Origin of the sequence: Halococcus agarilyticus (genome assembly GCF_000334895.1) — an archaeon.
Taxonomy (GTDB): domain Archaea; phylum Halobacteriota; class Halobacteria; order Halobacteriales; family Halococcaceae; genus Halococcus; species Halococcus agarilyticus.
Genome location: NZ_BAFM01000005.1, coordinates 57,072 through 113,942 on the forward strand (window position 1 = coordinate 57,072; position 56,871 = coordinate 113,942).

Genomic DNA, 56,871 nt, shown 5'->3' on the forward strand with positions numbered 1-56,871 from the left:
TCCAGTCGCACCAGGCCGTCGTAGAGCGTCCGCCACGGCGACAGCACTCGCCACGGACTGCCGAGAAGGATCGAGAGGAGACCGACGCCCTTGATCCAGACCGCCCACACGAACACCGTCGCGACGTTCTCGGCCTCGATCTGCGGACCGAGGAGACCGTGGCCGACCGTGACGAGGAATCCGAGGAAGAACACTGCCCGTGTCCCGTAGCGGAGGCCGGCCGCGAACTCGCCTGATATCGAGGAACGAGAACGCCACGTTCGCGCCGTTGAGGCGGTTTCGGCCGTCACACCGAGCCACGCCGCGGTTGCGGCGACCGTGACGCCCGCCCCGCCGAACAGGAGTTCGAGGGGGATCGGCGCGGCGAACCGCGAGTCCGCGACCTGGTGTGCGCCCGCGACGCCAGTGGCGACGAGGAAAGCGAGGGCGAGCCAGACGGTGATCGTCGGTCGACGCCACCTCATGGTGGCTCTCACCGGAGAGCGTCAAAGAACCTGCTGATACGCGTCCCTGGTACGATTCTCGAATCCACCGGGGCGACGGGAGCGTTTATCCTCCGACGGGCGCACACGAGCACAATGCGCGTGCGGACGGCGGTCGCGGCGGTCGTCGTGCTCGTCGGACTCGCCGGCGCGGCGGCGTTCGGTCTCGCTGGCACCGGTGGCGTCGGGAGCGACGGGATCGACGACGGCACGCTCGCCGAACGGTGGGTGAGCGACCCGCAGGCAGCGCTCGAATCCAACCACCACACCCCGGCCGTCGCGTTCGTCGACGGCGAGTCGTTCGTCGCCGTGCCGATCAACAGCCGCCAGGGGAAGACGTGCGTCCTCAGCGTGCTCGACGGGAACGGCTCCGAGCGGTGGCGGCGGACCGTCGCCTCCGAGGCCTGCACCGTTCACTCGGTTTCGGACCCGACGATCGCGGACTTCGACGGCGACGGCGATCGGGAGGTGATCGCGGCGACGAGCACGAAGGAGATCGTCGTCTACGGCCTCCGAAGTGGCCGCGAGGAGTTCCGCCACGATCTCACCTCCTACGGCTACGCGAAACCCCTCGTCGCCGATCTCCTCCCCGCCGAGGGCAACGAAACCGTCGTCACCGACCTCCTCGGCGGGGTGTTCGCGTTCCGGGGGGACGGCTCCGTCGCGTGGCAACGGACGTTCGACGACGCCCGCGTTCGCCAACCGGCCGTCGCGGACTTCGACGCCGACGGCCAGCCGGAGATAGCGATCGGCCAGCTCGACGGGGAGGCGATCGTGCTCGAACGCGACGGTCGCGTCGCGTGGCGGACGTCGCTGCCGAACGCGACGTCGGTCAAGTGGATGGCGACGGGCCAGGCCGACGGCGACGACCCGATCGAGCTGGTGTTCGCGACCTTCTTCGGCGAAGTGATGGCGCTCGACGGGACGAACGGGTCGGTCGAGTGGCGACGGAACCTCAGCGCCCGCGGCGCGACGGTGCATACGCTCGGCGACGGGGACGGCGACGGTCGGCCCGAGGTGTACGTCGGCGCGAGGGACGGCACGCTTCGGAGCCTCGACGCGGCCAACGGCAGCGTCGAATGGACGACCCAGCTCACGGGCGAGACCGTGCTGGCGATGCCGCCGCCGAGCCTCGGCGATCTCGACGGCGACGGCAACCTCGAACTCGTCGCCGTGACCGGCAACGGGCTCGTGAGCGTCGTCGATCCGACGACCGGCGAAACGGTCGACGCCTACGAGCGCGAGGTGCCGATCTGGACGTTCCCACGACTCGCGGATGCCGACGGTGACGGCCGCGACGAGGTGTTCGTGATCTACGGCGACGGCCGGGTGGTCGCGCTCTCGTACCGATCGTAGCCGGCGAGCGAGGTGGCATGATCGGTGGTGTGACTCTCGAATCCGTCCGCCCGACACGAGGGCTTATTCACGCGTGCCCGATACGGACGAGTATGCAGCCCCGGACCGGCCTGGCGGCGGTGCTCGTCGTTGCGGTGCTCGCCGGGACGGCGGTCCTCGGGTTCGGTGCCGTCGCCGACTCGGGCGGGTCGCTCACCGAGCGGTGGGTGAGCACCACGGCCAGCGACACCCGAGCCAACCACCACGCCCCGGCGGCCGGACGGATCGACGGCAGTGGGATGGTCTTCGCCCCGATCAGCGGCGAGGACGACACCGACCAGTGTGCGCTGGTCGCCCAGAACGCATCCGATGGCTCGTCGCGCTGGCGCGAGCCGATCCCGTCGGCGAACTGTACGATCCACGCGGTCGCCGACCCCCTCCTCGCGGACTTCGTCGGCGACGACACACGGGAGGTCATCGCCGCGACGACCGAGCAGGAGGTCGCCGCTTACGATCCACGGACCGGCGAGCTGGTCTTCCAGCACGATCTCACGGACTACGGCTACACCCAGCCCGTGGTCGCCGACCTCACCGGCGACGGGACGAACGAACTCGTCGCGGTCGACGTTCGGGGTACCGTCTCCGTGCTGCGACCGGACGGGACGACGGCGTGGACGGCGACGCTCGACTCGTACACGTGGGGACAGCCGACGGTCGCGGATTTCGACGGGGACAGCGGGAACGAGCTCGTCGTCGGGACCAGCAGCGGGCGGCTCGTGCTGTTCGAGTCGGACGGATCGGTGGTGTGGAACCGGTCGCGCCCGTTCGCGTCGTCGATCACGTGGATGACCACGGGCCAGGCCGACGACGACCGCGCGACGGAGATCGTGACCGCAACCGACGGCGGGCGAGTGGTGGCGATCGACGGCGAGCGTGGCGCGGTCCAGTGGAGGCGCGATCTCGGCGCGTTCGCGGCGGTCCACGCGTTCGGGGACGGCGACGGTGACAACCAGTCCGAGGTGTACGCGGTCGCGAAGGACGGCACACTCAGGAGTCTCGACGCGAGCGACGGCAGCGTCGAGTGGACGACCCAGCTCACGACCGAATCAGTGCAGATGATGCCCCCGCCGAGCCTGGGGGACGTCGACGGCGACGGGAATCGGGAACTGGTCGCCACGACCAACGACGGGATCGTCTCGGTCGTCGATCCCCGATCGGGCGACGTCCTCGCCTCGTACGACCGTGACGTGCCGATCTACGTCCACCCGACGGTGGTCGACACCGACGACGACGGCACTGCGGAGGTGTACGTCGTCTACGGCGACGGCCGGGTGGTCGCGCTCTCGTACGACGACTGAGAAAGCAAGACGGTTCAGCGATCGGCGGATGCGGGCACGTCCCGGGGCGGGCGAGCGGAGAGTTCGCCGCGCGAGAGCCCTGCGACGCCCTCCGGCCCCTCAGGATTCGTGGCGAGATCGACGATCACCTCGGTGAGATTCACAGTGCTCGCGATGTAGTCGTCGCGCTTTTCGGCCCACTCGGCCGGCACCGACTCGTCGTCGAGCAGCGCGCACGCGCGCTCGACCGCGGGGGCGAACTCGCCGATGTTGTAGATCAGGCCCTCGCGTTCGAGCTCGACGAAGTTGCCCATGTCGGCGTCGCCGACGAAGGAGTTCGACCGGATCGCGGGCGTGCCGAGCAGCGCGGCCTCGGTCACCATCGTCTGGGTGTCGGCGACGAGGAGGTGGGCCTCGGCGAGCGCGTCGTGGAGGAGGCCCGGATGGAGGTCGAACGGCCGCGCGTCTACGCCTTCGAACGCCATCGCGTCGCTCTCGTCGGAGACGAACACGGTGGCGTGGTCGGCGAGCCTGGCGACGAGCTCGCGGCGTTCTGACGGACTGATCCCCGAGTGGCTGACGTCGTGATGCGAGCCGAACGCGTTGAACCGGCAGATGACGTACTTCTCGTCCGGACCGACCCCGAGGCGCTCGCGGATGTCGTCGCGGGGCGAGAACACGTCGGGATGGAGGTACGCCGACTCCTTGAACCCGCGAAACCGGTAGTGCTTGGGCCCGAGATCCTTCCCGAACGCGTGGGGGGTGAGGATGCTCTCGGCGAACGGCCGCGAGACCGCGTGATCCAGCGAGGTGGGCTCGGAGTCGAGGAGCAGCGTGACGGGCGTGCGCGTGAGCGCGCCGGCGTGGGCGGCGTACGCCCCCATGCCGAAGATGCGGTCGGGGTCGTACTGTCGCGTGTATCTGAGGATCGTGTAGTAGTGGTGGGGGAGCTGGCGCACCAGCGACCACTTCGTGGTTTCGAGCCGACCGTAGCATCGGTAGGGGAGACTGTGATAGTCGAGCAAGTCCTCGGTCACGCCGTAGTCCCGGGCGAGCAACAGCACGTCGTGACCGCGGTCGTCGAGCGCCGCCGCAGCGTGCTTATACAGATGGACGTGAGCAGGCGTGTTCGTAAAAAACAGATATCTCATGTGTCCGTGCCGACGCGAACGAACGCGGCCCTGGTAAACACACCGGTCCGGTTCGACCACGACGTCCCCACCGCCACCGTCACGCAGTCGATCGGGGCCAGCGACCGGACCGTCCCGGCCCCAGCGACGCCGAACGCCCTGTTCGGTCGTCGGAACGTTCACAAGTATGCAGGGGATAACAAAGCCGCTTCGGGAGAACCTCCCCGGAAGGACGGTTTCGTCGCAGCCACGACGACCGACGGCTGATCGACGAAACGGCTCCCAGTACGAACGCATGACACGCAAACTCTCTACTGTGGTGATGGTCGCGGTGGTACTGCTCTCGACGGTCGGCGGCGTCGTCGCCCTCGGCGGGTCGGCGGTCGCCTTCGAGTCGAACGGGGGATCGACGTACCCCGCGACGACGAACACGAGCACGATCGGGACGGGGCTGTACGCCGTCAGGCCGGACGACGCCGTCGCCGAGGACGGTATCGAGACGATCACGCTCGATGTCGGGCCGGAGGCCAGCGTCGCGAACGTGACCGCCGAAGACGTCTACGTCGCGATCCGTGGCACCACGCGGTACGAGATCGACAACGTCACCGTCTCGTCGAGCGCGGACGGCAGCCAACTCGAGATCACCCTCCCGCGGACCGTCCAGCCGCCGCTCGGAGAGGGGCCGAGCACCGGCTCGGAGGTCGCAGTCAAGTTCCGCAACTTCACGACGCCGAGCGAGCCAGGCACCTACAGCATCGAGGGGAGCGTCTCGACGCCCTCGGGCGAGACCGATGGCCCGGCGTCGGTCTCGTACACCGTCACGCGGCCCGAACTCTCCTTCGCGAACCAGAGCCTCTCGCAGTTCGACGAGCAACAGCAACTCGACCTCACGGCGGCGATCCGCGGCGGCGGCTACGTCGGGCTGTTCACCGTCGCCGAGAACGGCTCCCGTGGGCAGCTCGTCGGTTCGACCAACGTCTCGACCGGCCGCGAGGCGGAGAACTACACCGTCGACGTGAGCGGGAACGTCACCGAGACCCAGGAGCTCGTCGCGGTCGCGTACACCGAATCCGTCGGTCGTTCCGTCGGCATTCGACGGGAACAGACGTTCGATCCGGCGACTGACGACCCGCTCGTGGTCGGCGGCGATCTCGTGAACGCGACGGCGACGATCGCGACGATCGACGTCGACGGCCGGCTCACGGCCGGCGGCGAGTACGACCAGGGCGAACGCCTGTACTTCGACCAGGGCGAGGCGAGCACGGGCTATCAGATCACCAGGATCGAGAGCGGCGAGCTCGGTGCGGCGGCGGATCAGTTCCAGACCGCCGCGAACGGCACGGCGATCGTCGACACCGGGGGGCTCGACGAGGGCCAGTACGCCATCACGCGGGTCGACGACGGCTCGCTCGTGGGTCTCGACGACGACAGCACCACCGGGCCCGGCGACGACAGCTTCGTCGTCACCGGCCAGCAGGTGAACGCGACCACCACCGGAACCACCAACGCAACGACGACCGGAGCCACCAACGCGACGACGACCGCCGGTGGAACCGACACGACCGTCGACGAAACGACCACGGACGACGGGGAGGGGAACGTGACGGAAACGACACCCGAAACATCGATGGAGGAGACGACGGCGAGTGGTGAAGACACGACCGAGGGCGGGGCCGACACCGAAACCAGCGGCGGCGAAACGAACGGTAGCGGCGGTGAAGCGACTGAAGAGGGCGGGCCGGGCTTCACCGTGATCGCCGCGGTGGTGGCGCTGCTCGCGGTCGCGCTGGTCGCGGCCACGCGACGCTAACGGATCCCACGCCGCATTACCCGAACCGGAAGCTACTTTTCACCGGGCGTCGCACCGAGAAACCGAGTATGGTGGGGATAACAAAGCCCTCGACGCGAGCGGTTCCCATCGTCGTGGCTTCCCGCATCGATGTTCCGGCTCCGTCGCCGACGGGACGCCAGCGGACACTACCACCGACAATGACTGAATCCATCACCCATCCATGACGAAGGCAGGACACAGCGCGTTCATGACTGCGATCGTCGTCGTTGCGGCGGTCGCGGCGGTCGCGGTCGGCGGCCCCGCCGCGGTGGCGCTCGAACCCGACACGGCCGCCCCGTACCCACACTCGCCGGGCACGACCGTCCAGGAGTTCCCGGTCTCGGTCGTCGCCGAACGCAACGACGCCGTCGTGCAGAACGGGATGAGTTCGATCACGCTCGACTTCGGGGCCGACAACCGCTTCGACGGGAGCGTCTCGAACGTGAGCACCGACGACGTCGAGATCACGGTCATCGGCGCGAGCAACCAGCGGACGGTCGGTGCGTTCGAGGTCGCCGAGAGCGGCGACGGGACGATCGCGATCAACTTCTCCCAGCGCGTTCGGGTCGCGGCCGGCGACCGGATCCTCGTCGAGGTCGCGGGCATGACCACCCCGAGCACCGACGGCGACTACACGGTGTCGATGTCGACCACCTCGCCCGACGGCACGACCGACGGTCCCGTGTCGGTCGGCTACCGGGTGGCCTCGGCGTCGCTCACCTTCCCGAACCAGACCGCCTCGCAGTTCAACGACACCCAGTCGATCTCGCTGTCGGGCGTGGTGCCGAACGCCGGGTACATCGGCGTGTTCACCGTGGCCGAGAACGGCTCGCGCGGAGAGCTCGTCGGCAGCACCGGCCCGATCATCGCCCAGTACAGCCCGCGGAACTACACCGTGGCGCTCGACGGCAACGTTGCCGAGAGCCAGCGTCTCGAAGCCGTGGTGTTCTACGAGACCAGCGGCGGCAACCAGGGAGCCCGGCTGAACGGGAGCTTCGACCCGAACGAGGACGCGGTGGTGGCCAACAACGGCATGCCCGCGAACGCGACGGGCTACGTCACGACGCTCGACGCCGACGGTCGGCTCATGGCCGGGAGCGAGTACGGTCTCGGCGCGCGGCTGTTCTTCGATCAGGGCGAGCCGAACACGGGCTATCAGGTCCAGGCCGTCGAAAACGGCACGCTCGGCGACGTCGTGACCCAGTTCGAGACGCCGGCCAACGGCTCGGCGGTGATCCCGACGGCCGGGTTCGGGCCGGGCCAGTACGCCATCACGCGGGTCGACGACGGCTCGGTGGTGAGCCTCGACGGCGACAGCACCACCGGTGCCCAGGACGACAGCTTCTTCGTCACCGAGTCGGCCGTCGAGACGACCGAGGCGAGTACCGTCAACGAGACGGCGAACGGCTCCGCCGGAGCGAACGCCACGACCGCCGACGGAACGACCGACCAGGCGACCACCGAGGCGGGGGCGACCCAAGGCACGACCGAGGACGGTGCAGGCGAGACGACTGCTGCCGGTGACGGCGGCGACACCGCCACCGCCGGCAACGAGAGCGGCGGTGGCTCCGGCGACGGCAGCAGCGGGGCGTTCGGCCCCGGCTTCGGCCCGGTCGTCGCGGTGATCGCGTTGCTCGCGGCCGCGCTGATCGCCGCGCGTCGCACGCGATAAGCCCGCCGCTCGGCAGTATCGAACCGCGACCCATTTTTCGACGACGATCGAGAGGGGACACATGCACTCGGGGACGGAAAACACCGGTTTGGCGGGACAGTTGCTCGGCGAGACCCTACGGTACGCGCGCGAGCGCGAGTACACGGGGTGGGACTACGGCGACGGGATGAGCAGCCGGCTCCTCCAGGGCCTTCCCGTCGAGAACAAGTGGGTGAACATCGCGGTTCAGGAGACGATCAAGCGCGCGCCGGTCAACGTCCGACCGCTCTTCCTGGTCGAACAGCGCCGGAACTACAAGGGAACCGCGCTGTTCGCGATGGCGAACCTCGCCGCCGCCCAACTCGATCTCGGCGACGGATCGGACGGCCGAAGTTCGGGGTCGGCGGTCGATTACGTGACGGAGGCCCGCGAGTGCTGCGAGTGGCTGATCGAGCACCGAACACCGGGCTACGCGGGGTTCTGTGGCGCACACCGCCACGAGATCCAACATCTCGACATCAAGGGCCTCCCCGAGTACCCCGACATGGTCTCGACGTCGTACGCGGTTCAGGCGCTGCTCGCCGCGAGCGATGCGGGCCTCGACGCCGACTCCGAATCGGCGTATCCCGCGGTCGTCGAGTCGGTGGCCGACTTCATCGACGAGGATCTCGAATACGAGGAGATCCCCGACGGCGCGCGGATGAAGTACGTCCCGACGTGGTCGTCGGACCACTACACGCTCAACGCGGTCGCGCTCGGCGGCGTGACGCTGCTCGAACTCGCGGCGCGGTTCGACGACCCGACGCATCGCGAGCGCGGCGAGAAACTGCTCGACTACGTGGTCTCGCGCCAGCGCCCCGAGGGCGGGTGGATGTACCGCGACCCGCCCTCCGCGTCACACCTCTCGATGGACAACCACCACAACGGGTTCGTGATCGAATCGCTGCTCCGCCATCGGGAGCTCACCGGCTCCGCCCGCTACGCCGACGCGCTCGACGACGGGCTCGCCTTCTACCGCGACGAGCTGTTCGCCCCCGACGGCGCGCCGAACTGGGACGAGTCGAGCGCCTACCCCCGCGACATCCACGCCGCCGCCCAGGGGATCATCGTGTTCAGCCGGGCGGGCGCGTTCGACGTCGCCGAACGGATCCTCGACTGGACCGTGGGGAGCCTCTACGCGGGCAACGGACGATTCCACTTCCGACGGGAGCGCTTTTACACCAAGCGGATCACCCTGATGCGGTGGTGTGAGGCGTGGATGGCCTACGCGGTGGCGACGTATCTCACCCACCGTGCCGAAGCGGACGAGGGGGAACCCGAGTTCGCCAGTCGGATTCGATAGGTTTGATAAGCGTGCTGCGTGAACGGTGGGTATGATGCCGCCGATGCCAGGTAAACGGACCATAACAAAGCACGCTGGGGCGGTGCTCGGTGAGTAGATCACCATGATCGGTCCTTCTCGTCTCTCTCATTGTGCGACGCGGTCGATCTGCGACGCTGACCGTTCCGGCGCGTCCGCCACGAGGGCGATCCGTGACGAGTCACACGGAACGGGCGGTGGCCGATGAGCGCGGGCGATACGGCCGTCACGATCGTGCTCGGGACGCGCCCCGAGATCATCAAGCTCGCGCCCGTGATCGACGCGTGCGAACGGTACGACGTGGGTTACAGCGTGGTCCACACCGGCCAGCACTACTCCGACGAGCTGGACACGGTCTTTTTCGACCAGCTCGAGCTCCCCACGCCGGAGCACAACCTCGCCATCGGGTCGGGATCGCACAGCGCCCAGACCGGCGCGATGATCAGCGCGATCGAGAGCGTCCTGCTGGACGAAGCGCCCGACGTCGTCCTCGTCCAGGGCGACACCAACTCGGTGCTCGCGGGCTCGGTCGCGGCGAGCAAGCTCGACTGCGAGGTGGGTCACGTCGAGGCCGGCCTCCGGAGCTTCGACCGAAGTATGCCCGAGGAGGTGAACCGCGTCCTCGCCGATCACGCCGCCGACTACCTGTTCGCGCCGACCGACCAGGCGGCCCAGCATCTCCGCCGGGAGGGGATCCCGGTCGAGCGCATCACGGTCACCGGCAACACCATCGTGGACGCGGTGACGTGCTACCGCGACCTCGCGGCCGAGAAGAGCCGGGTGCTCGACGCTCACGACCTTCAGGTGGGAGAGTTCTGTCTGCTGACGGCCCACCGCGCGGAGAACGTCGACGACCCCGAACGGTTCGCCAGCCTCCTCGACGGCGTCGCGCGCTTCGCCGCCGAGTCCGGGCTCGACGCCGTCTACCCGGTCCACCCGCGGGCGCGCGAGCGGATCGAGGCGTTCGAGATCGACGTTCCCGCCGAAATCCAGCTCGTCGAGCCCCAGGACTTCCTCGATTTCCTCCGGCTCGAGAGCACGGCGCGGCTCGCCTTCACCGACTCCGGCGGCGTTCAGGAGGAGGCGTGCATCCTCGGGACGCCCTGCGTGACGCTCCGGGACAACACCGAACGCCCCGAGACGGTCGCGGTCGACGCGAACCGGATCGTCGGCGTCGATCCCGCCGATATCGTCGCCGGCGCGCGCGAGGCGCTCCGTGCCCCGACCGACTGGGAGAACCCGTTCGGCGACGGCCGGAGTGCCGAACGGATCCTCGACGCCGTGGGGATCGGCCAGGCGAAATCGGTCGAGGGGGTGACCGGATGAGTTCGGTCTGTGTCCACGGGCTGGGCTACATCGGCCTGCCGACGGCGGCGGTGCTCGCCGAGGCCGGCCACGACGTCTTCGGGTACGATGTCGATTCGGAACTGTTGAAGGCACTCGAAGCCGGCGAGACGCGGATCGACGAACCCGGACTCGACGACGTCATCGCGGACGCGCTCGATAGTTCGTTATCGGTGACCGACGAAGTCGTCCCGGCGGAGTACCACCTGATCTGCGTGCCGACGCCGCTGGAGGACGACCACGCCGACCTCGCCGCGGTCGAGGCGGCGGGCGAGACCGTCGCAACCGTGCTCCGGGCCGAGGACACCGTGATCCTCGAATCCACCGTACCGCCGCGCACCACGAGCGAGGTGCTCGCGCCCGTGCTCGAACGCTCCGGGCTCCGTGTGGGAGAGTTCTCGCTGGCGTACTCGCCCGAAACCGTGCTTCCCGGGAACGTTCTCACCGAGCTTCGCGAGAACGATCGCGCGATCGGCGGCGTCGACGAGCGCTCGGTCGCGTCGGCGGTCGCGCTGTACGAGTCGTTCGTCGGGGGTGACCTCCGGACGACGACCGATCCCACGCTCGCGGAGTTCGTCAAACTGCTCCAGAACACCTACCGTGACGTGAACATCGCGCTCGCGAACGAGGTGGCGATGATCGCCCACGACTACGGGCTCGACGCGCGCGAGGCGATCGCGCTGGCGAACCACCATCCGCGGGTGAACATCCACCAGCCAGGGCCCGGCGTCGGCGGCCACTGCATCCCGATCGACCCACTGTTCCTCGGTCAGGGCTCGGATCGGCTCGACCTGATCGAGCGCGCCCGCGCGATCAACGACGGGATGGCCGACTACGTCACGGACCTCCTCGAAGCACAGGTGGAGTCTATCGCGGACGCGACGGTGGCGGTGCTCGGCGTGGCGTACAAGGGCAACGTCGCCGACGCGCGCGAGAGCCCCGGTCTCCGGCTCGCCGAAACGCTCCAGCGGCGCGCGCGGGCGGCGCACGCGCCCGGTGCGGAGGGCACCGGTGGAACGGACGCCGACCCGATGATCGACGTCCGGCTCCACGATCCGCACGTGACCGACAGCCACCTCGCGCTGGTGTCGTTGCAGGACGCGCTGTCGGGGGCCGACGCGGCAGTGATCGCCACCGACCACGACGAATATGGAAAGCTCGATCCGAGCGAGGTCGCCGCACAGCTGGACGGGGACACCGTGATCGACGCGAAGGGCATCCTTGACGCCGCTGCGTGGGAGGCGGCGGGCATCACCGTCGTCGAACTATGAGCGGACGTGGTCGCCACGCGAGCGCCGACACGACTGTGCGATCGGCCCCGGCGCGGGTGTGGATCGATCTCGTCAGCCCCTCGCATCCGTTCTTCTTCGACGGGCTCGTCGGCGGGCTGGAGAACGTTTCGGTGACGACAACAGTGCGAGAGAAGACCGAGACCGTCTCGCTCGCCCGCGAGGTCGGGTTCGAGCACCAGGTGGTGGGCCGTGACTTCGACAACGCCTTGGTCCGGAAGTTCGGGATCCCCTTCCGTACGATGCAGCTCGCGGTGAGCGCGCCGTCGTGTGACGTCTCGCTGTCGGCGCGCAACGCGATGTGCGTGCTCGCCTCGCGGGCGCGGGGCACGCCCTCGATCCACTTCACCGACAACGACATCACCGCCCACGTCGACGGGCTGTGGGTCGAGGAGCTGTACAACCGCTTCGAGGCCGCCGCGACCCACAACGTGGTGCCGCGCGCGTTCGCGGCCGAGGAGCTGACCCGGTGGGGCGCGGACCCCGATTCGATCCACACCTACGACGGCTACAAGGAGGACGTCTACGTCGCGGGGTTCGACCCCGATCCCGACTTCCCCGACCGGCTGCCGTTCGCGAGCGGCGAGTACATCGTGGTGCGGCCGGAGGCGCTGACCGCGGCGTACGTCGACGCCGACTCGATCGTGCCCGACCTCCTCGCCGCAGCGAGCGAGCGAGGGATCGGCGTGGTCTATCTCCCGCGCGGGCGCGGCGACGAGAGCTACGCCCGCGAGTACGACGATGACGCGGTGTACGTGCCGAACGGCGCGATGAACGGGCTCCAGCTCGCGTGGCACGCACGGTGTGTGCTCACCGGGTCGGGGACGATGTCCCGGGAGGCGGCGTGCATGGAGAAGCCCGCCGTCTCCTTCTTCCCGAACACGCTGCTCTCGGTCGACCAGGAGCTCGTGGCCGACGGCCGGATCTTCCACTCGCGGGACGCCGGGGCCATCGTCGAGCACATCGCGTCGCTCGACGCCGCCGACGTCGAGCCGGATCGCGAGCGCGCACGCACAGTGAGAGACGAGGTGGTCGAACTGACGAACGACCTGATCCGGTCGGTCCGACGATGATGACCGACACGCGCGACGCCCCGACACCGTACGAGGTCTGTACGACCGCGCTCGACTGGGCACGCGAGCGCGAGTACGCCGGCTGGGACCCTTACGGCGGGCTGAACAGCCCCTACGCGGGACCGTTCGAGCACCACTGGTTCACCCGTCTGGCGTGGATGCACGCGGTGAACACCCTCCCGGTGACGCTCCACCGGCTGCTGTCGATCCCCGAGGAGCGCAACCCGAAGGGGATCGCGCTGTTCGCGCTCGCCCATCTCGACCTGTACGAGGCGACCGGCGACGACGAGCATCTCACGGAGGCCGAGCGGCTGCTCGGCTGGCTCGACGAGCACCGATCGCCGTACTTCGAGACCGCGTGCTGGGGGTACAACTTCGACTGGCAGAACGCGAGGAAGTTCTACCTCCCGGCGTACCGGCCGTCGGTGGTCGTCACGGTCTTTGCTGCCCAGGCGTTCGTGCGTCACCACCGACTCACCGGCGAGGACGAATCGCTCGCGGTCGCGGAGGAGGCCTGTGAGTTCATCCGAACCGAGATCAACACCCGGACGATCGAGGGCCACGAGGCGTACACCTACACCACCGACGACGAGTTCGTGGTCATCAACGTCAACGCGCTCGCCGCGCGGCTGTTCGCGCTGGTCGCGGCCGAAAACGGCGACGACGACCTGATGGGGCGGGCCGACGAGGTGATCGCGTTCGTGCTCTCGGCCCAGGAGGAGAGCGGCGCGTGGCACTACTCGATGCCGGCGGACAGCTCGCCGATCAGCCACGACAACTTCCACACCGGGTTCGTGCTCGAATCCCTCAGAGAGTACCTCGACGCGGGCGGCGATGTCCAGGGGACCGAGGCGGCCTACGAGCGCGGGCTCGCCTTCTACCGCGAGCACCTGTTCGAACCCGACGGTGCGCCGAAGTTCGAACACGACCAGTCCTACCCGCGCGACGCCCACGCCGCCGCCCAGTCGATCCTCACCTTCGTTCGGGACGGCCGCGAGGAGAGCGTCGCGATGGCCGACCAGGTGCTCGACTGGTCGCTCGACAACCTCTTCGACGAGTCGGGTTACTTCTACCGCCAGCAGGGCCGGTTTTTCGACGACACCACGCCGTACATGCGGTGGAGCCAGGCGTGGATGTGCTACGCGATGGCCGCGATGGTCCGTCACCGGAGCCACACCGAGTAGCTCGTCCGACCATCCTCACCGTTCGTCCGCCACTCAGTCCACGAGATAGCCGAGATCCGAGAGCTGCTCCTTCATCGCGTCGGAGAACTCGCCCTCCCGGTTCCCCGAGAAGGCGGGCTGGCCGTCGGTTTCGAGAACGCCATCGAGCGCGTCGTCGAGGCGTGCCTCGACCTCGGGATGCTCCTCGCTCACGTCCTGTGTCTCGTCGGGGAGCCGGAGTAGCTCGGCGCGGTCGTCGCTGCGCTGGTATTTGAACTCCGTCGTGCGGAGCGCGCTGAGGGTCGCAGTGTGGTACGGCGACGGGTCGAACTCCGGGTTCAGCTCCGCGAACCGATCGAGGTTCTTGAGGGCGCGCTTCGCGCCGCGCTGGGTCAGGCTGTGCTCGCGGGTTTCCTCGCGGAGGTCGATCCCGTGGAGTCCTTCAGTTCGTGCGCCAGCGGCGTCGAGCAGCGTCCGCATGACGTCGGCGTGCTGGACGGTCTCGCCGTCGTGGTCGGTGATCGCGTCGGCCCCGTGAACGACCAATGGGACGTGGGTCACGGCGTCGTCGGTGACCACGAGGTGGGCGAGCATCCCCTGCTCGCCGAACAGCTCGCCGTGGTCGGCGGTGATCACGAACACCGTGTCGTCGAGACCCAATCGATCGGCGTGGTCGAACAGGTCGCCGACCAGCTCGTCGGTGTGGGCGATCTCGCCGTCGTAGAGCGCCTGGAGCGCGTCCCACTCGTCCGCCGAGAACGGACAGCCGTCGGCGATGAGCTGGTGGAAGTTGTCGTGGTGGTAGAAGCCGAGGCGCTGGGCGCGGTCGGTGTCCATTGCGAAGTCGTCGGCGTAGCGGTCGAGGAAGCGCTGCGGCGGGTGGTAGGGGTGGTGGGGGTCGCCGTAGTGCGCGTAGAGGAAGAACGGCTCGTCCTCGTCGGCGTACGAGCCGAGCTGCCGTTTCGCGATCTCGTTCATGAGGTAGCTCGTGCCGTGCTTTCTGGTGTCGGTCGTGAACCCGGGGCCGTGTCGCCGGCAGTTGAGAGCGTACTTCGCGAGAATCTTCGGGCCGGCGGCCTCCAACAGCGTGTCCGCGCTCAGCCACGTGAACTCGTCGAACCCGCGGTCGAGGCCGGTCGCGGAGCTCAGGTGGGAGTTCGGCGAGAGGCACGCGGTCCGGTAGCCCTGCTCGGTGAGGCGTTCGGGGATCGTGTCGAGTTCGTCGGGGATGACGTCGTTTTCCATCCCCGCGCCGTGATGTGTGGGGACGGTCCCGGTGAGGATCGACGCGCTCGACGCGAGCGTCCAGACGCCGTGGGTGTGACAGTCCCCGAACGCCCGGCCGTCGCGGGTCCCGGCGATCCGCGCGAGATTCGGCGTGGTGTCGCGCGAGTAGCCGTCGAGCGAGGTGTGATCCATCCGGGTGCTTTCGAGAGTGATCCAGACGATGTTCGGCCGGTCCATACCGATTCCATCCGCCAATCCGGTTTAGGCGTCACGGTCCGTTCCCCCATCGCGCTCTTCGCGGCACTCGTTGAGTCGCTCGCGATCTGGCGCTCGACTCGTTCGGCGTTTCGGCTCGACGACGTGGGTTCGACTCCCGATCGTCGGCGGCCACCGACCACCGCAGCCGATGGCGAGAAGTCGATGGTGATAAAGGGAGCCGGTGCGGTAGAAGGCACAACGACCGCCCGCGCGATCCTCCACAGATGAGCACGCTCACCACCTCCGACACGCCGGCCTTCCGGGGACAGAAGATCGCCCTCGCCGTCGGGTATCTCGCACTCGCCGGGGCCGTGCTGTACGCCTACGGCGCGCCGACCACGGGCTACGAGATCTCGATCTACACCCAGGGAACCCCGATCGGCTACTGGCTCGGGTTCGCGGTCGCGATCACGATCGCGATCGGGGTCACGCTGTACGCGCCCGAGGGGTATCTCAGTCTCGCGGGGCTCGCGCTCGGCGGCGGCGCGCTCCTCTCGCTCGCCGGCCTCCCGATCCTCCGGAACTACTACTTCTACGGGACGGGGGACGCGCTGACACACCTCGGCTGGACGAAGGACCTCTTCGAGGGCGTGTTGAGTGCGTTCGGGCTGTTCTACCCCGGTCTCCACACCACCTCGCTGTTCATGAGCGGCGTCGCTGGCGTGGCCATCCCGCGCTCGATGCTGCTGGTGGTGCTCGCCTACGTCCTCGCGTACATCGTGTTCGTCCCGCTGTGTGTCCGCTCGATGACCAGCCACCGGGGCGCGATGCTGCTCGGCGGGCTCGCGGCCTTCCTCCTCCTCCCGATCAACCACCTCGGGATGAACTACATGACGCCCCACCCGATCACCGACTCCGTCCTGCTGAGCCCGGTCGTGATCTACTTCCTCATCAACTACCTCACGAGCCCGGCGGACGTCTTCGAGAGTCGGTTCCCGATCCCGGCGCTGACAGGGTTGTTCGCGGTCGTGCTGGGGGCCTCGGTGCTCTATCACCCACAGCAGGCCGCGAACCTCATCATCCTCTTCATCACGATCTCGGCCGTGCAGTTCGTCTACCGGTCGGTGCGTCCGGACAGCCGGATCGCCGATCACAAGACGCTCTACGGCCCCACGATGTTCCTCATCGGGTCGTTCATGCTCTGGTCGGTCGGCCGGGGTCGGTACGAGCAGTCGGTCGACGCCGTGCTCCGCGAGCTGCTGAGCTTCCTCAGGGGAGGCACGGGGGCTGGCGGGGCGGTCGCCAGCCGACAGAACTCGCTGACCGAGATCGGCGCGAGCGTCGTCGAGGTGTTCCTCAAACTGTTCTCGGTGAGCGCGATCTTCGCGACGCTCGCCGGCCTGTTGATGCTCACGAGCCTGTTCGGCCGGCTGCGTGACACCCCCGACACCGACGCCCTCGTCCGGTACTTCACCGTGGGCCTCGTGGTGTTGTTCCCCTACTCGCTGGTCTTCTTCGTCGGGAGCGTCTCGAAACTGTTCTTCCGCAACGTCGGGTTCATGATGGTGTTCGCCACCATTTTGGGGTCGATCGCGCTCTACCGGTACGTCTCCGGACTCTCGGAGTTCGTCCCCGAGGTCGGGGTTCGCGGTGCGATCGCGGTCGTGGTCGTGATGATGGTCGCGCTCTCGGCGATCGTCGTGTTCCCCTCGCCGTACATCTACCAGCCGAACCAGCAGGTGACCGAGGGCCAGATCCAGGGCTACGAGTACGCCTTCGACCATCAGGCGGCGGGCGTGGCGATGTACGGGCTGCGCTCGGGCCCGTGGCGGTTCAGCCACGGGGTCGAGGGCGTCGAGGGCAACCCGATCCAGCAGAACCAGCGCGGCATCGCCGAGGCGAACCTCTCGGCGCTCGCCGGTGACAGCGAGGAGGACCGGTACGTCGGCATCACCGACGGGATCCGCCAGCGCGAGAGCGAGGTCTATCGCGGCCTGCGGTACAGCCGCGCGAACATCAGCACGCTCGACACCCAGCCGGGCGTCCACCACGTCCAGTCGAACGGCGAGTTCGACCTCTACTTCGTGCCCGGCGAGCGCACGGTCGCGGCGAACGCGACGGCGAACACGACTGCCGGATGACCGACCTCGCCGAACGGAGCTACAACGCGGTCCGGCGGCCAGCGGGGTTCGAGAACGCGTCCGGCTGCGGGCGAATGAAAACGGTAATGGCGGTCACGCGAGGAGCCTGCACCAGTATGACTCAGCCATGACCGGGGCATTACCGGAACGGGCGTTCGTCCTCGGCCTCGACGGCGTGCCGTTCGACCGGCTGCGCGCGTGGGCCGACGCGGGCGAACTCCCGAACGTCGCGGCGCTGTTCGAGGAGGGGGCCGCGGGCCCGCTCGAGAGCACGCGGCCCGCGAACACCGCCCTCGCGTGGCCCTCGATCGCCACCGGCGTCGGGCCCGGCAAACACGGCGTCTACTCGTTTTACGGGCTCACGCCTGACTACCGACACGAGGTCAACACCAGCGCGGACGTCGACCGGCCGGCGCTGTGGGACCTGCTCTCGCCCGCGATCGTGGCGAACACGCCGATGACCTACCCCGCGAGCGAGATCGACGGCACGATGGTCACCGGGATGATGACGCCCTCGCGCGAGGACGGGTTCACCCACCCGCCCGAACTCGCCAAGGAGATCGAACGCCGGGTCCCCGAGTACGAGATCGGTCTCGACTGGCAGGAGTACGTGGGCAACGACGAGGCGTTCGCCGCCGACCTCGATTCGCTCGTCGATTCGCGCACCGACCTCCTCCACCTGTTGATGGAGACCGACGACTGGCGGCTGTTTTTCTTCACCTACACGGCCCCCGATCGGCTCCAGCACCTGCTGTGGGAGGAGGAGGCCCTCCTCGATCACTACCGCCAGCTCGACGGCGTGATCGGCGACGCCCGCGAGTACGCCGCCGAGAACGACGCGACGCTGTTCGTCGTCTCGGATCACGGGTTCGGGCCGGTTGCGAAGCAGGTCAACATCAACACCCTGTTCGCGCGCGAGGGGTACCTGACGCCGAAAGCGGACACCGCGGCGCGGGGGACGCTCTCGCGGCTCGGCGTGGACAAATCCAGCGTGCTCGGCGCGCTCTCGAAGGTCGGGATCGACGAGCACACCATCGTGGACCGCCTCCCGGAGGCGATCGTCGACGCCGCCGCAACGCAGATCCCCGGCGGCCACGAGCTGTACGACGTGGACTACCGCCGGACGAAGGCCTTCTTCCACGGGTACGGCAACGTCTTCGTCAACGACACCGAGCGCTTCGACGAGGGGATCGTCGCCCCGCGCGACGTCCCGGCGCTCAAAGCCGATCTGACCGAGCTCCTCTCGTCGCTCACCGATCCCGAGACCGGCGACCGAGTGCTCGACGTGTACGACGGTGACGACGAGTTCCCGACCGACGACGGCTCGCCGGATCTCGTGGTCGCGGGCCGGGAGGGCTACCACGTGAAGGGCACGCTCGCCGAGTCGGTGTTCGCCGATCCGGGCGTCCACGTCGCCGAGCACCGGCCCGAGGGGATCCTCCTCGCCGCCGGCCCCGACGTGGAGCCAGGGAGCGCGCCGACCGACGCGAGCGTCGTCGACGTCGCGCCGACGGTGCTCCACAGCGTCGGCGACCCGGTGCCAGCGGACGCTGACGGCCGCGTCCTCGACGAGATCTTCGCTCCCGACTCCCCGACGGCGAAGCGCGAGGTGGCGACCGTCGAGGCCGCGAGCGCCGGCACCGCATCCGCCGCGACCGACGGCGACTTCGGCGACGTCGAGGACCGACTCCGCGGCCTCGGGTACATGGAGTGATCGATGCGCGACACCCAGCTCCTGATCGTCGGCCGCCACGGACCCGGCGGGATCGGCCAGTACATCAGCGAACAGCGCCGCCACCTCGCGGGCGAGATGCGCGTCGATTCGCACAAGAGCGGTGCGTTTTCGACCGACGGGCTTCTCGTATTCGTTCGGTCGGTGCTCACCATCATCTGGTACGCACTCACGTACACCGTGCGATCCCCACCCGACATCGTCCACGTCCACTCCTCACACCGGTTCTCGTTCTATCGCGCGGGCTACTACGCCCTGTTCGCGAGGTACGTCTGGGGCTGTCCCGTCGTGTTCCACGTCCACGGCTCCTCGTTCGACGTGTTCGTCTCGACCGCGTCCTGGCCGGTCCGACGCTATCAGGCGCTGGTGTTCGACGCCGCCGACGAGATCGTGGTGCTCTCGGAGTACTGGAAGGACACGCTCTCCGAGCACACCGACGCCGAGAAGCTCACCGTGATCCCGAACGCGGTCGACGTCGGCGACTACACCCCCGCGTTCGACGGCGGGGCACCACACGTGGTGTCGGTCTCGAACCAGATCCCGCGCAAGGGCGTCGTCGAACTCGCGACCGCGATCGACGATCTCGTGGATCGTGGCCTCGACTTCCGGGTGACGATCGCCGGCAAGGGACCGCTCTCCCGGTACGCCGAGACGCTCGCGGCGACCCACGACGAGGTCGAGTACCTCGGCTACGTCTCGGAGGCGAAGAAACAGCGACTCCTCGGCTCCGGATCGATCTTCGTGCTCCCGGCGTACGCCGAGGGGTTGCCGATCGCGATGCTCGAAGCGATGGCCGCGGGCAACGCCATCGTCGCGACCACCGTCGGCGCGATTCCGGAGGTCATCGGCGAGGACAACGGCCTCCTCGTCGCGCCGCGCGACCCCGACGACCTCGCCGACGCGCTCGCCGAACTCGTCGCCGACCCCGATCGAGTGGCCGCGATGGGCGAACGGAACCGTGCGGCGGCGGTGGAGCGGTACGCGTGGTCGACGGTGACCGAGGAGCTCCTCGCGACGTACGAACAGCATCTCGACGTCGGCGAACGCGCCCGGCCGTAATTTGCCGGCCGCGACGTCCTCGACGACCACAAGAGCGAAGCCGCCTCCCCGAGAGTGTGAGGCATGACCGGCCCACCATCACGAGCGACGCGGGGGAGCGACTGAGCGATGCACGTCTGCTTGCTGCTCGCGGGCACGTTCCCGCCGGACGAACGAACCCGGAGTCACGCTGCTGCGCTCCGCGAGGCGGGTCACACGGTCTCCGTCGTGTGTCGCGGCGGGCCTCGCGAGGCCGAACACGAGACGATCGACCAGATCGACGTGCGACGAGTGTCCGACGAGACGCTGTACGCCGGCGTTCGGGGAACGATCGATGGCGCGCAGTACGCCCTTCGAGCGATCCAGCCCGCGTGGCTGCGCGCCATCGATGCGATCGACGAGGAGCGCGCGATCGACGCCTGCTGCGTGATGGACCTCCGCCTCGTGAGGACCGGGCTGCGGGCCGGTGGAGCCCACGACGTGTCGGTGGTCGCCGACCTGCCCGGAAACGCGCCAGCGCTCGAACGGCGACGCAACCGAGCGGAGGGGTGGGGCGACCGACTCCGAAGTCCTCGAACGCTCGCCCGCCGGCTGTTCCTCTCGCCGTGGCGGCTGGGCCGACTCGAAACCGGGCCGCTCGGCGACGTCGATCGGCTCGTGACGTCCTGCGAGGAGGCCCGCGCACGCTACGTCCGTGAGGTGGGGATCGACCCCGAGCGCGTGGCGGTCGTCCGCGACACCGCCGCGGACCCGAACGCGCCGATCGAGATCGACGACCACGGCCTCGGCTTCGATCCCGACGTGACGTTCGTGGTCACCGCGTTCGTAGGCGAGGGTCCCGATTACGACCTCGAAACGCTCGTCGCGGCGGCCGCGCGGGCGGCGGACGAGGCCGTGAGCCTCCATCTGGTGCTCGTCGGCGACCTCGATCCGGAGACCGCGGACGCCCTCGAAACCCAGGCCCGGCGCGCGGTGGCGGGCGGCCGGCTCACCTTCCGGACGGCGACCGATCCGGACCGCGTTCCCGTGTACGTCGCCGCGAGCGACGTCTGCGTGTTCCCCGCTCGCCCGTCGGCAGTCACCGAGACGGCGATCCCGTCGACGGCCTTCCGCGCGATGGCGATGGGCGTTCCAGTGATCGCGACCGATGTCGGGCCCACGTCGCGGATCGTCCGTCGGACGAACGCCGGACGCGTGGTGCCCGTCGGGGATCACGAGGCGCTCACCGCGGCCCTGGTCGCGCTCGCCGACTCCGACACCGCCGCCGAGTACCGATCGAGCGGGCGACGCGCGGTCGAATCCCGGTATCACCGCGAGCGCGACGCCGCGCGTCTCGCGTCGCTCTACGAGTCGCTCTCGCGGGCCGAACTCGGTAGTGGTGATCTCGTCGGTGATCTCAGAGCGGTCCGTCGAGGAGGTTCGACAGCGCCATGACGTACGAGCCGATCTCGTAGGAGCCTTTGTACATCTGGTCGTCGACGTCGAGCCGGTCGTCGACGGTCAGGAATCGCATCGGGACGCCGACCCCCGAGAGATCGACGAGATCGCCGCGCGAACTGTCGCCGTAGATCCACGACATCGCACGCCGGACCGTGCGATCGTAGTCGCGTTCGCCGCCCGCGCGGTAGTAGTGTGCGACCGCGTTGACGAAGAACGTCTGGTGGCACTCGTAGAGGAAATCCCAGTGGGGCGGCCGGAAACCGAGGCGTTTGGTCGTTCCTCGCCGGACGCGCCGGGGCAGCGAGACGTCCTCCCAGACGAACGCGCCGTCGTCGCGCATCCGGTGCTCGATGGTGTAGTCGAGCACGCGCTCGACGCCGTCGAGGTAGCCCGTCTGGCCGGTGATCTCGGCGGCGCGCGCGAACCCCCAGCAGGCGTACATCTGGTTCTGGTGGCGGCGGGTGGTGTGGTTGTCGAACGCGAACAGTCCCTCGGGAACGAGACGGTCGTTCATCGTCCAGAGGGCGTCCGAGAGGGCGTCGCGGATCTCCGGATCGGGGTCGCGCTCGTAGAGATACGACCAGCCGTAGGCGAGGAGACTGTCCTCGGCGTGGGTGAAGTCGAAGCGTTCGCGCGCGTGTTCGAACAGCCGGCGGGCGATCCGTTCGTTCTCGTCGTCGAAGACGTCGGCGGCGAGCGCGAACGCACAGGTCAGTGGGCCGATGCCGTAGCTCGGCATCTCGTCGAGCGCCCCTCCCTCGATCCGCCCGACGACGTATTCGAGCGCGCGCTCGATCTTCGCGTCGTACGCTTCGGTGGCGAGGGCCGATGTCCGCCACTGCATCGTCCCCATCAGCGCGAACGGGGCGTACCGCCACAGTTCGCGGTCGTCCGGCGTCCACGAGAACGTCGGCTCCCCTGTCTCCCCACCGGTGATCTCGTAATCCAGCGCCCGGAGGAGCTTCCCCTCGCTCTCGTCCCAGAACCCGTTTTCGTCGATCGGCCGGTACAGGCAGTCGAGCGCGCCATCGAGGTGTTCCCGATACTGATGTGGCTCGACCGCGAGCACGAGGTACGACGCGTCGTCCCACCGCTCGCGCGCGGTGAGGACGTCGCTCGCGCGCTCGCCGAGATCGACGAACGGTTCTTGATATCGATCCGGCAGCGTGCTCACCGCCATGTGGGCGTAGTAGGGGTACTGGAAGACGAGTTCGTAGTCCGTGAGTCGCCAGCCCGGCGAGATCACGGAGAGCGCCTCCGCGGGCGTGTAGTACCGGTTGAGCCGCCAGCTGGCGGCGGCGTACGGCGACCGCGGTGTCGGCACCGAGAAGACGAACCGGCCGTCGGGCGCGAGCACTCGATCGACTTCCTCTGTGAGATCGTCGACCGCGAGGAACTTCCAGTCGTACGGGCCGATCGACACCGCGGCGTCGAACGTGCCGGCGTCGAACGGGAGTTGGGGTGATTCGGGGTCGGCGGTGCGGAACGCGTCGGCGGCGTCGCCGAGCACCTGCTCGGCGTACTCGCTCGCGGCGGGCGAGAAGTCCACCCGCGTCACCGATGCGTCGATCCCCTCGGTGACGCCGGCCTCGGAGGCGAGATCGAGCACGCGGTCGTTCGTGCCGAGGAGCTCAAGCGCGCGCCGGCGCTCGGCGGCGCGGAGGGCCTCGACGATCGGGCTGGCCGGCGGCTGGTTCACCCACCGCTTCAGACGTGCGTCGCGGGTCACTGCCGGCGAGTTCCCTTCCGGAGTACATTTAGCTGTTCCTTCGTTGCTCCCGACCATGTGCCCGCCACCCGACGACTCGTCCGCGGAGTCCGATTCGGACGCCCCGCTCGTCTCGGTCGTGATCCCTACCTACTACCGCAACGACCGCCTCGGCGGCGCGATCGAGAGCGTGCTCGATCAGGACCACCCCACCGAGATCATTGTCGTCGACGACTCCGGCGAGAGCCACGCCGCGCCGGTCGTCGCCGAGTACGACGTCACGTACCTCGAACTCGATCGAAATCGGGGATCGAACCCCGCGCGGACGGTGGGTGCGGAGCGCGCTTCTGGGGATTTCGTCCAGTTCCTCGACGACGACGACCGACTTTTACCTACCAAACTCGCCCGCCAGATCGCGCTGCTCGAACACACCGAGGCGGGGGTGGCGTACTGCGGGATGACCTTCGAGGGCGGCCGCACCGTGCTGCCCGATCCCGACGTGCGGGGGGACGTACTCGAACCCGCGCTCGCGTTCGAAATGTCGCCGTGTGTGACCTCCACGATGTTGATCGCGTGCGACGCCCTCGACGCGGTGTTGCCGCTCGCGGAGCGGCCAGGCGGCGACGACCTCGGCATGATGATCGATCTCGCGCGCCGGGCGACCTTCGAGTTCGTCGACGATTCCCTCGTGCGCCGGGGCGTGATCGACGACTCCCGCGGGAAGTCGCCGGGACTGATCCGCGGCCGCCTGGAGATCGTTCGGGAGTACGACGATCTCTACCGGGCGGCCTCGCCCGAGATACGGGCGGACGCGCTCGCCAACACCTACCGGCTGGAGGGCCGGATGCATCTGCGCGATAGCCGTTGGTCGGGCGCGGCCGTCCGGTCGTTCGCGCGGGCGTGCTATCACGCGCCGTCGCTCCGGACGGCAGTTCCGCTGGGCGCGTCGCTGTTCGGCCAACCCGGAATGGACGCGATGCAGCGGGTCTACCGTCTCGTTCGGTAGCCGACCGACGCCCCCTCCACGCTACTCGTCGAGCGACGCGCGCCAGTCCATCGCGGCGTCGCGGGCGCGGCGGGCACCCGCTAGCGCGCGCTGGCCGAGCACCGCGAACCCCATGATGAAGACGCTCTCGGCGGAGGGTTCGTACCCCATCGCGCGGCGCGCGTACCCGAACGCGTGGCGACGCTGGCCGCGTTCGAGCGCGACTCGCGCGCGCGCTCGACACTGCTTCTCGCGGAGCCGGCGCTCGATTTCGGGGTACCGTTCGATCTCGTCGCGGTACTTCCGCCAGATCAGTCCGTTGACCTCGATCCCGTGGGTGAGCTGTTGGGAGATGTTGTCGGTGTGGAAGATGCGTTCGACGAGACGCTCGTCGACCGCCGCAAATTTGTACTCCTTCGCCAGCCGGATGCAGTGATCCCAGTCAACCCCACGGGGAAAGTCGGGATCGAACCCGCCGAGGTCGAAGCACTCCGCGCGGAGCATGTGGCTCGAATGGGGATGGAGGCCGAAGCGCGCGATCACGTCGGGGTAGATGTCGCCCTCGCGATCGGGCCGGTAGACCCGGACGATCTTCTCGCCCTGGCGGACGACTCCGCCGGTGTAGATGACACCATAGTCCTCGCCGAGATCGGCGAAGGCGTCGAGCTGTTTTTCGACCTTCTCGGGATGCCAGCGGTCGTCGTCGTTGAGGACGCAGACGAACTCGCCGTCGGCCACCGCGGCCGCCCGGTTCATCGAGGTCGATATCCCGCGGTTCTCGTCGTTGTGACGGACGCGCACCCGGTCGTCGTCGGCGTAGGTGTCGAGCTCCGCCGCCGTGTCGTCGGTCGAGCCGTCGTTCACCACCACGACCTCGATCTCGTCGTGGGTCTGCTCCAGCACGGTGTCGACGGCTCCGGAGACGTACTCCGCGCGGTTGTACGTCGGGAGGACGGCGCTGACGAGCGTCATTGTCCCCTCCCAGTCCGTCGCCCGGCATAAGCGGCTTCGTTGCGGCGCGGCGGAGGACTGGCTGGCGAGAGTCGGGATTCCCTCACAGCGAGAATCACAGCCGACCACAAGAGCGAAAGCCGAGCGTCGAAAACCTCACTCGTGACGAGCCATCGACCACACACTCCGCCGTCTTCCATCTGACCATGCACATCTGTATGCTCCTCCCGGAGCGGTTCCCGCCGGACGTCCGGGTGGAAAAGGAGGCTGCCACGCTCCGCGCGGCCGGCCACGAGATCACGCTGCTCTGTCGTGGCGGGCCGGCCGAACCCACTTTCGAGCGGATCGACGGGATCGACGTTCAGCGGCTGCCCGTCGACGAGCTGTTCACCGGTCCACGGGGCCTCGTCGACGGCGCACGCTACGTCGCGACCGCCGTCCATCCGGTCTGGCGGCGGGAACTCGAAAAACTCGCCGACGAGGACCTGCCCGGCGGGTCGATCGACGCGATTCACGTCCACGATCTCCCGCTGGTGAAGACCGCGCTCGCGGTGGGCGAGAACCACGACGTGCCGGTGATCGCCGACCTCCACGAGAACTATCCCGAAGCGGTCCGCCAGATCCACCGGATGCGGGGCTGGCGCGAGATTGCGCGCGACCCTGAAGACCTGATCCAGCGGATATTCCTCTCGCCGACCCGACTCAAGCGCCTCGAACGCCACGCGGTCCGGAACGCCGAGCGCACGATCACGGTGTGTGAGGAGGCGCGCGCACACTACCTCCGGGACTGCGGTGCGGCTCCCGAACGGGTGACGATCGTCTCGAACACCGTCGATCTCGACGCGTTCGATCCCGACGCGACCGACTCCCCCACGGATCTCGACTTCGATCCCGACGACTCGTTCGTGATCTCCTACGTGGGAAATTTCACCGAACACCGCGGTCTCGACACGCTGATCGAGGGGGTCGCGCAACTCGCCAAAACCAGATCGGACGCGCAGTTGGTGCTCGTGGGGAAGGGCAACGAGGGCTACGTGACCGGTCTCGAACGCCTCGCGCGCTCGCTCGGGGTTCGGGATCGACTGACGCTCACGGGCTGGGTCGACTTCGACGACGTGCCCGGCTACATCGCCGCGAGCGACGTCTGCGCGGTCCCACACGCCGCAACGGCCCACACCGAGACCACCGTCCCGCACAAGCTCTTCCAGTACATGGCGATGGGCGTCCCGGTGCTGGCGACCGACGTCGCGCCGCTCGCACGGATCGTCTCACGGACGGGCTGTGGCCGCGTCGCGCCCGCCGGCGACGGCGCGGCGATTGGCAGGGCGCTGAACGAGCTCGCCGATCCCGACCGCGCGCGCGAGTGCGGGGAGAACGGTCGACGGGCGGTCGAACACCGGTACAGCTGGGCGCACGACGGCGCGCGTCTCCGTGCGATCTACGACGAGCTGTGATCGCGCCAGGGCTCGATCCACGGGTCGGCTCCCCGCAGTGCTCACTCGTCTGGTTCCCCGTCGGCGACCTCACGCCTGAGCGCGAAGACGCTGTTGTCGGCCGCGTCGACGACCTCCAGCCGGACTTCGTAGACTCCGCCGCTGCCTTCAGGTATCTCGAACGTTCCGTCGCCGACGGTGCTCTGTCCACCCGCGTCGAACCGACGCTGTGCGACGGTCGTGGCCTCGCCGTCGGGGTCGGCGACGATCGTCACCTGGATGCTCGCGAGATCGACGTCGGGATCGGTGACGTTCCACGCGACGGCGAAGCTGGCGTTCCCGCCGGCGGAGCGATCGGTGACGGTGAACGACTCGATCACCGGTGAGCGCCCGGTCGCGGTGGCGGTAGTCGTGTTCGCGCTGGCGGTCGCGTTCGCGGTGGTTCGGTTCGCCGTTCGCGTCGGCGTGCCTGGCGCCGTCGACTCCACCGTCGGTGTCGCCGTCGTCGTGACCGACGTCGGTTGACCTTGCCCCGTCGTGGCCGTTGCGTCGGTCGTCCGACGGTCGCGTGTCGTCTCCCCCGCCGTGTCGGCCAGGCTGCTCGTCTCGCCGGCGGTCGTCGTGCTCGTCGCGTTCCCGGATCCCGATCCGGGCGAGGAATCCCCGCCGAACAGATTCGTCGCCGCCCCGGTCACGAACGGCTGCAGCACGAAGACGGCGAACACGATGATGGCGAGCGAGAGCAACACCGCCGCGGCGATCCGCCTCGTGTCGGTTCCGTCGAGGAGGCCCGCCTCATCGCCGTGATCGGCGGACTCGCCGTTCTCGAAGACGAAGCCGCCGTACTCCTCCTCGCCGCTGTCGTCACCGTCGGGCATCGTATCGTGACTGTTCCATCACTCGGCCGGTTCTTGGTCTTTGCCCATCGTGGGGCCGACCGACCCGACGATGATCGTCCGACCGCCGAGGGGAACGCGAAAGGTCGAAGCGTCGAACTACGGGTACGACCGCTGGAGAACGACCTCGCCGCTCGCGTTCCTGACGGTCATGGTGTCCGCACCGTTCTCCCAGACTTCGTTCTCCTGCCCCCAGTAGAACTCGGTGTCGGTGTCGCTGCCGCTCCCGGTGTACAGCGTGAGTTCCGCGCCCGGTTCGAGCGTCACGCCGTCGGGGAACGTGTACGTCGTTCCGTCGGCGTCCGTCACCGTCCATCCCGAGAGGTCGAGCGGGGCGTCGCCGGTGTTGCCGTAGGTCACGAACTCGTCGTTCAGGTTCGCGGCGTCGTCGCCGCCCGCGTCCGCCTGGAGGGCGACGACCGAGAGCTGACCGGCGCTGTCCGTCCCGTCATCGCCGCCATCGCCACCGTCGTCGCCGCCACCGCCTGTCCCGACGACGAACTGCTTCGCGATCGGGAGCACCTGGTCCATCGAGCGCGCGGTGTTGAACGCGTCGGGCGACGGTCGCTGGAGGTTCAGGAGCTGGAAGTACGTCTGGTGTTCGGCCTCCACCGAATGAATGCTGAGTGCGGCCTTCAGCACGTCCTCGTCGTCGATCATCGGCGCGGCCCCGGCGTAGGCCGACACCCCGACGGCTTCGAGGCGGTCGGCGATCGCGACGAACTCCTCCATCGTCTCATAGGGGAACTCGTATGCGGCGGGCTCGACGGGCGTGCCGCCGAGTTTCTCGATGGTCTCCGTGAGCGCCTCGACGTGGGCTCCCTCGTGATCCCGGACATCCTCGATCTGCTGGTAGGTCGAGTAGCGAAGCGTCGGCCGCGCGAAGTACTGCGCCACCGCCGAGTTCTCGACCTCGCTTTCCGTATGATTCGCGAGGAACTCCTCGTAGAAGGCGTACTCCAGGTGTTCGAGGGTCAACGCGTAGTTCAGGATCTCCACGTCGCTCGGAGTCGTGTTCGCGTCATCGGAGCTGTCGTTGGCCGCACTGCCGATGCCCGAGAGCGCCAGCGTTCCGCCGACGAGCGCCGTCCCACCGAGAAACGCCCGTCGCGAGCGCTGCTCGCCGTCGCCGGTTCGCGTCGCTGGTTCGTCCATGTCTACTGGTTCGCACGGCGACGTTCAAAAACCTATGCCGGAATCTCGCCCGAAACGATCGCCGAGCGAACCGTGACGTCGTGGCCCGTCGCTGTCCTCGATCGGTGCAGTCGCGGCACGCTCGGAGCGTGGGTCGCGGACTCGATCCGGACGCTCGGTTGCAGCCTCACGAGTCGTTCTCTCCCTGGGGAACCAAGATCCCGACCGACACCGTCGGTCGTCGACGCTCCCCCGGTTGGTTCTGGGACGAACGGACCACGGGACGTCAGCGCTGAAGATTTATATGCAAGTGACCGGATGCGTAGCCATGAGCGACACGGACACGTCGCCGGGCGTCACCGTCTCGTCGGACGGCATCACCGTCCGGAAGGCCTACGAAACCGACGAGTTCCCCGTTCCGGCGATCACCTTCGATCTCGCGTCCGAACGCGAGAGCGCAGCGGTGGTTCGCCTCGTGGACGCGGCCCCGAAGGCGTCTCGGCGAACGATCTCGGCTTCAACCCGGACTACGGCGGCGAGCACTGGTCGATCGAGGACGGCTACGCGGTCTTCGAGCGACGGCTCGCTCCGAGCGAGGAGTACCGGACCGTCTACGGCGTCCGCAACGTCGATCTCGATTCCAGCCAGGTCACGGGCGATCCGGTGATCGACGTCACGGCCGTCGACGCGTCCGACGGTGAGGACGACAGCCACGTCGAAACGCCTGGCGGAACGTCGACCGGTGGAACGTCGACGACCTCGACCGGCGGAACGGGCAGCGTCGGCGCGGCGCTCGCGGCGGAGATCCGCGACGGAGATCTCTCGGCGGCGGACCGAGAGCTTCTCGTCGAGGAGTTCGGCCGGAGCGGGAGCGACGAGGCCCGTCTCGCCCACCTCCAGTCGCGGATCAGTGATCTCGAAGCCTACAGCGACGCGCTCGAAGCGTTCATCGACGAGCACGGGACGGGTCGCGAGGTGATCGAGGACGCGTCCGACCGGCTCGACACCATCGAAAGCGAGGTCGACGATCTCGCCGAGCGTACCGAAGACAACGAGACGACCATCGACCGCCTCGGTGAGCGCACCGAGGAGACCGAGACCGACGTCGACCGGCTCGCCGAACGGACGGACGAAACCACGACCCGAATCGACGATCTCGCCGAGCGCACCGACGAGCACGCGACCGACATCGACGCACTCGACAAGGGCATCGCCGACGCGCGGGCCGAAATCGAGGAGACCCAGGCGTGGCTGGACGATCTCCGCGAGGACGTCGAGGAGCTCGACGCGTGGCGCACCCGGATATCGAGCGTCTTCGGTACCGACACCGAGACCGAAGAGGAAGCCTGACGGCTGCGCACGCGCGACGGTCCGAACGGCTATCCCGTCCCTTCGGTCGTGGTTCCGAGCGAACGACCGCGTGGTCCGTCGGTCCTTTAAGTAGTTCTGGCGACAAGACGTAGATACAGACGAGGTATCGTCCAGATACCTTCCCGTGGCCATGCCTGCAGAGCGATGACTTCAGAATGAAGCGACTGTGTCGGCAGCTACTGCTCCCCGATAGCCACGATGGTGTCACCTCACGACGTGGTACTCCTGCACGGATTCGTTGCGTGCTTCGCCGCTGACGACGAGCGTCCTGTTCTTCCTTCGATCGTTGCGGCCACGGCCAGCCCGGGACGAGGTGTGAACTCCCGTCCCAAGACAGTCGAGCGTCCACACACGCATCAACGACGACGTGGCGAGCAGATCGTCGTTTTCCATCGCGGTACGCGCATCATCGATCAAAGGACTACTGGTGTGGCGACCCCGCTCGGTCAAGCGTCTCCTGGGGCTGCGAGTGGACTCGCGTCAAAATAATACTAAATATTCCTGCCAAGTAGGGGGCAACACTACCTCAGTTGATATAGCAGAATATGATTTACTCGTCCGCTGCCGACCATGTTCGTTATCGGTCAAGAATCCGGTATATGTTGTTCTCGTATACATTTCGGACTCGATCGCCCCAGTTGTGGGTGTAGGTGTCGATCACGTCGTCGGCGACGTCGCCGCGGAGGTACTTGACGACACCGCGGTCGCCGGTACGATCCCGGAGGTGTGTCGTGAAGAAGTGCCTGAAGTAGTGGGGAGTGACGTTTTCGGTCGCACCGCCGCCGGACTCGTACCAGCCCATCGTTCGAGCGCGCTTCGAGACGAGCGAGCGCACCATTGGTGGCGTGAGGCGCTCTCCCCAGTCGTCCCTCGTGCTGAGAAACAGCGGTTCAGCGGCCGAAACGGCGTCAGGACGAACGGCAAGCCACCGTTTGAGCATGGCGTGGAGCTCGTCGTCGACTGGAATCATCGTCGCGCGTCGCCGCTTGTTCGAAGCACCCCGTTCCTCACCGTTGACGGCATCCCCCTGACTCACGTCGCTTGCGACGTACATCGACTCGGATCGACCGCTCAACTGACCTCGATCGCCGAGGGGATACGCTGCGTTGAGGTCCTCATCATCGAGCGCGAGGTCCCGCAGATCGAGGTTACAGAGCTCACCCACGCGCATGCCGGTTTTCAGCAGCGTCACGAGTACTGCTTGGTCGAGCGGGTGGTCAACGCTCCCGACGAACCGGCACATCGCCGATAACGGAATGTCCCGTCTCTGAGGGTCCTTCTCGATGGTTTCGTCCATCTCTTCCACCACGAGCGCCATGGGGTTCGATTCGAACGTTTCGACCTGTGTCATGTAGGCGTAGAACCGATGTAGATAGGAAGCGTAGGTCGCTACCGTGCTCTGACTGTGCGTTGCTCTGATCGAGTGGATCCATGCCATGCACTCACGCCGTCCGGCCTCGGCCGGCATGAGTGGGCCACCGGAGCATCGGTCGGGGTCCGCGAGGAACTCCTCGAACCGCCGGAGGACACGCTCGTAGGCCTCGCGCGTGCGCTCCGAACGCCCGTGGTACTCGAGGTCCTGAACGAAATACGCGATCGCATCGTCGGTTGCCTCGGTTGCTTCAGTCGCCATCGGAGTTCTCGATAGTGTACCCTCCGTGACGGCCACTGTACCGGACCTGGTTTTCGCTCTGAAGGCGTTGGAGCGTGGTCTCGAGTCGTTCCTCGATGTTCTCGATAAGCGATTCGACGAGTTCGTCCCACGAGCAGTACCCATCGTCGAGAACGTTGAGCACTCGGCTTTCGAGGCCCTCGACCCCAGGGGCTTCGTCCACAGTATCCATTTGTCCGGCCTCGTCGGAGCTGAAGGTGAAATCACGTCGGCCAGCTTGCACCATGATCTTGATAAACTCGCTCTGACTCATCTCCAGCTCATTCGCGTGTTCTCGCCACTCTTCTTTCTGATACGCTGGAACGTAGGCTTTGACGACTTTCTGATCGGCGTCCGTCTCGCTCGCCATTACGTGAGCAACGATCCGCCCTCGGTATCAATGTTCCCCTGTAGCTCTATAGACGCTCTTAGATCGCAGCCGATGACTACTCTTTTGCCAGCTGAGCCAGCAAAACAGTGTATGAAGTACCCTATGATCGTCCGGGGGTCCTGTATAGCGAGATAAATCTCGATAAGTCATAAATCAAATACGTTGTTCGTGTAGTGTATGGCTAATTCCTCAAAGGGCACTGGTTCAGACTGTCCCTTGAGTATGTGCTCACGAACGGTCGGCTGACCCGGGAACCGTTCGGCGAAAAAATATCGAAGGGTGTACGGCGTGAGACTGTTCAGTTCGGAGTCGTCGTTGGTGAATCCCAGCGATGTAGCCTGTGACTTTACTAAAGCGTGAACGGCCAGCAGAGACAATCTATTTCCCCATGACTGGGTGCTGAGGAACAGTGGGCGGAGTGACCGGTGCGAATCTGGACGAACCATCAACCAGCACTTCAGTATCCAGCATGTTTGGCTGTCGAGTGGAATAATTGTGGTTTCTACTCGCTCTCTTCGGGGTGGGTACGTCTCCTCACCCTCCGCCCGGATTCGAATTGCTGGGAAACCGTCTTCGATCCATTCGGACTCTCCAATACCGTATGCTTCGGAGACATCCGTATCGTTGAGAAAAACATCTCGCAGCTGTAGGTTGCAGAGTTCGCCGACACCGATACCAGTTTTGGCGAGTAGTCCGATGACCGCTCGCTTCAGCGGGTGACGAGTTGTCCGGATCAGCTTGCGAACCTCATCAATTGTCGGTAGCCACCGTTCGTGTTCCGTCTCGGTGTTCGGATCGTATACTTTTTGATCGTGCGAATCATTGTGACATGACCTACAGACCGTTACCAAGTTCGTTCGCTTGTTCGTTCCACCACGCTGAAGTGGTACAACGTGATGTACCTCCAGATTTGCCTGTGCTCCGCAGTTGACGCACTGGCGACCATCCCGGGAGAGGATTTCTTGCCGCAACCGATTCCACTTGCGGATTCCAAACGCTGCCCTGGTTTTGCAGTGTCGGTCAACTCTTCAGCCATCTGTTTACCACTATCTATATGTTAGATAGTATTTGTTTGTGTCGGTACGCCACATACTGACGAACCGCCTTGGATACGTTCGACCGGCAAGAGCGACGACCAAGGGGTTTCGAATAACATGATTTCACTAATTTGGAGATGCATCCTAATATCGTACCATTTGGCCCCCACGACCGACTTCGCGGAGATCTTTATCCTTGCAGATCGCAGGGGTTGGTATGTTCAACGACTGTAGTGGAACCACAGTCGGCGTCTGGATCGGCGATACCGACGACGTCCTCGACGAGTTCGACTCGCCGGCCTCGAAGCGTCACTTCGTCACCCAAGCGATCATGAATCAGGTTCGACGTGAAGTCGAATGACTGTCACCCCCACATCCAGGTGTCCGAAACCCGTCCCGTAAATCTCATGTCGCGATATAGAGTCTGCGATCGATCGGACCCCTGTCTCGGTGTGATCGGTACCACTCCATCGAAAGGGGACGATAGCTAGACGGCCACAGACAGCGAGACTGCGCTATCGGGTACGGCGGTGCTTTCCGAACGACGCGGTCTCGTGGGTCGCTTCGGATCGTCTCCGACTGCCCTCGACTCACCCGGGGAGTTGCCCGGAGAGTCTACTGAGGAGCGGAGCCAGGGTCATCGCCGTTCCGGTCGATCCGTCGATCTCGAATCGGCCACGCAGATACCCCAGTTTGGGGTCGATGTCGCCGGCGAGCAATCCGACGAGCACGTCCGCCTCGCCGGCAATGGTGACGTCGCCGTTCTCGGCCCGACCGGGTCCGCCCGCGATCGTCCCCGCTTCCCCGTCGATTTCGAGGTGGCCCGCCAGCGAGCAGTCCTCGGCCGCGAAGGTGACGGTGGCCACCGTCGAAACGTCGTCGAGGGCGTCCCCTCCCACAGCCTCGCACAGGCCCGTCCAGAGCAGTTCCTGGAGCCGGTCGGCGACCTCGGGGTTCGCCGAGACGAACGCGGCCGTATCGATCTCGGTCAGCCCTCTCACCACGTCCGTCAGCAGCTCCGGGTGCTCGTGCACGAGCGCGTCGGCTCGATCACCGAGGCTCGCGAGCTGGAGGAGCCGCGCTTCCGTCGACTCGCGATCTCGCTCTGGTGAGTCGTCGATCGGTTGGTCGGAGTTCTCGCCGGTCATCGTGTTCTCTCGATCGGCTCGAGTCGATCCCTCGTGATGAGACGTGCGGTATCGACGAGGACGTGTTTTCGATCGGTGATCCATCGACCCGATTCGTCCGGTTCGATCCCCGGACTCGACGCTCGACGATGGGTGACGAAGGTGCCCGGTCGCCTCGCCGAACCAGTCAGACGAGTTTATAATCCAGCCATCAAATTATCGGATCGCCGATACGTTTATTCCCCGCCGGACCGTAGTGTGGCTGATGAGTGATCCCGACGAAGAGAGGCTCGACAGCCTCTCGCCGAGCGCGAAGCTCGTGTTCAAGGTCCTCGAGTACAACGCCTCGCTCACCCAAAAGGAGATCATTCAGCGTTCCCGGCTCTCGGGGCGGACGGTGCGCAACGCGCTCGATCAGCTCGAACGGATCGAGGCCGTCGAGAAGGGGGTCTGTATCCACGACGCGCGCCAGAACCGCTACGAACTCACGACCGCCACCGCACGGCCCGAGGTCGGCCTCGACGACTGAGTTCGCCGGTTCGATCCCCCGAAGCGCCGGAGCGAGGGGAGTGAATCCGGGAATCAGGTCCCGACGTCGATCGCCCGATTGACGACGCTCTCCCCGTACATCTCGGCGAGGTCGTCGTGCTGGTCCGGGCGATTCTCGTAGACGTCCTGGAACAGGCTGACCGGCGTCATCGCGGCCTGGTAGGTCGCCTCGTCCCACATCCGATCGTTGCTGATATCGACCTCGACGCCGTCGATCGCGAGCGTCGCCGAGCGCTCCATCGCGATCGCGCCCGTGCCGGCCTCTCTCGCCGCCTCGAACTCCTCCATCGAGTCCACGATGTCGTCCATGCTCGGGACGTACTCCGCCCTGTCGAGCAGTTCCTCGCGGAGGCCGTCCTCGTCGAGTTCCTGCTCGTCGCCACCGACAGCGAGAACGTAGCTGTCACCGCTTTCGGCGAGTGACAGCCGATCGCCGCCGTAGACCTGCGTGTCGCCTTGCTCGTCGAGTTCGACCTGCTGGGTACCGTCGTCGAGGAGCCAGCTCCCGTCCTCCGGTGGGAGCGGCGATCGGTTCGCCTCGACGACCTGGCCCGGCGTCAGCGACCAGATGCCGAGCATGCCCTTGGCCTGATTGTCGGTCATGCGCTCACGATATCCCTCGACGTCGCGGATGTCGTCGTACGGCCCGTCGACCGCGATCAACCCCGCAGCACTCGCCCCTCGCGAGGTGTTGTGGCGGAGTTCGGGCCACGGCGGCAGATTACCTGTCGGCGTGATCGCCCGCATGTCCTTGGTGTAGTCGACCTCGCCGTCGACCAGCATGAACAGGCGTTCGAGGTTGTTGGTCGGTTTGCCCATCTCCTCGCGCAGCTCGCCCATCGCGAGCTCGGCCGCGCCGCTCTCGATGATGACCGACATCGCGAGGGATCCCTCGTCGAGACCGTGCGCCTCCTCGACGATGGTGAAGAACTCGTCGGCCTTCTTCCAGTCGTCGATCCCCCCGACCTCGGGGATCACGAACCCGTCGAGATGCTCGACGGCCCCGTTCTCGGGGTCGGCGATCTCCAGCATGTGCTGGAACCCCTGGTAGCGGGTGGCTGGGCTGTCGCGGTGCCACACCACCCGTGGATGGACCTCGCCCGGGAACTCCGCACCGTTCTCGGCGAGGACCTCGACGATATTCTCTGCGCCCTCGTCGCGCATCGAGGGCGCGGTGGCGTCCTCGTTGTCCGGCACCCACACGTCGGGGGCCTGCATCCCCCGGAGTCCGCTGGCGCTCCGGATCATCTTCGCGGACTCGTCCTCGCCCTCGACCGCCGTCGGTGAGGTGAAGAACGTCCGCACGAACTTTCGGTCGTGGAGTCGCTCGTCGTGGGTTCGTCCCGTCATCTCGGTCCCTCATCGGAGCGGATCGCGTCGATCCGCGACACGGTTCGTGTTCGGTGTGGTTCGTCGTTCATGATGCGTATCTTCCTTGTTCGATCGGGTACTTCATGGTTCGGTGTGGGTGAAAAATCGCTCCACGGAGTGTCGCGTGAAGCGACGGAACAGCGTTCAGTCGTCGCTTTCGGCGGTCTGGAGCTCCTGGTCGTCGTCCGAGAACCCCTCGGAGCCCTCGATGCGCGAGCGCGCCTCGGGGTCGAAGCGCATCTCGGTGTCCTGGAACTTGTCGACGAACGAGAGCGCGTGGTGGGACTCGGTCTCGTGGCCGATGTAGCGCTCCTCCAGATCGAACTGAGCCTCCTCGCCGTTCTCGGCGAGGTTCTTCATGTCCTCGTAGGCGGCGTGCGCGCCCGAATGGAGCGCGAACAGGGTGATGAACTGGTAGACGTACCCGAGATCGCCCAGCTCCTCGAACGTCAGCGGGTCGTCCTCCGCGGACCACGCGAAGCTCGACGAGTAGTTGAACGCGAGATCGAGATCGGGGTGGGTCTCGTGGATGGTTTCGGCGTACTCCACGGCGTCCTCCCGGCTGGGATCGGGCATCTCGGGCCAGACGATGTCGACGCCGGCATCGGCGTAGAGCCGGCCGCGTTCGAGGTGTTCCTCCCAGTCGCCGTTCGCGGAGCCGTAGGCGTCGGTGCGCGCGATGATCACGGTGTCCTCACACTGCTTCGCGTCGACGGCGGCCTCGAAGCGGGCCTGGGCGTCCTCGCGCGGGACGATCTGCTTGCCCGCGATGTGGCCGCATCGCTTCGGCGTCACCTGATCCTCGATGTGGACCGCGGCAACCCCGACCTTCTCGTACTCGCGCACCGCGCGCCGGACGTTGTGGATTCCCCCATAGCCGGTGTCGCAGTCGGCGATCACGGGGAGGTGGGTCGCCTCGACCATCCGCTTCGCGTTCTCGACCATCTCGGTCATCGTGACCATTTCGAGGTCCGGGAACCCGAACTGACCCAACACCGTGGAGTACCCGCTCATGTAGGCGGCGTCGTGGCCCGCCATCTCCGCGAGCCGGGCGTCGAGGGCGTGGTACATGCCCGGCGCGAACACGTAGTCCTGGGTGTCGAGCATCTCGCGCAGCTCTTCGGCTGCGGGGTTGTCGATGTCCTTCGTGAAGACGTCCGTGTCTCCGATGAGTTCTTCGGGCGTTGGCATTGTGGATTCGTTCTCGTGGGTTGCGTTCGGTTTCGTGGCGTCGAGTGGGCCACGACGGCAACGGCGCTCCTCGTCCGCCAGCAGTCGCTCGCGGTCGGCGTCGTGACCCGAGCGCGCCGTCGCGTCGGCCCGCCGCGCTCGCCGCATCGCCACCCAGGACATCTCACTAAAAAAACTGTTATGGTTGATCATGATAATATTCATTAATCGGTTTGTTCGGGGAGAGGGTGATTAACCGATAATAGTGTAATGAACTGCCGTGGCAGATCGTCGCGCGGCGAGCCGTGGGGGCGGTGGGAACGTCGCTTCGAGGGGTTACAGATCGACGCGGTCGCCGATCTCGACGATTTCGAGCGCGTTCGGGTGCTCGAAGCTCCCGACGTGGTGGTGGAGTGCGGTCGGGTCGGCGGTGAGACCTTTCCACATGTCCCAGTGAGTCGGGAGAAGGCGATCGGTGCGGAGGGCGGCGGCGGTCTCGACGGCCTGGTTCTCGTCGTTGTACCACCGTGTCCGGGTCGGTTCGCGGCTCTCCTTGTCGGGGATCCGACCGACGCTGCCGAACGCGAGCGCCGCGAGATCGATGTCGTACTCCTCGCCGATCCGCTCGAACGCTTCGCTCGGTTTGGTGTCGCCGCCGTGGAAGAACGTCCCAGCAGGATGTTCGATGGCATAGCTCACCGGGTGGGTCGCATCGGGGTCGTGAGCCTCCTCGACGTGGATCGTGAAATCGCCGATCTCCATCGTATCGCCTTCTGTCACCTCGTCGAGTTGCTCGTCGTCGACGTTCCACTCCTCGGTCCAGCGCTCGTCCTCGCGCGCGACCGTGAGGCTGTCGTCGGGCGCGTGAAAGGTTGCACCAGTACCTTCGAGGATCGGAGCCTGCGAGGGGCCGTGGACGTGGTCGGTGTGTTCGTGAGTCGCGAGCATCGCGTCGGCCGCCTCGACGTCGGTCGGATCGAACGGCACCGGGATCATCCTGATCGTGCGGGGCGGATCGCCGAGACCGAGATACGGGTCGACGAACAATGTCGTGTCGCCATCGGTCAACGCGAAGCCGTTACAGCCGAGATACCAGATCGCCACGCCGTCGGGGTCGGCGTCGGCGACCGCTCGTGGCAGCCAGTCGTTCCAATCTGAGTCGACCATCACCGGATGCGCGCGGGCGAACGGCCTAAATCCCTCGAAGCGTCCGGGGCTGGGATCGGCTCCCCGTGGTGAGCGATTCCTCAGTCCGTGGCGAACAGATGTTCGCTGAGCGGATGACCCGGCAGCGGGAGAACGCCGGCCACGATCGCGGGGACGAGCGCTGCCACGTAGACGGCCGGGAACGTCCAGACGAGATGGCCAGCGAGCACGGAAACCGCGACGAAACCACCGATGCCGCCGAGGACGATGACCGTCCACGCCGCGAGTGCAGTCCGACGATTGTGATCCATACCACCCGATTTCGTTTCTCCCATCAAAAAATCCACCAGCTCGGACGGCATCCGCTGGCGAGATTGCTGTGCGGTGCGGTCCTGGCGGATGAAGGGCGAGCGCCCGTTAGGGCGCGAGGGCTTCGGTGGTGCGGTGCGGATTGCGGAGAGCGCCAGCAATCCTGCCGCGAGCGAACGAAGTGAGCGAGCGGGTGTTTTTAGTCCAGGTTTTTGCGAACCCTCTTGCGAGCGACCGGAGGGAGCGAGCAACGGGGGTGAAGTAAAAAAGTGGGGTTTAGTCCTGACAGCACGCGCCGATCCGATCGCCGAAGTCGAAGTCGAGTTCGACCGAAACCGCGTCGCCGATGCGTTCGAGCCGGGCGTCGAGTCGGTTCTGCGCTTCGAGGAACTCCGCCATTGCCGGGATCTCGTGGAGGTCCTGCTGGGCGTTCTGGAGGTTCCGGAGGTCCTCCTCGGTCGCCTCGCCGGTCTGGCGCGCGAGCATGAACTCGTCGCGGAGCCGCTCGAACTCCTGAACCTTCTCCTGGGCCTCGGGGCTTCGTTCCACCTCGGCTTTCGCCTCGGCGAACCGCTCGTACTCGGGCGTGTCGGCGATCGCGCTGCCGAGGTCGCCGGCGAGGTCTTCGGGCCGGCCCGCGGTGGCCATCGGTTCGGCGTCGGCGTCGGTCTCCGCGTCGAGTTCCGGTTCGGTGCTCATCGTCCGTGTTTGGGTCGTGACTCGCTTCAATGTGGCGGTGGCGCGGTCGGCAGTTCAGGCCAGGCGTGGGTCAGGCGAGGCGCGCGTCGACCCACTCGACCACGTCCGCGAGCTCGTCCGGCGCGATCCCGTGGGCGCTCCCGTACTCGTGGGCCTCGACCGCACACCCGAGTTCGCGCAGGCGGTCGGCCGCCGTCTGGGCACGGCTCGACGGGATGATCTGGTCCGCGGTCCCCGATCCCACGAACACCGGCGTGTCCTCGATGCCGTCGGGCTCGGCGTCGGCGTGCGACTCGGCGAGATAGCCGTGGAGCGCGACGACCCACGCGAACCTGTCAGGGGCCTCGATCAGCAGCGAGAGCGACGAGATCGCACCCTGGCTGAACCCCAACAGGCCGATCCGATCTGGATCGAGGTCGTACGCGCGGGTTGTGGCGTCGATCGTCTCGCTCACGAGATCGAGACTCCGGCGGAACTCCTCCATCACGGGCTGGCTCTCGTGGAGATCGCCGTCGGGAACGTCGAGCTCGTACCACGTGTACCCACCCATCAGCGGCTCAGGCGCGCGAAGACTGATGACGTGGAGTTCGTCGGGGAGGCGCTGCGCGACCGGAAGCAGATCCTCCTCGTCGGCACCGCGACCGTGGAGGACGAACACCGCCGGCGCGGGGCCGTCGGTGGCAACGTCCGGTTCGATCGAGACGTGTTCGAGCGGGAGATCGGCAGGCATGAGCGCATGTTAGCGGGCGGGTGGCTTCAATCCCCGAGTGTCAATAGTGTCGTGATCGTCAGCGGTCGACCTCGCCGAGCACGATGTCGAGGCTCGCGAGCGACGCGATCAGGTCGGGGACGTACTCACCCTCGGCCATCTCGGGGAGCGCCTGGAGGTTCGAAAAGCACGGGCTCCGGATCTTGAACCGGGCGGGTTCGTCGGTTCCATCGGAGCGGATGTAGATGCCGAGTTCCCCTTTCGCGGCCTCGACTGCTCGGTAGATCTCCGCACCGTCGTCGGGCCGAAGCGTCCGGGGAACGTTCGACTGGATCTCGCGATCGTCCTCGGGCCAGTCTTCGAGAAGATCGACACACTGCTCGACGATCCGCGCGGATTGTTCGATCTCGCGGAGTCGACAGAGCACGCGGGCGTAGTTGTCGCCCTCCTCGGCGGTCACGACGTCCCAGTCGAGTTCGTCGTAGTAGCCGTAGGGATCGTCGCGCCGGAGGTCGTAATCGACGCCCGAGGCGCGCGCCACGGGTCCGGTGCAGCCGTACTGCTTGGCGGTTTCGCTGTCGAGCACGCCGGTGTCGAGACACCGCATCTGGAATATCTCGTTCGAGGTCAGTAGGTCGTGGTACTCGTCGATCTTCCCCGGGAGTTCGTCGAGGAACGCACGGATCTTCTCGAAGAACGCCGCGCGGGGCTCGGGCAGATCCCACGCCACGCCGCCAAGCCGAAGGTAGTTGAACATCAGGCGCTGGCCCGTGAGATCCTCCAGAATGTTCTGGACGATCTCGCGGTCGCGGATCGCGTACATGAACACGACGGTGAACTCGCCGATGATGTCGAGCGCGAACGTGCCGATCGCGAGCAGATGCGCGAGGATCCGCGACAGCTCGCCGGTCATCGTCCGGATCACCTGGGCGTACTCCGGGACGTCGAGGTCCGCGAGGTTCTCGGCGGTCCGGGCGTAACACCACTCGTTCAGGATCTGGCCGCCGAGGTAGTCCCACCGATCGGGGTAGGGCATGATCTCGTGGCGGTAGGTCCCGCTCTGGCAGAGCTGTTCCTCACACCGGTGGAGGTAGCCCGGATCGGGCTCGACCCCGACCACTTGCTCACCGTCGAGCACCGCCTCGATGTGGAGCACGCCGTGGGTCGCGGGGTGGTGCGGTCCGATGTTGAGGAACATCGTGTCCGAACCCCCACTTTGATGATCGTCTTCGAGCGGGTTGGCGTGTGATTCGAGCGTGACGATCTGGGGTCTGTCCTGGTTGTAATCGAGCCCCATCGGGTGGCCCTGCCACGTCTCGGGCAGCAGGATCCGTCGGAGGTCTGGATGATTTTCGTACTCGATTCCCACCAGGTCGTACGCCTCGCGCTCGTGCCAGTCTGCCGTCCGGTAGATCGGTTCCGCGCTCTGGCTCACCGGATTTTCTCGGGGGGTCGGCACGACGATACTCACCTCGTCGGTCGGATTATCGTACTTTTTCAGGTGGTAGATCGACTCGAATCGATCCTCGTACTCCTCGGCGGTCACGCACGAACAGTGATCGAACCCCGCCTCGTCGCGCAGCACGAACAGCGCGTCCCGAACCTCGTCGGGACGGACCACGAACCCCGGCGCATTGTGGTGGTCGTCGCGGGCGACGGTGTAGGGTGCGAGCAGTTCCGCGAGCGGTTCGTCGGCGGATCGAGCAGGTGCTTCGACGGGTGACTGCGAACTCATGATGTGGGATGCCGGCGCGCTCGGCCGGCTTCTGCCGGCGATTCGGCCCGGTATGTCGAGGACGTTCTGCCTCGCTGGTGAGGGACGTTTATTACTGTCCGTCCGCGACGCCGGACATGAGATATCTCGACGTCCGATTGGGGCAGAGCGAGGACGTCATCCATCCGATGCACGCGTTCGTCGCCGACCGGGAGGGGTACGGCTCGTACCGCCTGCTCCAGTGGAACCCCGCCGTCGGCGAGACCAACACCATGATTTTCTCGGTCGAGGGGGATCCAGATCCGTACGCGGCGGCGCTCGAAACCGTCGAGACCGCACTGGAGTTCGAGATCGTTCCGGGCGAGGGGGAGACGTTCTACGTCTACGTCCGCGAACGACTCGACGCCGAGGCACGCCAGTTGACCGACGCGTTCACCCACGGCAACCTCGTCGTGATGCCGCCGCTCGAATACCGCAGCGACCGCACCATCGATCTCACCGTCGTCGGGAGCGCCGACGCCCTCCAGACCGCGATCGACGAGGCCCCGTCGGGCGTCGACGCCGAGATCCGGAGCGTCGGCAGCTACGACGCCGGGACGATCGAGACCGCGAGCGCGCTGAGCGACCGTCAGGCGGAAGCGGCGACGACAGCGATCGATCTCGGTTATTACGAGGCTCCCCGTGAGGCCACGGTCGCCGACGTGGCCGACCGGCTGGACTGCGCACCGGGGACTGCCGCCGAGCACCTCCGGAAGGCCGAAGCCACGCTCGTCGGCCGCGCCGTCGAGGGGTTGGGTGGTGATCGCGACGTGTGAGAGCAACGGAACGCTATCACTTCGCTGCGCTCGTGACGAGCCTCGGACTCACTCGCGGTGCTCGTTCGTCCGAAACCCCGAGACTAAACGTTACGACGCGTAAGACCACTCAATGAGCCACCAGTCGGATACCTCTGCGGGCGATCTCACGCGAACGGGGATGGCGCTCAAACACGATCGGGAGTGGGACTACGAGTTGGAACGGATCGTCGAAGCAGTCGAGGAGCGCGATGCCGAGAAGGTCGGCCTCCAGTTCCCCGAAGGGCTGAAACGCCGCGGCCCGGCCGTGACCGACGACCTCCGCGCGCTCCTGCCAGACGACGTGCGGGTGCTGCTCTCGGGTCAGCCGTGCTACGGAGCCTGCGACCTCGACACCTACATGATGCGCCGCACGGACGTGTTCGTTCACTTCGGCCACTCCCCGATGAAGGAGTCGGAGAAGATCATCTACGTCCCGCTCTTCTCCAACGTCGACGTCGAGCCGATCATGGCCGACTCCTTGGACGAACTCGACGACCCCGGGGAGAACCCAGACGTCGGGCTCGTCACCACCGCCCAGCACATGAACAAGTTCGAGGAGATGCAGGCGTGGCTCGAATCGCGGGGATTCGACGTCCACACCCGCCGGGGCGACGACCGGCTGACCCACGAGGGTCAGGTGCTGGGCTGTAACTACGCCTCCGCCGACATCGACGCCGACCAGGTGCTCTACGTCGGTGGCGGGAAGTTCCATCCTCTCGGCCTCGCGATGGAACATCCCGACAAGCGCGTGGTGATCGCCGATCCCGTCAACAACGCCGTCTCGGTCGCCGACACCGAGAAGTTCCTGAAGCAACGGTACGGGGCCGTCCATCGCGCGATGGACGCCGAGAAGTGGGGCGTGATCTTCTGTACCAAGATCGGCCAGGGACGCTACGACCAGGCCGAGAAGATCGTCGACGAGAACGAGAACGCCTACCTCATCACGATGGACGAGGTCACGCCCGACCGGCTGCGGAACTTCGACATGGACGCGTTCGTCAACACTGGGTGTCCACGGATCACGACCGACGACGGCCCGCAGTTCCACAAGCCGATGCTGACGCCCGGCGAGTACGAGATCGCGGTCGGCAACGAACCCCTGGAGAACCTCTCGTTCGACACGTTCCACGGCACGTGGTAGGACTCGCTTGAGTTAGCTATCGAGTGATCCAGTACGAAACACGTATCCCCGAGTGTCGGTGTTCGGGGTTCGGATGGCCACGGGCAACGGGCAAGATTTGAACCAGTACGAAAGATGATTATGTTTTGGCGTGGAGGCGCACCCGGGGCCAACCCATGTACAAGGTCATCTGTGAAACGTGCGGTGAGTTCGGATTCCACCCGTCGCGGCTCGGAGCGGAATCACGGGCCGAGATGCACAGCGACGAAACCGACCACGCCTCCCGGATCGAGCCCATGCGGGACACGACGCTGTCGCAGTAAGCGACAGTATCGAACTCAGTCGTTCAGGCGGCAGCGGACGACCGGCTCGCCACGACCGACCGCTACGATTCGGTTTCGGTGCCGGTCTCGCTCGCGCTGATCCCGTAGGCCGTTCCCTCGTATCCGATGACCCGGTAATCGACGCCGAACGGCGGCGACGAGGCCGTTTGACCGGTCAAGCGCACTTCGGGTACGTCGCGGTTGGTTGCCAGCGCCAGTGCGTCGCGGAGCGGTTTTTGACCGATGAGTCTCCCCTGAAGGACCTGCTCGGTGATGAGATGCACGTCCGGCGTCTTGTCGGCTCGTTCGAGGACGTAGGTCGCCTCGCGGGCGTACTCGCCCTCGGCGTTCCCGCCCGTCCAGCTGGCCGTGAGCACGTCCCCCTCCACGCTCACGTCCTCGACGGCGTCGGTTGTCGTCAGCTTCACGGGGTCGCCACGAATCTCGATGGTTGCCGCGAACGCTGTCGATCGCTCGTAGGTTCCGCCTCTGAAGTTGCCGTCGATCCCGAACGCGTACCGACCGCCGCCGAGGCCACCCACGGCCAGCCGGGCTTCGTCCACGTTCGGCTTCGATTCCTCTGGGTCGTTCGACATCGAAACCGTCCACGTCTGGCTCTCGCCAGCGGGAAGCGGTGTGAGAGGCTCGGGCCACCCCTGCGGCGCGACGAGATACCACTCGCCGCCGACTCGCTTGTGGAGACGCGCGCTGTAAAAGTTCGTCTGAAGCACGCCGTCGGTGCCGTTGTGGAGCGTGAACGCCATCTCGCCAGGCAGATCGAGCGACGAGCGCGACGGTTCCATCACCATCGGCGCATCATCGGGAGCAACGTCGTAGCAGATGACTTTCACGACGTCGTCGCCGTACTCGGGACAGTCGCCGGGCGCAGCCCGAAGGTCGGGCTGATCTTCCGTTCGCGTGCCAGGCGTGTCGGTGTCGAGTTCCGTGGCGTCGGTCGGCTCCGCTTCGGTCGGTTCGGTGTCGGTTCCGGTGGCAGTCGGTTCGGTCGTCGTCGCGATCGTCGTGGGTTCGACGGTCTCGGTCGTCGTGGTTCGGCGTTCCGTCGTCGAACCCCGATCGTTCGTTCCGATCCCGCCTGGTGGCGAGCCCGAGAGACAGCCGGCGGAACCGATCACGAACGCCGCGACGAACCGACGACGATCCATATCGACGTGTGCGACACCAGGTGCAAGTGCTTTTTGCCGGTTCTGCTCCGTCGATGCCACCACCGAGCGTGCGATGCGCTCGCCATCCGGGACGCCGTCTCGGGCAGCAGTCGGCTCCGTGCGCCCAGCGATGATCCGAATGCTCGCTGGGATCGTCACCGTCGAGGCGATACGGTCGAGACGAACCGAGGACGACCGACGGTATCCTCGCGGAGACCACGACGCCCGACAGTGATGATATATGCTCTCTGTGGGCTTGCACTCCCCGAGGGTGGCCCGCCGATGTGCCCGGAGTGTAGTGTGCTATCCTGACAACTTTCCGATTTTTAGGTCTGCCGAAAATCCGAAAACGCTTTATTCATTTAGGCTCGCCTAATTGGTATGTCGAGAGAGGCCGGCGATCGTGGGGCCCTGACACGGCGCGAGTGCGTGAGGTACGGTGGTGCGCTCGTCGGCGGTGGGTTGTTCGCCGGGTGTATCGGTGGTTCGGGTGACGACGACCGCGGCGGCGATCGGATCGCTGCTGGTGGGTCGAACAGCAGTTCGACCAGCGCCGAGACGAGCGACCGAACGGGTTCGAAACCGTCGCAGGAACGGACGAGCGCGACGCAGGGGTCCTACGAGGCCACACCGAAACCCTACGGGCCGGTTTCGTTCGACGAGCCGCCGAACTCCTACGCGACGACCGGCGGCGCGTGGACGGACGTCGGCTTCGCGTTCGGATCGGAGCCGGCGGCGATGTCGCGCATCGACCCGTACCCGACCCGCTACTACGACCTGTTGCCGGGAGTGGCGTTCGACACGAACGGGATCACGGACCTCGGAAACCCGAGCGAGTACGGCAAGGAACAGTTCTACGAACTCGACGTCGACGCGCTGCTCGTGGACCGGATCCTCCTCGCCAGTTACGCGGACTGGAAACGAAAGGACTTCGAGGAAATCGGCGAGAACGTCGCGCCGTTCTGTGGGTCGTACATCCGCAACGAGTGGTCCGGAGAGGCGCTCGGGATGGATTTTTCGTTCCCGCACTACGATCTCCCCGGGGCGGTGACTCTCGCCGGGGAGATCTTCCAGCAACGCGAACGCGCGACGGCGTGGACGAATCTCCACGAGTCGTTCCGCGGCGAACTGCGCTCGCGGGCACCCTCGAAATCACCGAGCATCGGCCTACTCTACAGCGCCTCGAAACCCGCAGAGGGGACGTTCATGATCACTGACCCAACGTTGGCGGGCGTCGCAACCCGGCAGTACCGAACCTTCGGCGTCGAAAACGGCTTCGTGGACGTCGACCTCACGGACGGCTGGAAGACCGACTACGAGGGGCTGCTCGAAGCCGACCCCGAGTACCTGTTTTTCGACTCGACCCTCTCGATGAGCCAGGAGAACTTCGAGAAGCAGTTCGTCACCCCGCTCGAAAACAGCGAGGTCGGCAGCGAGTTGCGGGCCGTCGAGCAGGGCAACGTCTTCCGCGGCGGCGGGCGCTATCAGGGACCGATCATCAACCTGTTCGTCAGCGAAGTGCTCGCAAAGCAGCTGTATCCAGAACAGTTCGGAGAGTTCAGTGCCGTCGGCAAGATTCCACAGGGAGAACGGCTGTTCGACCGCAAGCGCGTCGCGGACCTCATCAACGGGGACTTCCAAGAATGAGCACGACCGGACCAGGGGACGAGACCGATCACGATGTCGTCATCGTCGGCGGCGGCCCAGCGGGCTGTTCGGCGGGTGTGTTCACTGCGAGACACGGTCTCGACGTAGTGGTTTTCGACCGCGGGCGCTCCTCGATTCAGCGGTGTGCCCATCTGGAGAACTACCTCGGATTTCCCACCGGTGTCGATATCGGGACGTTCTACGAGTTGATGCACGCCCACGCCGAGGAGGCCGGCTGTGAAATCGTCCCGAACCTCGTCGAGTCAGTCGAGCGCGCTGGGGAGGGGTTCGTCGTCGAACCACAGGAGGGCGAGTGCGTCACCGCGGCGCGGGTCGTCGCAGCGGCGCGCTACGACGGCGAGTACCTCCGGCCGCTCGGCGGCGACGCGATGTTCGAGACCCACGAGCACGATGGCGAGGAACACGAGCACTTCGACCGCTCCTATGCCGAGTCGGACGGGACCACGCCAATCGAGGGGCTCTACGTCGCCTCGCCCTCCGAGGAGTCCGACCGACAGGCGATCATTGCCGCCGGACGCGGCGGACGCGTCGGGCTGGCAGTCCTCAGGGACGTGCGGCACGAACGGGGGCACTCGGAAGCCACCGCGGAGCGCTACGACTGGATGCGGCGGAAGACCGAACTCGACGGGGAGTGGCGCGACCGCGAGCGCTGGCGCGAGTGGCTCGACGACGAACTGCCCGACGACCCCGACGTGAGCGAGGAGCGCCGGGTCGAGCTACGCGAGCGCGAGGTCGACCTGCTGTTCGAGGCGTATCTCACCGACGAGGAGATCGACGCTCGCGCCGAAGCGGGCCAGCGGGCACTCCTCGAACACCTCGACGACGAACTCGTCCTCGAACGTGCTCGTGAGATCGAGACCAACCATCAGCCCTCGGAAGTGAGCCCCTGACCGATGGCGAGCGAACCCGCCACCGGGACGGAGTCCACCTCCACGCGCGAACGCTGGCTCGGGTGGATCGACGGCTCGCTGCTCACCCTCGTCCTCGGGAGCGTCGCGGTCGTCGTCGTCGCCGGGCTGATACAGGTGAGCTTCGGAGCGTTCTCGATGTCGATCGCGCAGGCGTGGGGAGCCGTGTTCGACCCCGACGTACTCCTGAATCCAGCAGCACTCGAAGCGTTCTTCCTCGGCGGCGAGGTGCCCGAGATGGACGAACGCAGCCTGATCGTCTGGAACATCCGCCTCCCGCGCGTGCTGGTCGCGGTGCTCGTCGGGATGAACCTCGCGGTGTCGGGCGCGATCTTCCAGGCCGTGACCCGCAACGAGTTGGCGAGTCCGTTCATCCTCGGGGTCTCGTCGGGCGCGGGCCTGATGATCCTGCTCACCCTGGTGGTGTTCAGCGGGCTCACTGCGTTCTTGCCGCTGATCGCGTCGGTCGGCGGCGCGGTCGCGTTCCTGATCGTCTACGCCATCGCGTGGAAAGGCGGGACCTCGCCCGTGCGCCTCGTGCTCGCTGGCGTGATCGTCGGCACGATGTTCGGCAGCCTCCAGACCGCGTTTTTCTTCTTCGCCGACGACATCGGCGTGGTTCAGTCGGCGATCGCGTGGACCACGGGCTCGCTGACAGGCACCGACTGGGAGCAAGTGCGGATGGCGCTGCCGTGGACGATCGTCGCCATGACGCTCGCGCTCGTCAGTTCTCGGCAGTTGAACGTGCTCCTGCTCGGCGAGAGCACGGCGAAGTCACTCGGCATGAGCGTCGAGAAGGTCCGCTTCGCGCTCTCGGGCGTGGCGGTGCTCGCCGCGGCGGCGAGCATCGCGGTCGCGGGGATCGTCGGGTTCGTCGGGCTGATCGTCCCGCACATGGTCAGAAACATCGTCGGCAGCGACTACCGGAAGCTCGTGATCGGCTGCGTGTTCGCCGGACCGGCGCTGCTGGTCGCCGCCGACGTCGGCGCGCGCCTCGCGCTCAACCCGGTCCAGATCCCGGTCGGGATCGTGACGGGGCTCGTCGGCGGGCCGTACTTCCTCTATCTGATGCGAAAGCAAGACAGCATGGGTGAACTCTAATGGGCAACGACACCGACAGCAGGCCAGCGACGGACGGCGGAGGCACGGCGACGATCGAGCGTGACACCATCCAGAACGGACACCGCAAGGGGGCAAGCGAGACCGCCAGCGAGTTCGCTGGCGAGGAGCTCGTCATTGGCTACCCCTCGGGCGAGGAGCCGGTCATCGACGGGGCGTCGCTCCACGTCACGCCGGGCGAGGTCACGGCGCTGGTGGGACCGAACGGCAGCGGCAAGAGCACGCTCCTGAAGGGGCTCGCCGACCAGCTCGCCCCCGACGCGGGGACCGTTCGGCTCGACGGACGCGCCATCGACGGCCTCGACGCCAAGGAACTCGCCCGCGAACTCGGCCTGCTCTCCCAGGAGAACGTCTCGCCGGAGGGTATCACCGTCGGGAAGCTGGTCGAGCACGGTCGCTACCCCCATCGAGGGTTTTTCGACTCGCTCACCGAGGAAGACCGGAGAGCCATCGACCGCGCCGTCTCGCTCGCGGGGGTCGAGCACTTGCGCGAGCGCGAGGTCGGGAGCCTGAGCGGCGGCCAGAAACAGCTCGTGTGGATCGCGATGGTGCTCGCCCAGGAGACCGGCGTCCTGCTGCTCGACGAGCCGACGACGTTCCTCGACCTCCACCACCAGCTCGAAGTGATGGAGATCGTCGAGACGCTGCGCGACGAGAGCGACATTACGGTGGTGCTCGTCCTCCACGACATCGACCAGGCCGCGCGGTACGCAGACCACATGGTCGCGCTCAAGGAAGGGGCGATCTACGCGCGCGGATCACCCGAGGAGGTCGTCACCGAGGAACTGCTCGCGGAGGTGTTCGAGATCGACGCGCGGGTGGAATCGACGGCACGCGGCCCGCGGATCGAGCCGCTCCGTCCTCGTCACGACGACACCGACGCTGCGGGACGAGACGCCGAATCGGATGGACGAGCCGACCGCACGGCCACGACCCGGTGACGCCACGAGAGCGGATCCGAAACTACTGGCCACCGCATACCGCCCTGACGCCGGCGAGCGCCGACCTCAGTTCTCGATCGTCGCGATCTCGTCGTCAGAGAGGTCGATCGCCGATGCTGCGACGTTCTCCTCCAGATGATCGACGCTCGACGTGCCCGGGATCGGGAGCATGACCGGGGAGTGCTGGAGCAGCCACGCAAGCCCCACTTGATACTCGGTCGCGTCGTGGTTGTCTGCGACCTCGCCGAGCCCGTCGAGTTCGCCCGAGCCGAGCGGTGCCCACGGGATGAAGCCGATGTCGTGGTCCTCGCAGTACTCGAGGACTGCCTCGTGCTCGCGGTCGCCGACGTTGTACTGGTTCTGGACGGTGGCGATCTCGACCACGTCGCGCGCCGTTTCGAGCTGTTCGACCGAGACGTTCGAGACGCCGACGTGGCTGACCTTCCCCTCGTCCTTGAACTCCGCGAAGGCGTTCATCGACTCCTCGTGGTCGACATCGGGATCGATGCGGTGGTACTGGTACAGATCGATGGTATCCGTTCGGAGTCGATCGAGGCTCCCGAGGATCGCGTTGCGGAGATAGCCGGGGTCGCCGCACTTGGGCCACGCGCCGTCGCGGTCGTCGCGCCAGAGGCCGCCCTTGGTGGCGACGAACACGTCGTCGGAGGGTGCGAGCGCCTCGCCGATCAGCCGCTCGGAGACCGCCGGGCCGTAGGAATCGGCGGTGTCGATGAAGTCGACACCGAGCTCGGTCGCGCGCTGGAGGACCTCGCGTGCCTCCGCCTCGTCGTCGGGCGGGCCGATGATCCCCTCGCCGGTGAGGCGCATCGCACCGAACCCGAGCCGGTGGACCGTGTCCTCTCCGCCGATGTCGAACGTGTCGCTCCGGTTTTCGGTTGCCATCGTCGCCACCGACGGCCGAGCGACAGTAGCCTCTTTCGGCCCCGGCAGCCGATCGGGCGTTTTTCGGACTCGACAGCGGCGAGAACCACCGAGATACGGATCTCGACGCCGACAGTCAGCCGGACGTGGCGAGTTTCTCCGCCTGCCGTTGTGCCAACTCGACGAGTTCGGTCAACCGAACATCGCGGGACGGCAGACTGGTCGAACTTCCGCCCGCCTGCTCCGTGAGCGGCATACAACTCATCCGGAACACGTGATCGACCGCGACCACCTCGATATCGGTTCTCGCGTCGTCCGACGACCACCACGCGAACGCCGTCTCGCCGACCGCGGGGCTGGCCGTCTCGACGCCCTCCTGCGTGCGATACCGCTCGGGGAGGTTGCCGAGCGAACACGTCCCGCCGAGCGCGTCGAGCGTCCGGCCCTCGCACCGCCAGAGCCGCGTCCGGAGGGTTCGCGTGTATTCCCGTGTGCCCCGATAGAGCGCCGTTATCGTGCCGTTCGTCCGCACCCGCGGCGCGGAGCCGTCGACGTACCCCCAGCCCGTGCCGAGCGCCGGCGCGAGCAACAGCCTGTTCGCGGGCGGCTCCGGCGTCGGGACTGGTGTCGCCGTTTGCGTGGTCGTCGGTCGAGTCGTCGATGCGGTGGTCGTCCGACCGGTCGTCGGTTCGTCGGTGGTCCGCGTGGACATCGGTTCCGTCGTGGTGCGCTCGATCGGTGACTCGCTCGTCGCGCTTCCTCCCGGCCCTCGGGCCGTCGCTTCCGTGGCTGGTTCTTCCGACGCGTTCGACGAACAGCCGGCGATGCCGACGACGCCGGCCACCGCGCTCAGCGCGCGAAGGTAGTCCCGTCGCTGCATCACTTCGACGGGTTTCGGTGGAGCGCGTGCCGACAACGGTCCGATCCAGTTCGGTTCATCGAGTGTGATCTCCGTTCGTTTCCTGCGGTTGTCAGGGTGGCGGTTCGACGCGGGAACCGTTCAGAACCCGCGCCGGTACTGCACCGGCGGCTCGGCTCCCTCGGGCCGATCGAGCGTCTCCGCGGCGTGGAGCGAGAAGTACGGATCGTGGAGGTGTTCGCGTGCGAGGATCGCGAGGTCGGCCCGTCCGTTGCGCACGATCGCGTCGGCCTGCTCTGGACTCTCGATCCCCCCGACCGCCCCGACCGCGACCCCCGACTCGCTCTCCTCGCGGATCCGCTCGGCGTACGGCACCTGATACCCCGGTCCGGTCGCCGGGAGCTCCTGGTCGGGGTGGAGCCCGCCCGCACTCACGTCGATCAGGTCCACGCCCAGGTTCGCGAGATCGTCGGCGAGTTGTACTGACTGTTCGACCGTCCACGACTCCCGGTCGGGCAGCCAGTCGGTCGCCGAGAACCGGACGAAAACTGGCTTTTCGTCGGGCCAGACCTCCCGGACGGCGGCGGTCGCCTCCCGAACGATGCGTGTCCGGTCCTCGAACGATCCGCCGTAGTCGTCCTCGCGGTGGTTGGTGACGGGCGAGAGGAACTCGTGGAGGAGGTAGCCGTGGGCGGCGTGAACCTCCGCGATCGCGAACCCGGCGTCGCGGGCGCGCTCGGCCGCTGCCCCGAAGGAATCGATCACGTCCTCGATGTCCGCCTGGCTCATCTCGGCCGTCGCCGTCGCACCGTCGTCGTAGGGCCACGGTGCGGCGCTCGGCGCGACCGTCTCCCAGCCGCCGTCGTCGGGCTGGAGCGGTTCGCTGCCGTCCCACGGCCTACTCTTCGAGGCCTTCCGGCCGGCGTGGGCGAGCTGGATCGCGGGCACCGATCCCTGCTCCTCGATGAACGATGCCACCGGCGCGAGCGCCGCTCCGTGTTCGTCGCTCCAGATCCCGAGGTCCTCGGGCGAGATTCGGCCACGCGCCTCGACCGCGGTCGCCTCGGTCATCACGATCCCGGCCCCGCCGACCGCACGGCTGCCGAGATGGACGAGATGCCAGTCGGTCGCGAGACCGTCGCGATCCTCACACGAATACTGACACATCGGCGAGACCATCACCCGGTTCGGGACGCTGGTCTCGCGCAGTTCGAGCGGCGCAAACAGATCCTCCGACATCGGCAGGAGTAGCCGTCCGTCGGGGAAGTCGGTGGCGAAAGCGGGCAAAAACCGGGCCGCCCCGGAGTACCGGCAATCCGGGTCTCGGCGGTCGGCGCTCGCCCGACCGCCGAGCTACGCGTCGAACGCAGCCCGGAGACCGTCGGCGACCGTCTCGATCCCGTCCTGTGCCCGATCGACGACGTCGAGCATGCTCACGAACGCGTGGATCATCCCCGGGAAGTGCTCGTGGTCGACCGCGACGCCCGCTCCTTCGAGCCGCTCGGCGTAGGCGATCCCCTCGTCGCGGAGCGGATCGAACCCCGCGGTGATCACGGTCGCGGGCGGCAGCCCGGAGAGATCGCGCGCCAACAGCGGCGCGGCGTACTCGTTGCGTGCGTCGAGGTCGTCCTGGATGTAGCGTTCGTCGTACCACTTCATGCTCTCGCGTTCGAGGAGATACCCCTCGCCGTTCTCCTCGTAGGAGTCGAACTCCTCACCCACGACGGAGTTCACCGCCGGATAGATCAGCGACTGGTGACACAGGTCGGGACCGCCGCGGTCGCGCGCGAGCAGCGTGACCGCGGCCGCGAGGTTCCCGCCCGCGCTGTCGCCGCCGACCGCCAGCCTCTCGGGGTCGCCGCCGAGATCCGGTGCGTAGTCGGCGGCCCACTCGACGGCCGCGTAGCAGTCCTCGACCGCCGCCGGGAACGGGTGCTCGGGCGCACGGCGGTAGTCGACCGAGAGCACGAGACAGCTCGCCGCGTTCGTCACCGCACGACAGAACGGGTCGTGGGTGTCGAGATCGCCGACCACCCACCCGCCGCCGTGGAACGTGACGAACACCCCTGGAGCGTCGTCCGAACGGTCATCGGGCGCGTAGACGCGGACCGGGATCGGGCGTTCTGGCCCCGGAATCGTGAGGTCCTGCACGTCGCCGACGGACTGGGGGTCGAGCATCGAGAACAGCTCGTCGTGCTGTTCGCGCGCGGTTCCGACCGACAGGCCGTGGGTCGGCGGCGTGCGCTGCTGGTCGAGCAGATCGAGCACCTGTCGCACCTGGGGATCGAGTTCCGCCATCGTCGTCCGTACCGATGACGGCTCGTGGTTTAGTCTTCGGCCCGATCCGAATTACTGTCGAGAATTACCAAACCTTTTCCTATGTCCGTTGGGAATCGCCGACGATGAGTTCCGTGAGCGCGCTGGCCCAGCGACTCGGGGTGGTTGCAGGGTTCGAGGACCCCCAAGTCGGTCTCGAACAGTACCCCACGCCGCCGGATCTCGCAGCCCACTTGATCCACGTCGCGGACCTGCAGGGCGACGTCGAGGGCCGGCGTGTGGTCGATCTCGGCACCGGCACCGGGATGCTCGCGCTCGGCGCGGCGCTCCGCGGGCCGGAATCAGTAGTGGGAGTCGACATCGACCCGGATCCGCTCCGGACCGCACGGGAAAACGAACGCCGGGTCGGCACCACCGCCGACGTCTCGTGGGTCAGGGCCGACGCCACCGACGCGCCGCTCCGCTCGCGGGCCGAATCGAGTGCGGGGACTGACGACGGTTCCGCCCAGGACGACGAAACGCCCACGACGGTCGTGATGAACCCGCCGTTCGGCGCGCAGAACGCGAACGAACACGCCGATCGGGCGTTCCTCGCCACGGCCGCGCGAGTGGCCACGGTCTCCTACTCGGTTCACAACGCCAATAGTTCAGGATTCGTCGAGGCGTTCGCCGACGACAACGCGGGCAAGGTGACCCGCGCCTACGGCGCGGAACTCGATCTCCCCCGACAGTTCGAGTTCCACGACGCCGATTCTCGCACTGTGGACGCCGAGGTCTTCCGGATCGCGTGGGATTAGCGCGCGGCGAGCACATCGGCGACTCTCGATTCGTGGTCGGCGTGCCAGGTCTCGATCCCGGCGGGACGCCGATACTCGACGGCGAGCGCCTCGTGGGATGGATCGATCTCGCCACCGACGGCACGACAGCGATAGAGGAGATTGACCTGACCGTGGAACCCGTACTCGCCCGATCGCCGGTTGTAGACGTCGACGAGTTCGATCGGTTCGACGTCGAGGCCGGTTTCCTCCTTGGTCTCCCGGATCGCCGCTGCCGGCGGCGCTTCACCGGGCTCGACCCAGCCGCCGGGCAGTGCCCACGTCTCGTCGTCGGCGCGCCGGAGCAGGAGTACTTCGTCGCCATCGAACACGGCTACTTCCGCACCGACCTTCGTCGTGACGTGGCCGACCTCTTCGGCGAACCGTTCGCGCACTTCCGCCGGCGGGAGGTCGACGGCCTCGCCGGTGTACTCGCTCACGAGAGCGAGCACGCGCTCCCAGCGTTCCTCCTCCCACGGGTCGTCGGCGTATTCGAGCCCGTTGCTCGCGTGCACTCGGAGTTCGTCGAGCAGCGGTTCGATTTTCATGAGTTCTGCCTGCGTGGCGTCGCGCAAAAGCGTTCGCCCCGATGTCCGAGCGGCGTCAATCGAACCCCGGACGAACTATTCGTAGTCCTCGTGGCTCGCGATCCGGACGCGCGTCCCCCCGAACCGACGAACAGCCGCTTCCTTCCGTCGAAGGTGAGGTTCGCCGCCCGGGTGCTGTTCCCCCGATCTGGCAGCGCCACGCTGCCGAGCGTCTCGTTGTTCCGCGAGACGACGAGGTCGAACCCCTTCTGTCGGGGCGCGAGCGAGACGTTCTTGCCCGCGATGACCGGGCCCGCGGTCGCGGGGGCCGAGCGGTAGGCGAGCTGTCGACCCTCGCCCGGTCCGTTGAGATACACCTTGTAGGCGTTGCCGCCGCCGACGACCTGCCAGCCGTTGCGCTTGGCCGCTACCGTCTCGCTCCAGCCGAGCCCGCCGAGCTTGACCACGGACCACCCGTCGAACGCCAGCTCGCTCGCCTGGATTGCGGTGGTCCAGACGTGACGCTCGTCGCTCTCGACGATCACGCCGCTCGCTCGCACCTGGGTCGTCTCCCCGAACGCCGAGACGTCGAACACCGACACCTTCCGGTTCGTGATGTTCTCGGTGTACGTCACCGTGTAGTCGCGGACGGCGACGTCGGCGTCGATCCCGGGCTGGGGACCGGTGCCGGCCCCGGAGGCGAACACCTCCTCGGTCGGTGCGTCGACGGTCGTGAGGTTCACCGGCACGGCGGGCGCGGCGAGCACCGCGAGCGCGAGGGCGATGACGCCCGCCGAGGCTGCACGGCGTCTGATGGTCCCGCCGCGTCCGAGTTCGCCGAGGCGCTCGATGCGCCCGAGGCGCGGAACGTCCGGCCGCGGGAGCGTGAGGCGGTCGGGCGCGGCGACGCTCGCCGCGACCACGAGCGCGAGGCCGAAGACGAGCACCGCGCCGACCGCCCGGAAGAGCACGTACTCGCCGTTGCCGCGGAACCAGTAGACCGCCCAGAGCGACTGGCCGACGGCGAACAGGAGGGTGCCGAGCCAGAGTCGGCCGGGCGGCGGTCGAACCGATCGCCGGCGACAGAGCGCGACGCCGATCAGGATCCCGATGAGGAGGCCGATGGCGTGGGCCTGGATCGCGATCCCGGCCCACCACGGCGTCCCGAACGAGGGTTCGGCGCTCGCCTCGACCACCGGGTTCCGGAGCGCGCGGTACACGAGGCGGACGACGCCCCCGGCCGAGAGCGCGAGCACCGTCGTCACCGGGTAGCGCACCAGCGCGACCCCGGCGAACGCGAACACCACG

Annotated in this window: 51 protein-coding genes (2 of these 51 running past the window's edge); 26 read left to right on the forward strand and 25 right to left on the reverse strand. The window is 67.0% G+C overall.

Features of this window, described 5'->3' with window-relative positions:
• Window positions 1–464 carry the start of a hypothetical protein gene (locus tag TX76_RS05385; RefSeq protein ID WP_049900012.1) on the reverse strand. Its footprint begins 982 nt before the window's first position, so only the first 464 of its 1,446 coding nucleotides appear in the window; the start codon lies at window positions 462–464; its stop codon lies off the left edge, out of view.
• Between the two features lie 114 nt (window positions 465–578).
• Between TX76_RS05385 and TX76_RS05390 the strand changes: the two genes are divergently transcribed.
• Together TX76_RS05390 and TX76_RS05395 are read left to right on the forward strand one after the other, a co-directional pair.
• Window positions 579–1,838 carry an FG-GAP-like repeat-containing protein gene (locus tag TX76_RS05390; protein ID WP_049900015.1) on the forward strand — a complete coding sequence of 420 codons (1,260 nt, stop codon included), beginning with the start codon at window positions 579–581 and terminating at the stop codon, window positions 1,836–1,838.
• 92 nt (window positions 1,839–1,930) lie between these two features.
• On the forward strand, window positions 1,931–3,175 hold the full coding sequence (locus TX76_RS05395) for an outer membrane protein assembly factor BamB family protein (protein WP_049900018.1): 1,245 nt from the start codon (window positions 1,931–1,933) through the stop codon (window positions 3,173–3,175).
• Between the two features lie 14 nt (window positions 3,176–3,189).
• Here the strand turns inward: TX76_RS05395 and TX76_RS05400 are convergent, their stop codons facing one another.
• Window positions 3,190–4,305 carry a DUF354 domain-containing protein gene (locus TX76_RS05400; RefSeq protein ID WP_049900020.1) on the reverse strand — a complete coding sequence of 372 codons (1,116 nt, stop codon included), beginning with the start codon at window positions 4,303–4,305 and terminating at the stop codon, window positions 3,190–3,192.
• Between TX76_RS05400 and TX76_RS17995 the strand changes: the two genes are divergently transcribed.
• The 8 genes from TX76_RS17995 (at window position 4,222) to TX76_RS05440 (ending at window position 14,016) form a co-directional block, all read left to right on the forward strand.
• Window positions 4,222–4,551, forward strand: a complete 330-nt coding sequence (locus TX76_RS17995) for a hypothetical protein (protein ID WP_195156005.1) — start codon at window positions 4,222–4,224, stop codon at window positions 4,549–4,551. The genes TX76_RS05400 and TX76_RS17995 overlap by 84 nt on opposite strands.
• A gap of 28 nt (window positions 4,552–4,579) precedes the next feature.
• Window positions 4,580–6,094, forward strand: coding sequence for a PGF-CTERM sorting domain-containing protein (locus TX76_RS05410; RefSeq protein ID WP_228842312.1), 1,515 nt, complete (start codon window positions 4,580–4,582; stop codon window positions 6,092–6,094).
• 202 nt (window positions 6,095–6,296) lie between these two features.
• On the forward strand, window positions 6,297–7,787 hold the full coding sequence (locus TX76_RS05415; RefSeq protein ID WP_228842313.1) for a PGF-CTERM sorting domain-containing protein: 1,491 nt from the start codon (window positions 6,297–6,299) through the stop codon (window positions 7,785–7,787).
• Between the two features lie 61 nt (window positions 7,788–7,848).
• On the forward strand, window positions 7,849–9,108 hold the full coding sequence (locus TX76_RS05420; RefSeq protein ID WP_049900029.1) for a prenyltransferase/squalene oxidase repeat-containing protein: 1,260 nt from the start codon (window positions 7,849–7,851) through the stop codon (window positions 9,106–9,108).
• A 222-nt stretch (window positions 9,109–9,330) separates the two neighbouring features.
• Window positions 9,331–10,452 carry a non-hydrolyzing UDP-N-acetylglucosamine 2-epimerase gene (wecB, locus tag TX76_RS05425; protein ID WP_049900031.1) on the forward strand — a complete coding sequence of 374 codons (1,122 nt, stop codon included), beginning with the start codon at window positions 9,331–9,333 and terminating at the stop codon, window positions 10,450–10,452.
• Window positions 10,449–11,741, forward strand: coding sequence for a nucleotide sugar dehydrogenase (locus TX76_RS05430; protein ID WP_049900033.1), 1,293 nt, complete (start codon window positions 10,449–10,451; stop codon window positions 11,739–11,741). The genes wecB and TX76_RS05430 overlap by 4 nt, the downstream gene beginning before the upstream one ends.
• Complete coding sequence (locus tag TX76_RS05435; RefSeq protein ID WP_049900035.1) at window positions 11,738–12,832, forward strand: DUF354 domain-containing protein; 1,095 nt, start codon at window positions 11,738–11,740, stop codon at window positions 12,830–12,832. Before TX76_RS05430 ends, TX76_RS05435 begins: the two co-directional genes overlap by 4 nt.
• Window positions 12,832–14,016, forward strand: coding sequence for a hypothetical protein (locus TX76_RS05440; RefSeq protein WP_049900038.1), 1,185 nt, complete (start codon window positions 12,832–12,834; stop codon window positions 14,014–14,016). The genes TX76_RS05435 and TX76_RS05440 overlap by 1 nt, the downstream gene beginning before the upstream one ends.
• A gap of 33 nt (window positions 14,017–14,049) precedes the next feature.
• Here the strand turns inward: TX76_RS05440 and TX76_RS05445 are convergent, their stop codons facing one another.
• A complete protein-coding gene (locus tag TX76_RS05445; protein ID WP_049900041.1) occupies window positions 14,050–15,459 on the reverse strand; it encodes a sulfatase in 1,410 nt (469 codons plus the stop codon).
• 245 nt (window positions 15,460–15,704) lie between these two features.
• Here TX76_RS05445 and TX76_RS05455 point away from each other — a divergent pair, with 245 nt between their 5' ends.
• From TX76_RS05455 to TX76_RS05470, 4 genes are all read left to right on the forward strand, one after another.
• Window positions 15,705–17,561, forward strand: coding sequence for a hypothetical protein (locus TX76_RS05455; RefSeq protein WP_049900045.1), 1,857 nt, complete (start codon window positions 15,705–15,707; stop codon window positions 17,559–17,561).
• A 127-nt stretch (window positions 17,562–17,688) separates the two neighbouring features.
• The gene (locus TX76_RS05460) at window positions 17,689–19,275 is read left to right on the forward strand and encodes an alkaline phosphatase family protein (protein WP_049900047.1); all 1,587 of its coding nucleotides are present in this window, start codon (window positions 17,689–17,691) and stop codon (window positions 19,273–19,275) included.
• A gap of 3 nt (window positions 19,276–19,278) precedes the next feature.
• The gene (locus tag TX76_RS05465; RefSeq protein WP_049900051.1) at window positions 19,279–20,352 is read left to right on the forward strand and encodes a glycosyltransferase family 4 protein; all 1,074 of its coding nucleotides are present in this window, start codon (window positions 19,279–19,281) and stop codon (window positions 20,350–20,352) included.
• 108 nt (window positions 20,353–20,460) lie between these two features.
• Entirely contained in the window at window positions 20,461–21,765 is a 1,305-nt protein-coding gene (locus TX76_RS05470; protein ID WP_049900054.1) for a glycosyltransferase, read from the forward strand.
• On the opposite strand, the gene TX76_RS05475 is transcribed toward TX76_RS05470, so the two are convergent.
• A complete protein-coding gene (locus tag TX76_RS05475) occupies window positions 21,728–23,500 on the reverse strand; it encodes a methyltransferase domain-containing protein (protein WP_049900056.1) in 1,773 nt (590 codons plus the stop codon). The two genes, TX76_RS05470 and TX76_RS05475, sit on opposite strands and share 38 nt — an antisense overlap.
• A 55-nt stretch (window positions 23,501–23,555) precedes the next feature.
• On the opposite strand from TX76_RS05475, the gene TX76_RS05480 reads away from it, so the two are divergent.
• Window positions 23,556–24,485 carry a glycosyltransferase family 2 protein gene (locus TX76_RS05480; RefSeq protein WP_049900058.1) on the forward strand — a complete coding sequence of 310 codons (930 nt, stop codon included), beginning with the start codon at window positions 23,556–23,558 and terminating at the stop codon, window positions 24,483–24,485.
• A gap of 21 nt (window positions 24,486–24,506) precedes the next feature.
• Here TX76_RS05480 and TX76_RS05485 read toward each other — a convergent pair whose 3' ends face one another.
• Window positions 24,507–25,436, reverse strand: a complete 930-nt coding sequence (locus TX76_RS05485; RefSeq protein ID WP_049900061.1) for a glycosyltransferase family 2 protein — start codon at window positions 25,434–25,436, stop codon at window positions 24,507–24,509.
• A 185-nt stretch (window positions 25,437–25,621) separates the two neighbouring features.
• On the opposite strand from TX76_RS05485, the gene TX76_RS05490 reads away from it, so the two are divergent.
• The gene (locus TX76_RS05490) at window positions 25,622–26,869 is read left to right on the forward strand and encodes a glycosyltransferase family 4 protein (protein WP_049900063.1); all 1,248 of its coding nucleotides are present in this window, start codon (window positions 25,622–25,624) and stop codon (window positions 26,867–26,869) included.
• A 41-nt stretch (window positions 26,870–26,910) separates the two neighbouring features.
• Here the strand turns inward: TX76_RS05490 and TX76_RS05495 are convergent, their stop codons facing one another.
• Window positions 26,911–27,726 (reverse strand): hypothetical protein, encoded by an 816-nt coding sequence (locus tag TX76_RS05495; protein WP_049900065.1) that lies wholly within the window; start codon window positions 27,724–27,726, stop codon window positions 26,911–26,913.
• 117 nt (window positions 27,727–27,843) lie between these two features.
• Entirely contained in the window at window positions 27,844–28,899 is a 1,056-nt protein-coding gene (locus TX76_RS05500; protein WP_049900067.1) for a ferritin-like domain-containing protein, read from the reverse strand.
• A 297-nt stretch (window positions 28,900–29,196) separates the two neighbouring features.
• On the opposite strand from TX76_RS05500, the gene TX76_RS05505 reads away from it, so the two are divergent.
• A complete protein-coding gene (locus TX76_RS05505; protein ID WP_228842314.1) occupies window positions 29,197–30,228 on the forward strand; it encodes a hypothetical protein in 1,032 nt (343 codons plus the stop codon).
• Window positions 30,229–30,826: 598 nt separating this feature from the next.
• Here TX76_RS05505 and TX76_RS05515 read toward each other — a convergent pair.
• The 3 genes from TX76_RS05515 to TX76_RS18630 form a co-directional block, all read right to left on the reverse strand.
• Window positions 30,827–31,882: a tyrosine-type recombinase/integrase gene (locus TX76_RS05515; protein ID WP_049900071.1), complete on the reverse strand. Its 1,056-nt coding sequence runs from the start codon at window positions 31,880–31,882 to the stop codon at window positions 30,827–30,829.
• Window positions 31,872–32,270, reverse strand: a complete 399-nt coding sequence (locus TX76_RS05520) for a DUF5805 domain-containing protein (RefSeq protein ID WP_049900074.1) — start codon at window positions 32,268–32,270, stop codon at window positions 31,872–31,874. The genes TX76_RS05515 and TX76_RS05520 overlap by 11 nt, the downstream gene beginning before the upstream one ends.
• A gap of 167 nt (window positions 32,271–32,437) precedes the next feature.
• Window positions 32,438–33,262, reverse strand: a complete 825-nt coding sequence (locus TX76_RS18630) for an HNH endonuclease (protein WP_195156002.1) — start codon at window positions 33,260–33,262, stop codon at window positions 32,438–32,440.
• A gap of 283 nt (window positions 33,263–33,545) precedes the next feature.
• Between TX76_RS18630 and TX76_RS18000 the strand changes: the two genes are divergently transcribed.
• Window positions 33,546–33,689, forward strand: coding sequence for a hypothetical protein (locus TX76_RS18000; protein WP_195156003.1), 144 nt, complete (start codon window positions 33,546–33,548; stop codon window positions 33,687–33,689).
• A gap of 229 nt (window positions 33,690–33,918) precedes the next feature.
• Here the strand turns inward: TX76_RS18000 and TX76_RS05525 are convergent, their stop codons facing one another.
• Window positions 33,919–34,476 carry an SCP2 sterol-binding domain-containing protein gene (locus tag TX76_RS05525; protein WP_049900077.1) on the reverse strand — a complete coding sequence of 186 codons (558 nt, stop codon included), beginning with the start codon at window positions 34,474–34,476 and terminating at the stop codon, window positions 33,919–33,921.
• 244 nt (window positions 34,477–34,720) lie between these two features.
• Here TX76_RS05525 and TX76_RS05530 point away from each other — a divergent pair, with 244 nt between their 5' ends.
• Complete coding sequence (locus tag TX76_RS05530) at window positions 34,721–34,984, forward strand: MarR family transcriptional regulator (RefSeq protein WP_049900078.1); 264 nt, start codon at window positions 34,721–34,723, stop codon at window positions 34,982–34,984.
• A gap of 53 nt (window positions 34,985–35,037) precedes the next feature.
• On the opposite strand, the gene aceB is transcribed toward TX76_RS05530, so the two are convergent.
• The 7 genes from aceB to TX76_RS05565 all read right to left on the reverse strand — a co-directional run bounded on the left by aceB (window position 35,038) and on the right by TX76_RS05565 (window position 42,143).
• The gene (gene aceB, locus TX76_RS05535; RefSeq protein WP_049900081.1) at window positions 35,038–36,354 is read right to left on the reverse strand and encodes a malate synthase AceB; all 1,317 of its coding nucleotides are present in this window, start codon (window positions 36,352–36,354) and stop codon (window positions 35,038–35,040) included.
• Between the two features lie 165 nt (window positions 36,355–36,519).
• Complete coding sequence (gene aceA / locus TX76_RS05540; protein ID WP_049900330.1) at window positions 36,520–37,566, reverse strand: isocitrate lyase; 1,047 nt, start codon at window positions 37,564–37,566, stop codon at window positions 36,520–36,522.
• A 315-nt stretch (window positions 37,567–37,881) separates the two neighbouring features.
• Window positions 37,882–38,712 (reverse strand): MBL fold metallo-hydrolase, encoded by an 831-nt coding sequence (locus tag TX76_RS05545; protein ID WP_049900082.1) that lies wholly within the window; start codon window positions 38,710–38,712, stop codon window positions 37,882–37,884.
• 80 nt (window positions 38,713–38,792) lie between these two features.
• Window positions 38,793–39,002 carry a hypothetical protein gene (locus tag TX76_RS05550; protein WP_049900085.1) on the reverse strand — a complete coding sequence of 70 codons (210 nt, stop codon included), beginning with the start codon at window positions 39,000–39,002 and terminating at the stop codon, window positions 38,793–38,795.
• 274 nt (window positions 39,003–39,276) lie between these two features.
• Window positions 39,277–39,699: a YlbF family regulator gene (locus tag TX76_RS05555; protein ID WP_049900088.1), complete on the reverse strand. Its 423-nt coding sequence runs from the start codon at window positions 39,697–39,699 to the stop codon at window positions 39,277–39,279.
• A gap of 70 nt (window positions 39,700–39,769) precedes the next feature.
• Window positions 39,770–40,429: an alpha/beta hydrolase gene (locus TX76_RS05560; RefSeq protein WP_049900090.1), complete on the reverse strand. Its 660-nt coding sequence runs from the start codon at window positions 40,427–40,429 to the stop codon at window positions 39,770–39,772.
• A gap of 58 nt (window positions 40,430–40,487) precedes the next feature.
• Complete coding sequence (locus TX76_RS05565; RefSeq protein ID WP_049900092.1) at window positions 40,488–42,143, reverse strand: NADH-quinone oxidoreductase subunit D; 1,656 nt, start codon at window positions 42,141–42,143, stop codon at window positions 40,488–40,490.
• Window positions 42,144–42,259: 116 nt separating this feature from the next.
• Here TX76_RS05565 and TX76_RS05570 point away from each other — a divergent pair, with 116 nt between their 5' ends.
• Together TX76_RS05570 and dph2 are read left to right on the forward strand one after the other, a co-directional pair.
• Window positions 42,260–42,937, forward strand: coding sequence for a helix-turn-helix domain-containing protein (locus TX76_RS05570; protein WP_049900095.1), 678 nt, complete (start codon window positions 42,260–42,262; stop codon window positions 42,935–42,937).
• A gap of 112 nt (window positions 42,938–43,049) precedes the next feature.
• Window positions 43,050–44,099, forward strand: coding sequence for a diphthamide biosynthesis enzyme Dph2 (dph2, locus tag TX76_RS05575; protein ID WP_049900098.1), 1,050 nt, complete (start codon window positions 43,050–43,052; stop codon window positions 44,097–44,099).
• 364 nt (window positions 44,100–44,463) lie between these two features.
• Here dph2 and TX76_RS05580 read toward each other — a convergent pair whose 3' ends face one another.
• On the reverse strand, window positions 44,464–45,567 hold the full coding sequence (locus TX76_RS05580) for a hypothetical protein (RefSeq protein ID WP_049900101.1): 1,104 nt from the start codon (window positions 45,565–45,567) through the stop codon (window positions 44,464–44,466).
• Between the two features lie 381 nt (window positions 45,568–45,948).
• On the opposite strand from TX76_RS05580, the gene TX76_RS05585 reads away from it, so the two are divergent.
• From TX76_RS05585 to TX76_RS05600, 4 genes are read left to right on the forward strand one after another with little or no spacing between them, the layout of a single operon-like run.
• The gene (locus TX76_RS05585) at window positions 45,949–47,214 is read left to right on the forward strand and encodes an ABC transporter substrate-binding protein (protein ID WP_049900104.1); all 1,266 of its coding nucleotides are present in this window, start codon (window positions 45,949–45,951) and stop codon (window positions 47,212–47,214) included.
• Window positions 47,211–48,125 (forward strand): NAD(P)/FAD-dependent oxidoreductase, encoded by a 915-nt coding sequence (locus TX76_RS05590; RefSeq protein ID WP_049900106.1) that lies wholly within the window; start codon window positions 47,211–47,213, stop codon window positions 48,123–48,125. The genes TX76_RS05585 and TX76_RS05590 overlap by 4 nt, the downstream gene beginning before the upstream one ends.
• 3 nt (window positions 48,126–48,128) lie before the next feature.
• Entirely contained in the window at window positions 48,129–49,244 is a 1,116-nt protein-coding gene (locus TX76_RS05595) for a FecCD family ABC transporter permease (RefSeq protein WP_049900109.1), read from the forward strand.
• The gene (locus TX76_RS05600; protein WP_049900112.1) at window positions 49,244–50,203 is read left to right on the forward strand and encodes an ABC transporter ATP-binding protein; all 960 of its coding nucleotides are present in this window, start codon (window positions 49,244–49,246) and stop codon (window positions 50,201–50,203) included. The genes TX76_RS05595 and TX76_RS05600 overlap by 1 nt, the downstream gene beginning before the upstream one ends.
• 66 nt (window positions 50,204–50,269) lie before the next feature.
• On the opposite strand, the gene TX76_RS05605 is transcribed toward TX76_RS05600, so the two are convergent.
• The 4 genes from TX76_RS05605 to TX76_RS05620 form a co-directional block, all read right to left on the reverse strand.
• Entirely contained in the window at window positions 50,270–51,106 is an 837-nt protein-coding gene (locus TX76_RS05605; RefSeq protein WP_049900113.1) for an aldo/keto reductase, read from the reverse strand.
• 115 nt (window positions 51,107–51,221) lie between these two features.
• On the reverse strand, window positions 51,222–51,965 hold the full coding sequence (locus tag TX76_RS05610) for a hypothetical protein (RefSeq protein ID WP_049900115.1): 744 nt from the start codon (window positions 51,963–51,965) through the stop codon (window positions 51,222–51,224).
• Window positions 51,966–52,085: 120 nt separating this feature from the next.
• On the reverse strand, window positions 52,086–53,183 hold the full coding sequence (locus TX76_RS05615; protein WP_049900117.1) for an NADH:flavin oxidoreductase/NADH oxidase: 1,098 nt from the start codon (window positions 53,181–53,183) through the stop codon (window positions 52,086–52,088).
• Window positions 53,184–53,297: 114 nt separating this feature from the next.
• Window positions 53,298–54,242, reverse strand: a complete 945-nt coding sequence (locus TX76_RS05620; protein ID WP_049900120.1) for an alpha/beta hydrolase — start codon at window positions 54,240–54,242, stop codon at window positions 53,298–53,300.
• Between the two features lie 104 nt (window positions 54,243–54,346).
• Here TX76_RS05620 and TX76_RS05625 point away from each other — a divergent pair, with 104 nt between their 5' ends.
• Window positions 54,347–55,018, forward strand: a complete 672-nt coding sequence (locus TX76_RS05625) for an METTL5 family protein (RefSeq protein ID WP_049900123.1) — start codon at window positions 54,347–54,349, stop codon at window positions 55,016–55,018.
• Here TX76_RS05625 and TX76_RS05630 read toward each other — a convergent pair.
• Both TX76_RS05630 and TX76_RS05635 read right to left on the reverse strand, forming a co-directional pair.
• On the reverse strand, window positions 55,015–55,584 hold the full coding sequence (locus TX76_RS05630; RefSeq protein WP_049900126.1) for an NUDIX domain-containing protein: 570 nt from the start codon (window positions 55,582–55,584) through the stop codon (window positions 55,015–55,017). The genes TX76_RS05625 and TX76_RS05630 overlap by 4 nt on opposite strands.
• On the reverse strand, window positions 55,581–56,871 hold the 3' portion of the coding sequence (locus tag TX76_RS05635) for a rhomboid family intramembrane serine protease (protein WP_228842315.1). 503 nt of this gene lie beyond the right edge of the window; only the last 1,291 of its 1,794 coding nucleotides appear in the window; the start codon falls outside the window, past its right edge; its stop codon occupies window positions 55,581–55,583. The genes TX76_RS05630 and TX76_RS05635 overlap by 4 nt, the downstream gene beginning before the upstream one ends.

Excerpts from the sequence above, each read along its gene's own strand:
- TX76_RS05390 (WP_049900015.1), top strand. The coding sequence starts at position 579 with ATGCGCGTGCGGACGGCGGTCGCGGCGGTCGTCGTGCTCGTCGGACTC.
- TX76_RS05395 (WP_049900018.1), top strand. The coding sequence starts at position 1,931 with ATGCAGCCCCGGACCGGCCTGGCGGCGGTGCTCGTCGTTGCGGTGCTC.
- TX76_RS05400 (WP_049900020.1), bottom strand. The coding sequence starts at position 4,305 with ATGAGATATCTGTTTTTTACGAACACGCCTGCTCACGTCCATCTGTAT.
- TX76_RS05410 (WP_228842312.1), top strand. The coding sequence starts at position 4,580 with ATGACACGCAAACTCTCTACTGTGGTGATGGTCGCGGTGGTACTGCTC.
- TX76_RS05415 (WP_228842313.1), top strand. The coding sequence starts at position 6,297 with ATGACGAAGGCAGGACACAGCGCGTTCATGACTGCGATCGTCGTCGTT.
- TX76_RS05420 (WP_049900029.1), top strand. The coding sequence starts at position 7,849 with ATGCACTCGGGGACGGAAAACACCGGTTTGGCGGGACAGTTGCTCGGC.
- wecB (WP_049900031.1), top strand. The coding sequence starts at position 9,331 with ATGAGCGCGGGCGATACGGCCGTCACGATCGTGCTCGGGACGCGCCCC.
- TX76_RS05430 (WP_049900033.1), top strand. The coding sequence starts at position 10,449 with ATGAGTTCGGTCTGTGTCCACGGGCTGGGCTACATCGGCCTGCCGACG.
- TX76_RS05435 (WP_049900035.1), top strand. The coding sequence starts at position 11,738 with ATGAGCGGACGTGGTCGCCACGCGAGCGCCGACACGACTGTGCGATCG.
- TX76_RS05440 (WP_049900038.1), top strand. The coding sequence starts at position 12,832 with ATGACCGACACGCGCGACGCCCCGACACCGTACGAGGTCTGTACGACC.
- TX76_RS05445 (WP_049900041.1), bottom strand. The coding sequence starts at position 15,459 with ATGGACCGGCCGAACATCGTCTGGATCACTCTCGAAAGCACCCGGATG.
- TX76_RS05455 (WP_049900045.1), top strand. The coding sequence starts at position 15,705 with ATGAGCACGCTCACCACCTCCGACACGCCGGCCTTCCGGGGACAGAAG.
- TX76_RS05460 (WP_049900047.1), top strand. The coding sequence starts at position 17,689 with ATGACCGGGGCATTACCGGAACGGGCGTTCGTCCTCGGCCTCGACGGC.
- TX76_RS05465 (WP_049900051.1), top strand. The coding sequence starts at position 19,279 with ATGCGCGACACCCAGCTCCTGATCGTCGGCCGCCACGGACCCGGCGGG.
- TX76_RS05470 (WP_049900054.1), top strand. The coding sequence starts at position 20,461 with ATGCACGTCTGCTTGCTGCTCGCGGGCACGTTCCCGCCGGACGAACGA.
- TX76_RS05480 (WP_049900058.1), top strand. The coding sequence starts at position 23,556 with ATGTGCCCGCCACCCGACGACTCGTCCGCGGAGTCCGATTCGGACGCC.
- TX76_RS05485 (WP_049900061.1), bottom strand. The coding sequence starts at position 25,436 with ATGACGCTCGTCAGCGCCGTCCTCCCGACGTACAACCGCGCGGAGTAC.
- TX76_RS05490 (WP_049900063.1), top strand. The coding sequence starts at position 25,622 with ATGCACATCTGTATGCTCCTCCCGGAGCGGTTCCCGCCGGACGTCCGG.
- TX76_RS05495 (WP_049900065.1), bottom strand. The coding sequence starts at position 27,726 with ATGCCCGACGGTGACGACAGCGGCGAGGAGGAGTACGGCGGCTTCGTC.
- TX76_RS05500 (WP_049900067.1), bottom strand. The coding sequence starts at position 28,899 with ATGGACGAACCAGCGACGCGAACCGGCGACGGCGAGCAGCGCTCGCGA.
- TX76_RS05505 (WP_228842314.1), top strand. The coding sequence starts at position 29,197 with ATGCGTAGCCATGAGCGACACGGACACGTCGCCGGGCGTCACCGTCTC.
- TX76_RS05515 (WP_049900071.1), bottom strand. The coding sequence starts at position 31,882 with ATGGCGACTGAAGCAACCGAGGCAACCGACGATGCGATCGCGTATTTC.
- TX76_RS05520 (WP_049900074.1), bottom strand. The coding sequence starts at position 32,270 with ATGGCGAGCGAGACGGACGCCGATCAGAAAGTCGTCAAAGCCTACGTT.
- TX76_RS18000 (WP_195156003.1), top strand. The coding sequence starts at position 33,546 with ATGTTCAACGACTGTAGTGGAACCACAGTCGGCGTCTGGATCGGCGAT.
- TX76_RS05525 (WP_049900077.1), bottom strand. The coding sequence starts at position 34,476 with ATGACCGGCGAGAACTCCGACCAACCGATCGACGACTCACCAGAGCGA.
- TX76_RS05530 (WP_049900078.1), top strand. The coding sequence starts at position 34,721 with ATGAGTGATCCCGACGAAGAGAGGCTCGACAGCCTCTCGCCGAGCGCG.
- aceB (WP_049900081.1), bottom strand. The coding sequence starts at position 36,354 with ATGACGGGACGAACCCACGACGAGCGACTCCACGACCGAAAGTTCGTG.
- aceA (WP_049900330.1), bottom strand. The coding sequence starts at position 37,566 with ATGCCAACGCCCGAAGAACTCATCGGAGACACGGACGTCTTCACGAAG.
- TX76_RS05545 (WP_049900082.1), bottom strand. The coding sequence starts at position 38,712 with ATGGTCGACTCAGATTGGAACGACTGGCTGCCACGAGCGGTCGCCGAC.
- TX76_RS05550 (WP_049900085.1), bottom strand. The coding sequence starts at position 39,002 with ATGGATCACAATCGTCGGACTGCACTCGCGGCGTGGACGGTCATCGTC.
- TX76_RS05555 (WP_049900088.1), bottom strand. The coding sequence starts at position 39,699 with ATGAGCACCGAACCGGAACTCGACGCGGAGACCGACGCCGACGCCGAA.
- TX76_RS05560 (WP_049900090.1), bottom strand. The coding sequence starts at position 40,429 with ATGCCTGCCGATCTCCCGCTCGAACACGTCTCGATCGAACCGGACGTT.
- TX76_RS05565 (WP_049900092.1), bottom strand. The coding sequence starts at position 42,143 with ATGAGTTCGCAGTCACCCGTCGAAGCACCTGCTCGATCCGCCGACGAA.
- TX76_RS05570 (WP_049900095.1), top strand. The coding sequence starts at position 42,260 with ATGAGATATCTCGACGTCCGATTGGGGCAGAGCGAGGACGTCATCCAT.
- dph2 (WP_049900098.1), top strand. The coding sequence starts at position 43,050 with ATGAGCCACCAGTCGGATACCTCTGCGGGCGATCTCACGCGAACGGGG.
- TX76_RS05580 (WP_049900101.1), bottom strand. The coding sequence starts at position 45,567 with ATGGATCGTCGTCGGTTCGTCGCGGCGTTCGTGATCGGTTCCGCCGGC.
- TX76_RS05585 (WP_049900104.1), top strand. The coding sequence starts at position 45,949 with ATGTCGAGAGAGGCCGGCGATCGTGGGGCCCTGACACGGCGCGAGTGC.
- TX76_RS05590 (WP_049900106.1), top strand. The coding sequence starts at position 47,211 with ATGAGCACGACCGGACCAGGGGACGAGACCGATCACGATGTCGTCATC.
- TX76_RS05595 (WP_049900109.1), top strand. The coding sequence starts at position 48,129 with ATGGCGAGCGAACCCGCCACCGGGACGGAGTCCACCTCCACGCGCGAA.
- TX76_RS05600 (WP_049900112.1), top strand. The coding sequence starts at position 49,244 with ATGGGCAACGACACCGACAGCAGGCCAGCGACGGACGGCGGAGGCACG.
- TX76_RS05605 (WP_049900113.1), bottom strand. The coding sequence starts at position 51,106 with ATGGCAACCGAAAACCGGAGCGACACGTTCGACATCGGCGGAGAGGAC.
- TX76_RS05610 (WP_049900115.1), bottom strand. The coding sequence starts at position 51,965 with ATGCAGCGACGGGACTACCTTCGCGCGCTGAGCGCGGTGGCCGGCGTC.
- TX76_RS05615 (WP_049900117.1), bottom strand. The coding sequence starts at position 53,183 with ATGTCGGAGGATCTGTTTGCGCCGCTCGAACTGCGCGAGACCAGCGTC.
- TX76_RS05620 (WP_049900120.1), bottom strand. The coding sequence starts at position 54,242 with ATGGCGGAACTCGATCCCCAGGTGCGACAGGTGCTCGATCTGCTCGAC.
- TX76_RS05625 (WP_049900123.1), top strand. The coding sequence starts at position 54,347 with ATGAGTTCCGTGAGCGCGCTGGCCCAGCGACTCGGGGTGGTTGCAGGG.
- TX76_RS05630 (WP_049900126.1), bottom strand. The coding sequence starts at position 55,584 with ATGAAAATCGAACCGCTGCTCGACGAACTCCGAGTGCACGCGAGCAAC.